Raw genomic sequence first — 57,671 nt, forward strand, 5'->3', positions numbered from 1 at the left:
CAGGTGTCAGTAATAATTTTTATGTATCTGCTGAAATAATTATTATAAACCTGGAATTATGTCTGATAAAAGTTAAATTGGAATAGATTGGATTTTTTTCAAGAATATAAGCTAATATCTTTAGAAAAAAGATTATTTATTTTGTATTAAATTTTTACTTAAAGCTTATGCTTATATTTTCTTTTGGATCTCCAAAAATTTGGACTGGATTTGAATTCCTGATACCCTTGAATTGTAAGAATAATAAAAATAAAGCAAATATATAAATTTATATTAAATTTCTTTTTGCGCAAACTGTTGTCTTTGCGATCGGCAACTTGAGGAGAAAATTTATTATAAATAATTGTAATTTTATCGCCAGGCTTCAAGCTATTTTCGGTTTTGATAGTATTTGTAATATAAGTTTTATTATATTTATCAGTAAATTCGGCTGTTACTAAATAATATTCACGATTTCTATAGACATAGGATTCGCTAGTTACTATCGTAGCTAATGTTTCTTCCCCATGTCTGGCAAGTCCGAAAATAATTTTCGCATCGGAGAAAGTTACAGCCATATATAGTGCGGTAAGGACTATAAAGCTGATATAGCAGGATATTATTATTATTTTGTTTATTTTTTTCATAATAAGGAGCTAATAACAGATATTTATATATAAAATTCATTGTACTAATATAATTTATTTATTTTTACAATTCAAGTAGTATATAAAATGTTCAGAGTATTTTAAACCATGTACCGATTGTGAACTCTGAACATTTTTATCAGTGATGACTTAATCGAAACGGCGGGTATAGCGGATTTCACCTCCAGCCGATCCGGTACCTATGAACACAATGCTTTGCAGTGCACGGCTAATCTGATAGATGATGCTGATGATCTGGGTCGCACTTTCAATTCCATACAGATAACAGATATAAAGATTATTAGACAGATGTTTGTCGATTGTGATGACCTGTTCTGCAGTATTCATTAGTAAAGCTGCTCTGTCTCTACTAGGTAACCAAAAACCTACACATTTTGTAATGTGTTCATTCTGTTTCTTTAAAGGAAATAATTATTCAGTAAAAAAGATATTGTTTCTCGTTAGTAAATTCAATACACTATTTTTTTATCTAAAACTGATACTAATATCTTTTTTTAAATTTCCAATAATTTGGATTGAATTTAAATTCCTGATAATAATAAATTGCAGCAATGATAATCATAAAGGAGGCGAATAGTTCTGCAGAAAAATTATTTTTACGGTTATGGTTGCCTTTGATATCGGCTACCTGAGGAGAAAATTTATTATAAATAATTGTAATTTTATCGCCAGGATTTAAGTTTTTATAGGTTTTAATATCATTTTTGATATAGGTTTTATTATAGTTGTCGGTGTATTCTATTGTCAGTATATGGAGGACTATCCCACGTCCTTCGTCTTGGGATTTGGTATCTATTACCGTAGCTAATGTTTCTTTTCCGTGTCTGGCAAGCCCGAAAATAAATTTCGCATCGGATAGAGTTAAACCTATAATCGAAACGCTAAAAACTATGGCAGCCACTGACAAGAGTATTTTTTCTATTTTTTCCATAATAAAATTATTATAACAAATATTTACATATAAAATTAATTAAATAATATAATTTATTTATTTTTATAATTAAAGCAATATATAAAATGTTCAGAGTATTTTAAACCATGTGCCGGTTGTATACTCTGAACATTTTTATCAGTGATGATTTAATCAAAACGGTGGGTATAGCGGATTTCACCTCCGGCCGATCCGGTACCTACGCGCACAATGCTTTGCAATGCACGGCTAATCTGATAGGTAATGCTGACGGTCTGGGTCGCACTTTCAATTCCATACAGATAGCTGATATAAAGATTGTTAGACAGATGTTTGCCGATTGTGATGGCCTGTTCTGCAGGATTCATTTCGCCAGTCTGACTATTTCGGGTTTGCTGGCTGGTAAGGCCGATTTCGTCAAGTAAACCAAGCTTGTCATTCAGGCCTCCGGCAAGCCAGGCACTGGCCGCAGCTGCAATGGCGGCTTCGTCACCGGCGCTGCCGCTGCTGGGACGATTGAGTATCAGCCACGATAGTTTGTCTTTTTCACTCATGGCTTCATTGGCTATCAGATTAATACGCGGGCTATCCAGCCGTCCGAGTGCTTCAACACCCGCACCAACCTGTGAATAACGGCGTTTGGCACGTATTTTCAAATTGGGATTATCCATCGGACCTACGAAAGAAATGGTACTCCCTTGCTGAATAACCAGATCCTGTCCGTAAGCTTTATATTGTCCGCGGACAACGTTTACTGTACCTACAATTTGAACTGTGCTGCCCGGATTGGCAGTAGCAGTAAGCTGACCGCCAAGCAGAACGTCAATCCCTTCAGCACTGAAACGGAAAGCATCATTCATGTCTAAATCAAGATTGAGCCGGATCGGTGTAGGACGTTGCTGTTCTGCTGTCTTTTCGCGACCCAGTACGACAACATCGTCATCTAACTGTGGCATTCCTGATTTTTGCATACCAAAGAGACCTTTATCGACTTTTAGTTTGCCGTTCAGAACAATTCCGTGTGCAATAGTATACAGTAGCTGAGTATTTCCGCTTATGGTAAGGCGACGGTTTATCTGATCAAATATATTGTAATGGTCAAAGTGGGCAGTAACGTTAATATCTGGAGTGAGTTTGGTCATATCTACTACGCCACTGAGTTTAATAGTTCCGTCACGGCGCGCAAAACTAAGATTGTCAATTAACCAGCGCCGTCCCTGAAAGTGGCTTTTAAGGTTGCCGTTTTCAAGAATAGTACCGTTGGCCTGATCTCGGTAGTAAAGGTTATTACCGGTAAGCGTACCATTAAGCAGAGGTTCATTCAGATGTCCGCTGATGCCGGCTTCGGCATGCATATTGCCCTTAAGCTGCATACCAATGGGTAGAAGATTGCGAATAGTGCTCAGATCAGGGCTATCAAGTTTTATACGTCCGCTGATGGGGGCAGTACTGACTTTGCCGTTATTGTCAGGAGTAATAACCAGTGTGGCATCTGTAGTTCCATAACGGGTAATACCACTCAGATGATTATTGATATGACCGTTCTGGAATTGTGCATCCAGACGTACATTTTGTAAGCCAAGTTTCTGCTGATGCTGTGGCAGGGTAATGTCACCGCCCTGCTGGTATAGTTTCAGATAGCCCTGCATGTGGCGACTGTAACTGAAGTTCCAGTCACCACCAATGATAAGGTTTTGCTCAACGGGTAATTCTATGACGTTGTGTAATTCGTGCAAAGCCAGATTGCTGGCTGAACCACGGGTAATCAGACCTTTATTTTTATCCCAGTTCAGATTATTCAGAGTTAAGTTACCGTTCAATGCAGCCCAGCGTGCATTTTGCATGCTGACATGCTCGGTTCCGGCCTCAAGCTGAATAGGATTGAGCAGTTTCAAATTAAGTGCGCCACTTATATCCAGAGCATTAACTCGCCCGCGCCACTGATAATGCTGGTCCAGACCACCATGCGCACTGAGATTAAAATGGTAAGCTTTGCTATCCAGAGTCAGATTACTGCTACCCTGAAGCTGATGCTGGCTGCCGCGGCCATTGATTTTGATGTCGGTACTGTTAATGATCGTGGGTTTTTCGCTGGTGCTGCCGGCGATGCTGATATGATCTGCATTCAGGTTAACCAGTAATGGCTGATTAATATCAGGTGAACCAACAAGTTTAAAATCCAGCTGATTAATGTTAAGTAGTTGAGCAATTTGCAGGTTGCGTGCCGCACCAGTAAGATTTGCTGTAATTTTTTTGGGTTCTCCGGCGATAAAACCTTTGGTGCTGAGCAAACCTTTCATACCTAATCCGAATAATCCCAGATTGGGTGCATTGATATCAAGATTGAGCTTGTCACCTTTTTTACCAAAACTGCCATTGGTAACTATCCGGTTCGGGCCGGCATTGAGGTTAATATTGGCCTGTTCCAGATGCTGATTGCGATAGCGGATGACGGCTTTGCCTGAAAGAGGTGCGCCGGAAAGAATGCTGTTATGCCAGAGCATGTCTGCCTGAATGGCAGGTTGTTGTCCCAATTGTCCGTTAACGTTGATATGTCCGTTGATACTGCCTGCCGGAAAATCTGAATTAACTTTGGCGGGATTAAAATTGTTGCTGTTGATGGCCAGCTGGATTGCTTTATTCTGATACAGTGCCAGACTGCCTTTGGCATTAAAGCTGCCGCCGCCATTTGGGGTGATGTTCAGTTTATCGAGTATCAGGGTTTGCTGATGTTTCTGTTCATCAGTAATAATCTGAATCGAACCTTCGCTGTTGCCTTTTTCACTGGACAGAAGCCATTGGGTAATCAGGCCGTTGAAACTACCGGATACACGAATATGACCATTAAGTGAACCGGGTAGTGGTGTAGCGAGAGCATCGCTGGCGTAAATACGTAATAATTGGCTGTTGATATCGAGTTGTCTGGATGCACTATCGATATTTCCGCGGGTGATGATTTGTCCCTGCTGAAGCAGGCGTGTGGTTAATGCCGGTAAGATGAGTTTGCCGTTATTATCGATGTTAATGTCACCTTCAATACTGCGTACAGGTAAACCGCCATGTTTGGCATCGTTGTAGGCCAGTGGCTGTTCATTCCCAAGCTTAATATGTCCGGCAAGCTGACCTTTGCCGTTGTTTACGGGTGCCAGATCTAAATTGAGATTCAGATCGGCAAATGGCAGGTTTGCATTAAAAGCAGCCGGATTAATATGGCGGCTTTGAAGATTCAGGCTGATGATTTTATGATTGAGTTGCAGTGCATACGGTCTGATGATGGCATGGGTACGGAAATGAATATTTCCGCCGTCCAGACGGGCAAATATATCTGGCTGTTGCAGACTGCCTTTGATGAGTGCAGCACTTTCAACCGCAGTTTTATCAAGGGTGCCGCTTCCGTTCAATTGTCCGCTCAGTATAAAGGGTGTCTGAGTGGTAATGGCTGCATTGCCGTGAATGTTCTGCCATGGTGTATTCAGTTCACTGAGAATAAGCTGATGTTTGTGATAGTCAAAAGTGTAGCTGGCCTGGCTGGCAAGCAAAACTGGCGTTTCTTTTTTACCCAGTGTGAATCCACCAAGCTGAATGTTATCAATAATAACTTGTAATGGCAGACTGATGCTGTTGGGTAGGGTAGGAACGGGCTTGGGTTTGGGTACACTATGGTCTGTATAATTAATTTTACCAACATCGAGCAGCCGTACGTGGAAGCGACGTCGCCATAATTCACGATTATTCCAGTCAAGACGTACTTTATCTATGGATAAATCAAAATCGCGATGGCTGACGTGAATATCTGTGCCGGAAAACCCGCGCCAGATAGTGCCGGTCAGATTTTTTGTCTGGATGTGCACACCAAACCATTTCGGGACAGTATGTACACCAAAACGCAGTCCGGATTCGGTACCAATCAGCCAGCATAATAGTGCCACAATAATAATAAATAAAGCCAGCAGAGAATACAGACTGGTTTTCAGCCATGATTTCCAGCGTGGTTTATGCGGGGGTACGGAAGGCGGCGTGGCGGGAACTGGTGTTTCGCCTGAGTTGATAGTGGTTTCAGCCATTAGAATTTAGTTCCCAAACTGATAGACCAGCGCCATTTTGCATCATGATGGCCATAGGCTATATCAAAGGCAAACGGGGCAACCGGATTAAACCAGCGTACTCCGAATCCGCTGCCATGACGCCATTGCATGTCGCTGAAGTTTTTCGATACCGAACCGGCATCATGAAAAAGCGCCAGAGAAAAATCTTTATACACTGGAATCTGGTATTCAACACTGGCTACAGCCAGCGTACGGTTAGGTAACACTGAATTATGTGAGCTTTTAATACCAATACTGTCTATTTCATAACCACGTACGCTATTGGCGCCACCGGCACGGAACATCAGCACAGAAGGTACGTTTACAGCATCACCGGTATGTACATAGCCAATCTGGCTGCGTAAAAACCATGTTCCGTGTTTTTTATTTTCAGGGGTGAAATAGTAGCCGCCACTAGCTGTAACTCTTTGCATGGATGCTGATGATATCAGTTTACCCAGAGTGGTACCTACCTTACCTTCCAGATAATAACCATTAGCCGGTCGCAGCTGGGTTTCTATGTTCTGCCGCTTCCATGAAGCTGTCACCATAGTGGCATAGCTGTGTCCGAGATCAGGTCCATTTTCAATTTTGCTGCTTTCAGTAACGTATTCAATCCCGATCCGCGAATCAATTCCGTCACGGTCTCGAACCTTCCACATCCCGCTGGATAAGGCGCGGCTTTCCAGATGCTGGACAGTAGAGTATGTATAGTTAAGATTGCTGGTCCAGTAGTGACCGCGATTGTCACGCGGCTGGCTCAGACCTAAACCGAAAGTAGTTTCATAGCGGTCTGTATCCAGCAAGGTTGAGCCGACAAACCCTTTATGAAAAACATTATAGTGGTCATACCCACCGCGAAAACCCGGACCGTTTTTGGTGTCATAACGTAAACCAAAGGTCAGCTTCTGGCGGCGCATTTCACTGACTTTCACCAGAACCGGCACCTGATTATTTTCCATATGGTCAAAATCTGCACTGACTACGGCATTACCATAATGGCTGTCCTGTTCCAGTGCCTGCTGATAGTCCAGAAGTTTGTCCAGATCATAGGGAGAGCCGGAAGCAAAACCGGCCATACCGGTGACGATTGAAACAGGATATCGTTCATTTCCGCTAACGTGAATATCACCAAAGTATACAGGCTGCTTACTGTCAATTGTGAGAGACAGTTCTGCCTTATTTTTTTGCGGATCAATAGCCGCACGGCTGGCGTTAATGGTTGCCAGCGGGTATTTTTTGCGCACAATAGCGCTGAGAACAGAAGATTTACTTGCAGACCAGTTACTCTGAGTAAACGGGTCACCTACAGGCAGCGCCCAGTTATCAATAGCAGTTTTGTAATAGTTGGTTAGATTATCATCACTGGTTACGTCACCAATCAGAGAAACGTCGACATTTTCAATACGGGTCAGCGGACCGGGCTTTATATGGATAATGTAACTATTACTTTGTTTCTCCAGATTAACTTCAGCATTGAAGTATCCCTGAGTTTCCAGCATGGTTTGCGTTTGCTGAGGTGCTTCTTCTGCCAGAAAACTGAGCTGCTCATCATCCAGATCTTCAATCAATTGCTGAGTAATCAGAGGCAGATGATCATTAATCAGTTTTTTTAAGGATGAATTGTTAATATCTATGGTTACAGGAACTCGAGGGCTTTTTGGTGTCTGAGGCTGTTTTTTTTCCTCAGATTCCTGCCCGTGCAGTAATCTGTGCAGCAGGCCGGTTTTGGGTGGCGGAATATCATCATCAGTATCATCACTGTCTACTGGCAGGCTCACAGCCCACACCATGGAGGTAATGGACGACAGTAACATACTTAAAAACAGCCATTGCAAGCGCTTCTGCGTGAAATATACCAAAATCAGTCCTGTTTCAGAAAGTTAAAACATATGTCAGTTTTTGCAGTCTGTTTATGTCTGCTATTGTAGCGTGAAACTGAAATTTCATCCTATGCCTTGAATGACACAGATATTCTATATTAATGTACAAACAAATTTAAAGTCATGATAACAGGTTTAGTGAAATGTTAAATCATCAAAGCTGTTTACTGACTTGGACGAATGTCTGACATTTTTGTAGAATAAATGATTTAGGTTAATATGGATTGTGTTATCCATTCACCCGAATTTACTGAGGATTAATTGTGGCCGGAATTATTCATGTAGGCAATATTGAAGTAGCCAACCATTTACCGTTTGTACTGTTTGGTGGTCTGAATGTACTGGAAAATCTGGATTTAACAATGCGCACATGTGCACATTATGCAGAGGTTACCCGTAAACTGGGCATTCCGCTGGTTTTTAAGGCCTCATTCGATAAAGCCAACCGCTCTTCCATTCATTCTTATCGCGGAGTAGGGCTGGAAGAGGGAATGAAAATTTTTGCTGCGGTTAAACAGGAATTCGGTGTGCCGGTAATTACCGATGTACATGAACCCTATCAGGCTGCACCGGTAGCAGAGGTTGCCGATGTATTGCAGTTGCCGGCGTTTTTAGCCCGTCAGACTGATTTAGTGGTGGCACTGGCACAAACCGGTAAAGTAATTAATATCAAAAAACCTCAGTTCCTAAGCCCGCACCAGATGAAGAATATTGTTGAAAAGTTTTATGAAGCCGGCAATCAGCAGCTTATTCTATGTGAGCGTGGCAGCAGCTTTGGTTATGATAATCTGGTAGTTGATATGCTGGGTTTTGGGGTGATGAAAAAAGTTTGTGCTGATTTGCCGGTTATTTTTGATGTAACCCATGCATTGCAGCAACGTCAGGCTGATGCCGCCGCTTCAGGCGGGCGTCGCAGTCAGGTACTGGATCTGGCATTAGCCGGTATGGCTACCCGGCTGGCCGGTTTATTTCTTGAATCACATCCTGATCCGGATAAGGCACGTTGCGATGGTCCCAGCGCTTTACCATTGGATTTGCTCGAACCATTTCTTGCTCAGGTTAAAGCTGTGGATGAGCTGATAAAAACCATGCCGGTACTGGATATTAATTAAATAAGTATATTTTTGTATAAAAAAGCAGAGCGTTTTGCTCTGCTTTTTTATTTATCAGGTAAAAGTTCAACCAGAAGGATTTTATTGCTCAACAGAACCGGAATTCTGGTACAGCGTAAATAATGGTACTCCTTCATCTCGAATTTTTTTGCCGCCAGGCAGGTCTGTAAATTCGATAATGGCAGCTGCTTCTACTACTTCAGCACCCAGTTTACGAATCAGTTTTACACCGGCATTCATCGTACCTCCGGTGGCAACCAGATCATCTACCAGCAGCACACGAGTGCCCGGTTTTACCGCATCAGTGTGCATTTCGATGGTTGCATGTCCGTATTCCAGTTCGTAACTTTCCGCAATAGTAGTAAAAGGAAGCTTGCCTTTTTTACGGATGGGTACAAAACCGACATTCAGTTGATAGGCAAGAGCAGCACCGATAATAAAACCGCGTGCATCCAGACCGGCCACAACATCAATTTTCTGATCCATATACCGGTAAACCATTAAATCTACCAGCAGACGGAAGTACTGCGGGCTTTGTAATACCGGAGTAATGTCGTGAAATAAAATTCCTTCCTGCGGCCAGTTCGGAATTTTGCGAATTTTTTCGGCCAGCGCGTCAACACCTATGACTTCGGGATGAGTCTGCATTATAAATCCTTTAAAAATAAAGACTATATGCGAAAGCTATAAACGCGGGACGAGCGAAGTTATTTGCATATAGTGTATGCGAAAGTTGCGCATAATAGCACTATTCCTGTTTTTCTACAGCCTAATATGAAGCATAAAATGGTCTGTTTTGGTAAAATGGTCGCCATAATTTACACAAATCAACAGGTTGATAACATGGTTAGCACGCCTGATCAAGCTCTTGTCACCAATCCATGCTTACCGTGTGTCTGGTTAGATGATTATATTGCCACCTTACCAGCAGCGATGGGAGTAATGCTCCGGCATGCCCAGAGTTTGGTAAATAACAGCTATCCGAAAGACGCGGTAACCTTTGCCGGTGAAGATCTGTATATCAATTTAATGGCTGCTGCTAAATCGGTAGCAGATATGGATTTGATGGCCGATGCTGTTGCCGCCACAATGCTGAGCTGTCTGCCCAATTATGTCACTGACTGGAAAAATATTGTCAAAGAAGAATGTGGTGACAGTGTAATGCAGCTGGTTGCAGGTTTGTATCAGGTACAGAAGCTTACTTATTTTGTCAGCATCAGCCCTCTGGCTACACAGGAGGAACGGCAGCAGCAGGCTGAAGCAATGCGACAGATGTTACTGGCGATGGTATCGGATATCCGGGTCGTACTGATTAAACTGGCTATGCGCGCCCAGACCATGAGCTACCTGAGTAAAGTCACCGACGAAAAATTAAAAAAAGACGTAGCTAAAGAAACCATGACAGTTTTTGCCCCTCTGGCAAATCGTCTGGGTGTATGGCAGCTGAAATGGCAGCTTGAGGATTTAAGTTTTCGTTATCAGAATCCGGATGAATATAAGAAAATTGCCCGTCTGCTGGATGAAAAGCGTACTGAGCGTCTGGACTATATTGAACATTTTGTTGATACCCTCAGACAGCAACTGAGCCGCCTGAATATGCATTTTGAAGTGGCCGGACGACCAAAGCATATCTATTCCATTTACCGTAAAATGGTAAAAAAGAAACTGAGCTTTGATGGTTTGTATGATATACGGGCAGTACGCATTCTGGTGGATACAGTAGCAGACTGTTATGCCACTCTGGGGATCGTGCACAGCTTATGGCAGCCTATACCGGGTGAATTTGATGATTATATTGCTCATCCTAAACCCAATGATTATCAAAGTCTGCATACTGTTGTCGTCGGACCTGAAGACAAAGGCGTGGAAATCCAGATTCGAACTTTTGATATGCATCGTTATGCAGAGTTTGGAGTGGCCGCGCACTGGCGCTATAAAGAGGGTGGCAAGGGTAATGAAGCCTATGAACATAAAATCGCATGGTTACGTCAGTTGCTCGACTGGCGCGAAAATATCGCCGAAAACGATAGTAGCCGTGAAGATCTGTCACGTGCTTTCCAGACAGAACTGTTTAACGACACTATTTATGTTCTGTCTCCGCATGGCAAGGTATTCTCTTTACCGGCAGGTGCCACACCGATTGATTTTGCCTACGCATTACATACAGATATTGGTAACCGTTGTCGCGGTGCCAAAGTAGACGGGCAAATTGTCCCGTTATCCACACCATTGGAGAATGGTCAGCGGGTTGAAATTATTACTGCACGCGAAGGTAAACCATCGGTTAACTGGCTGCATGATGGCTGGGTGAAAAGTAATAAAGCCATTAGTAAGATTCGTGCGTTTATCCGGCAGCAGAACGGTGAATCCATACGGGAATCAGGACGTGCTGCGCTGGAAAAACAGTTAGTAAAAATGCAGGTACAGCCAAATATTCATAAGCTGGCTGAAGCTCTGGGATTTTCCAGTGCAGATGATTTTTATCTGTCTATGGGGCATGGAGAAGTTTCCGGCCGCATGATTCAGAAAGCAGTCGATACTTTACTGGAAAAACCGGAAGCACCGGTAACAGAAAACCATTTAGTCAAACGCAGTAAAATTAAGAAAAATTTTGGTGGTGTTCTCGTTGATGGTGAGGCTGGTTTATTTACGACACTGGCTAAATGCTGTAAACCGGCATTCGGAGACAAAATTATTGGTTTTGTAACACGGGAACGTGGTATCTCAATCCACCGCAGCAATTGTTCTTCGTTTCAATATCTGGCTCAGATTTCTCCGGATAAAGTATTACCTGCATCCTGGGCAAGTGATTCAGCCGGGCAGGTTTTTGCTATTGATATCGAAATTCGTGCCAGAGACCGCAGTGGATTATTACGCGATATTTCTGAAACACTGGCACGCAACCGGCTTAATGTTACTGCGGTACAGACTTTATCACGTGATATGGAAGCTCAGTTGCGATTTACTGTTGAAGTACAACAGGTAAATGATTTACCCCGGGTGCTTAGCCACCTGAGCGATGTTAAAGGTGTACTCTCAGTAACCCGTTTATAAGCAATTGCTATCCGCTGCGGATAAATTATCAGCTTATTTATCATTTATCTGAACAAGCCACGGACTTTGTACCTATGTTCGTGGCTTGTTCAAACTGCTTAATATCTATTTCTTTTAAGTAAGAGAGTTTTATGCCTCCGGAAAATATTTTTCAATTAAAGCGTATAAGATAGCAACCGTTTCGCAATCCACTCTTCCGCTATAGTCTGTCGGACGGAAATGCAGTTGAAAAGCACGTATCAGTTTGTTGAATTGTTCAGCATCAGCGTCAGCACCGGTGATATCGTAACCATAACGATTTAATTGTTTTAAAATGGTTGCATTATCAGGTATCCCTTGCTTTGTGAATTGGATTAGATAATTTAATTTGGTTTTTGTATCAAACCAGGCGCCAATTCCTGCTTTGTACAGTTCTTTCCATGGAAAGGCCGCACCCGGATCACTTTTGCGTTGTGGTGCGATATCTGAATGGCCAATAACATGAGTTGGCGTAATGTCCGGATAACGTTGGAGAATATTCAGAGCTAGTTGTTTGAGCGCTTTAATCTGATTTACTCCATAGGATGGAAAAGTAAATATACCGTTATTATCGGTAGCCAGATTAACAACTTCTATACCTATGGAAGTATCATTCAGATTACTACGACCTTGCCAGCTACTGATACCTGCATGCCAAGCCCGGTCTGTTTCTGCCACCAGATTAAAAATACGCAGCTCTTTAAAGCCGGCTGCCTGATAGCTTGCTTCTGCTTCATCTGGAATCAGATAATGAATACTCGTATTTGGACCGGTGAGTGATTTGATCGAATCAGCAAAATTTTCAGCAGTATAATGCAATATTAAAAAACGTACGCGCTGATTAAAACCGTTTATAGAGCGATAGCTATTGTAGTCAATATTATACATATTATTTTCTCCTTTTATATGCTTTTAAGATTTTTTATAATTTAAATTAATAACCTAAGCTAAAGAAGTTAGGTAAATAAATTATATAGTTTATTTTTTATTAAGCAATACTTTATTCATGAAAATAATAGTTTAATTATAATATTTTAAATGAAAATTTTTAATTATTATAAAGATATAAATATTTTGTTATTTATTCTGTATTAATTTATTTAAAATCTCTTATCCCGGTTAAGAAAGAGAAAGATAATTGAATTATTTTAGCGAGAAGTAAAATAAAAAAACGAATAAAGATACACAAGCAGAAAATTTCACCTGAAATGAAAACAAGTTGTATAAGTTGTGAAGATTCTATAAAAAATAATATACCGTTAATAAAAAACAAAAAGAGGCAGTTTATCAGAGATAATCCGGAGCTGCTAAGTAAAGAAATAAATGAAAAGGATTCACTATTTTCAATATTAAAAAAAATATATTTTACAGGTTTAATAGTAGAAACAGATATAATCAATATAAAAGTTAAAAAATTAATTCCGAGCAGAATTAAGTTTAATTTTCCGATTCCAAGCAAAAGCTTGAATTGGTAAGTATAATCACCAATAGAATAGTAAAATCCAATCATGCAGATTATAACTAATGAGTAACTAGTTAAAAACATAAATAAATCTTCGGATACAAGTCTATAAGAAGAAATCTGAACATTTTTTTCTGCCCGTAAAAAATATTTTATGATTTTTATATTTATTAGTATAAAAAAACTGACTGCCCAGCAATATAAAATGAAATATATCATTAAACCATAAATAGTGTACGCTAAATCTCTGTCGATACCTAATAAATAAACAACAAAGTGAAATAGCAAAATTAAACCAATGTTAAGTGCTAATTTAAAAAATAAAGATTTAAAAGAAGATGATTGATTTTTGCTGTTGCGAATGAAAATAGTTTTAGTCGTTTTGAACAAAAAAAAGAAGTATAAAAAGAGAATGAAAGTTATTTCCATCAGACCCAAAACTGACTCTCGTGTAAAAAATTCATTAATATCTCTAAAACCGCTAGGGAGTTCGAGTATAATGAAAAAAACTATTGTAAATATTAAATAGCTAATTAAAAATCTGATCAATTTTCTGCGATTTAAGTAATGCTGAATCATATTTAAATTTTATTGTAAATAAAAATTATTTTATTATATATAAATCTTTTTAAATTAAATATATTTAAATGTTGTGGTTTGATTTAAATCATGTATACAATTATCATTATATTGATGGGTCAGTTATCATAATTACCTTAAATTACAGCAACTGGAAAATAATATTCTCTGCTGCTGAACTCATTAAAATATTCAGATTTATCACTAGCTGTTTGTATATTATGAATGACTGTTTAAAAATTAATTCTGGCTCGGGCTATTACATTTCTGATTAAAATGCTGCATTTGGTGCTGATGTTATAAATAATTGAACACGGAATAAGTATATTGATTCTTAATTAAATATATAACGATACAAGTCATCATATTTATTTTGCAGTAAGTATTGAGTGAAGTTCATCTGCTTTTTTCCGGAATTAATTAGTTAAAATTTTTATCATTAAGCTGAACGTAAGAAAAGCCATTTGATTATTTTGGCGAAAAATAAAATTAAAAAACAGATAAAGATACAAAAAGAACAGCAGAGAATATTAATTAAAACAATATCTGTTTGATTATAATAGATACTTAATAATCTATAACCCAAAATACTGATAAAAAAGGTAATAAGAAATAGTGTAAAATTGATTAGTAAAAAGTTAAATGAAAGTGATTGTTTATTTTCAGTCCGGGAAAAAATTGCTTTTAAAGCTTTAATAACTATAGAAAATAAAAAAACAAAAAAATTAATCAGTGCTATTAAACCTAAAAAGAAACTTGCGCCTGATCGTTCACATTCATCATAAAAATAAAATAAGAGTGCTCCAACTGAACACAGTATAAATATGAAATAACTGACAAATAATATTAAAAAATTTCTAGATAATTTTTTATGCAAAGAAATTTGAACTATTTCTGTCATTTTATTATATCCTTTAATAAATTCAAAGATAATTATATTTATGTATTCTTTTTAATGTAAAGAAAAACAAATATTTTAGCTGGATTCTGATTAAAGATTTTCTGTCTTCTGTACACTGCCTGTAAGCTGGTGCTATTATTGTAAATTATTAATGATATACGGTATTTCTGGTTTCCATTCATCAGTATGTAGTCTGATGAAGAGATAAATATTGTTTTGACAAATTTCTGAAAATACCCGGTATTATCTAAAGATGATATTTAACACAGGCAGCAATGTTTCAGGCATTCCAAAATTGTATATTCAGTATTGTAAATAAAATTTCTGAATCTTCCATTATTGTTTTTTGGTAATATTAATAAATCTGATAATAATCATATTGATATATTTGTGTTAATGTAATGCATCATATATCTTTTCGGCCAGAGCAAGGCTAATACCTTCCGTCTGACTCAAATCGTGCACACTGGCAGCAACTACGCCGCGTAACCCCCCAAAACGGGTTAATAGTGCCTGACGCCTCTTGCTGCCAATACCCGGTATGTCGTTGAGTGAAGAAGTGACTCTTGCTTTGGCACGTTTCTGCCGATGGCCGGTAATAGCAAAACGGTGAGATTCATCCCGGACAGTTTGTAACAAATGCAGGGCAGGATTGTGCGGTTCTATCCGGATATTGCGCTGCTGATGCGGAATAATCAGTTCTTCCAGACCGGCTTTTCGTTCCGGACCTTTGGCAATGCCGACTATCGGAATATGAATACCCAGCTCTTGCCATACATCCAGAGCCATATGCACCTGACCTTTGCCTCCGTCTATGAGCACCAGATCCGGCCACGCACCGATACTGTCATCATTATCTGCCAGTCGTCCGTAGCGACGGGTTAATACTTCGCGCATGGCGGCATAATCATCACCGGCCTTTGCGGTTGTAATATTATAACGACGATATTTAGCAGGCTGCATGGCTTCATCTTCATATACTACACATGAAGCAATAGTGGCCTCGCCCTGAGTATGGCTGATATCAAAACATTCAATCCGGTTGAGATTTTCTGCATCCATATCAAGCAGTTGAGCCAGCGCTTCAATCCTGTGTTGCTGGCTATGCTGCTGTAAACGATGCTGTTCAATCGCCATATGTGCATTGCGTTCCGCCATATTCAGCCATACGCGCCGCTCACCTACAGTTTTATGAATAAACTGAATCTGTTTACCGTTTTCGTTATTCAGTGCTTCACACAGACTTTTGGGCAGTTGAAAATTACTGATGATTATATCCGGCTTATTTTTACCCAGATAGTGTTGTGCAACAAATGCCTCTCCATAGTGATTGAGTTTTTCAGTAACACGGTAGCGGGTATCTGGAAAAAAGTTTTTATCCCCGACATGCCGGCCGCCGCGAATGCTAACCCAGTGAATACATACAATATCATTTTCTTCAGCCAACGCAAGGATATCAATGTCATTGTGACGAGCCTGTTTGCTGTCGATAAATTGCTGAGATTGCATTAGTCCCAGTGCCTGAATTTGATCTCGCACCTGTGCTGCCGTTTCAAAATCCAGCTGTTCAGCAGCATGTTGCATTTTGGTATGCAAAGAAGCAGTCAGTTCACTGGTTTTTCCGTCCAGAAAGCTGATCGCAGCTTTAACACTGCTCTGATAATCTTCAACTGTGATATGCCCTGTACATGGCCCAGAACAACGCTTAATCTGGTAAAGCAGGCAGGCACGGTCGCGATGTTCAAATACACTATCTTCACAAGTACGCAGTCTGAATACTTTCTGTAATGTCTGGATGCTATTACGTACCGCATAGCCATTAGGATAAGGACCGAAATACTGGTTATTTTTTTTCAGATTGCCACGGTAATACGCCATTTGCGGGAACTGATGCCCACTCAGCATCAGATAAGGATAGCTTTTATCATCCCGGAACAGAATATTGTATTTCGGCGATAATGCCTTGATAAAGTTATTTTCCAGAATCAATGCTTCTGTTTCTGAATGAGTGGCTGTAATTTCAATTCGCGCCACTTGTTTCACCATAAGCTGAATCCGGGGCGATAAATTGGTTTTCTGAAAGTAGCTGCTGACACGACGTTTCAGATTCACTGCTTTGCCCACATATAATACTTTATCATTTGCATCGAGCATGCGGTATACCCCCGGCACTAAAGGCAGATTTTTAAGAAACAGGGCTATATCAAATTTACTGTCAGTATTGCTGGATGATGTGGCTGTGGTATTGGTCATAGTAATGGTATATCTGGTTAACAACTATGTATGCAGCCATAAAAAAGTCCATAAGCTGCGTAAACAACTTATGGATAAGGAGTAAAATAGTCAAGAGTAAAAGTTTATTTACAATTCAGTTGTACGTCTTCATCATAACGTTTAATCAGCGCATCGCGATTATTGGTGCGCAGACTGTCAGCCATTTGGCGGTTCATCTTCGAAGTTTTGCAGGCGGCTTCACGGTTTTTCTTGTTTTGTTCTTCAATTTTTTTGTTCCGCTCATCTGTCAGCTTGTTATGTTCTTCAATTTTACGGTTAAGTTTTGCCTGCTGTTCTGTTATTGAATCAGAACTGGCTTCAGCATTAGGCTGAGGTGCTGCCACAGGCGTGGCAACCTGTGTGCGCACATTAAAACGCTGAGTTTTAGCAGGTGAAAGATTTACTGGGGTGTCTGAGTATTCATTTACGCCTTTGTTATCACGCCATGTATATACCTCCACAGCACCTGCTATTAATGTGCTGCCCATCAGTACCATTGCCAGTGACATTTTCAGTATTTTGTGACGCATGTTTACTTTTCCTTGGGTTTGAAAATATATGTTTTGACTATTATACGATAAAAAAAACCAATGTTTGCCAATTGACCGGTTTATGTAAAAGTATATTTTGCGAGTGTGTCGTATATTTGTTAAAATTACCCGCCAATTCCCTTATCTGAATTTCTTCTCATCCTCTAAAAAGAAGCCCTAAAATGCGTATAGTCGAAAAAGCTTACACTTTTGACGACGTGCTACTCGTACCTGCTCATTCTGAAGTACTACCGCGCGACGTTATTCTAAAAACTCCGCTTACCCGCCGGATTAATCTGAATTTACCCCTGGTTTCAGCGGCGATGGATACGGTTACTGAGGCTAAGCTGGCTATTTCCATGGCTCAGGAAGGCGGTATTGGCATTATTCACAAAAACATGAGTGTTGAACGGCAGGCACGGGCCGTAGCCAATGTTAAACGATATGAAAGTGGTGTGGTCAAGGATCCGGTAACCATTACGCCTGATACGCTGATTAGCGATTTAATTGGTCCTGGGCGTAAATACAAAGCTTCCAGCTTACCGGTGCTGGAAAATGGTAAAGTTGTTGGTCTGGTCACTAACCGGGATTTACGTTTTGAACGTAATCTGCAGCAAAAAGTATCCAGCATTATGACCCCGCGTGAGCGTCTGGTTACTGTAAGTGAAACTACCAGTATTGATGATGCGCGTGAATTAATGCATACACATAAAATTGAGCGTGTGCTGGTAGTGAATGAAGACTGGGCGCTGAAAGGTCTGATTACGGTAAAAGACATATTAAAAAACACAGCTTTTCCTAATGCCAATAAAGACAGTGAAGGGCGGCTGAGAGTAGGTGCAGCAGTAGGAGTCGGAAAAGACACAGACGAGCGAGTAGCTGCACTGGTACAGGCCGGAGTAGATGTGCTGGTGGTGGATACAGCACATGGACACAGTCAGGGTGTAATAGAACGTGTACGCTGGGTAAAACAGCATTATCCGGATGTAGATGTCATTGGCGGTAATATAGCAACAGCCGCTGCTGCGCGTGATCTGGTTGCAGCCGGAGCGGATGCAGTTAAAGTCGGCATCGGGCCAGGTTCAATCTGTACAACCCGTATAGTAGCCGGTGTAGGTGTGCCGCAGTTAACCGCTATTCATAATGTGGCTGCAGAACTTGCCGGTACCGGCGTGCCGCTGATTGCTGACGGTGGTATACGCTTTTCAGGTGATCTGGCTAAAGCACTGGCAGCCGGCGCCTCTGCGGTAATGCTCGGCGGTATGTTCGCCGGTACTGAAGAAGCACCGGGCGAAATCGAGCTTTATCAGGGACGCTCTTATAAATCCTATCGCGGTATGGGCTCAATGGGAGCCATGAGCCAGGGTTCATCTGACCGTTATTTTCAGGATAATGTCTCCAGCGCTGATAAATATGTGCCGGAGGGCATTGAGGGACGGGTACCTTATAAAGGACCAATCAGCCAGATTATCCATCAGCTCGTAGGCGGATTACGCTCCAGTATGGGCTATCTGGGCTGTAAAACCATTCATGATATGCATGATAAGGCAGAATTTGTTGAAATTACCGCAGCGGGTATGAGTGAGTCACATGTACACGATGTGCAAATCACCAAAGAAGCACCGAATTATCATGTACGCTAAAATATTGTTGTAAAATTTGCAGTCGGTCTAATGGGCAGCCGGCGGGCTGCTCAGCAAATTAATAAAAATTTTCTTTTTTATTTAGTAATATCTGCATTGCCAAAGCAGAGAAGATTAGCTAAAATGCATTGCTTTCATGGCAGTGTCAGATATTATGTCTCTGCCATAATCAAGCACGTAGCTCACGCTTTTTGCGTGAAGTGGCGTGTTTTTTTTTGCCTGCAACTGGTAACTGGAAGCACGATTATTAATCCATAAAAAAACAGATTGTCGTTATTGACGGTCTATTAAATACACAGGACTCATCCATGACTACAAGTGCAATTCTGGTGTTGGCTGACGGTTCCGTATTTCATGGTGTCAGCATTGGTGCAGCCGGGCAGGCAGTTGGTGAAGTAGTCTTCAATACCAGCATGACTGGCTATCAGGAAATCCTCACTGATCCGTCTTATACTCAGCAGATGGTGACTCTTACTTATCCGCATATCGGCAATACCGGTATCAACAGTGAAGACATTGAGAGTAAACAAATTTATGCTTCCGGGTTAATTATTCGCGACTTACCTTTATTGCACAGTAATTTTCGTGCGCAAGAAAGCCTGTCCGATTATCTGAAACGTCAGCATACTGTGGCAATCGCAGATATTGATACCCGACGCCTTACCCGTTTGCTGCGTGATAAAGGTTCACAGGCCGGCTGTATTTTGACTGGTGCCGATGCAAATAAAGAACAGGCTCTGGAAATGGCACGTGCTTTTGGCAGCATGGCCGGAAAAGATTTGGCACGAGAAGTAAGCTGTTCTGCAAAATATGAATTTACTCAGGGTGAATGGCAGCTGGGGCAGGGTTATGTTCAACCGCAACAAGCCAGATATCATGTGGTTGCCTACGATTTCGGGGTAAAAACCAATATTTTGCGTATGCTGAGTGAACGGGGCTGCCGTCTGACTGTGGTTCCTGCTACTACACCGGCAGCTGAAGTACTGGCATTGAATCCTGACGGCGTATTTTTGTCTAACGGGCCGGGTGATCCGGAACCTTGTGATTATGCCATTAAAGCTGTACAGGAAATTCTGGCACATAAACTGCCACTATTCGGTATTTGTCTGGGACATCAGCTGCTTGGTCTGGCTTTAGGGGCGAAAACCCGCAAAATGCCTTTTGGTCATCACGGAGCCAATCATCCGGTACAGGATATGGATACCGGCCGGGTTGTGATTACCAGTCAGAATCATGGTTTTGAAGTAGATGCAGATACTTTACCGGAAAATGTTCGTATTACTCATAAATCGCTGTTTGACGGTTCACTACAAGGTATTAGCATGAACAGTCAGCCGGCTTTTTCATTTCAGGGACATCCGGAAGCCAGTCCGGGCCCGCACGACGTTGCCTACCTTTTTGACCGCTTTATCGAACATATGCAGGCGGCAAATAAAAATTAATTGCGTGATATTACGAACTACATTTATTGAGAATATTAAAAAAGTACAGGAATCCCCATGTTTGGTATTACTGATCTGGGAACGTATATTGTCGGTGCCATAGCAATTGTTCTGCTGCCGGGACCAAATTCAATGTATTGTCTGGCCATGGCTGGAAAATATGGAGCACGGGCTGCTTATTGTGCGGTTGCCGGAATATTTCTGGGTGACAGTATTTTGATGTTGCTTTCAGCTTCAGGTGCTACATCAATTATTAAAACCATACCTGCATTGTTTTTAATACTGAAACTGGTCGGTGGCTTGTATTTGTTTTATCTGGGCTGGCAGTTGCTGCGTTCAGCTCTTAAGCAATGGAACAGACGTCAGCAAGCTGCTGCAGATGTTTTCAGACAATCATTGTGTGAGCCGGCAGTAGCCAGTAAACCGCTTCCGGCACGCCATTTCTTTCAGCATGCTTTGCTGCTCAGTTTGTTAAACCCGAAAGCAATTTTGTTTTTTCTGGCTTTTTTTGTTCAGTTTGTTGATCCGCATTACGCACATCCGGCATATAGTTTTCTACTGCTGGCTATTATTTTGCAAATTTTCAGCCTGACTTATCTAAGCGTACTGATATTCAGTGGTTTATCGCTGGTCAAGTGGTTTCGTCACTATCAGCGTCTGGCTGCCGGGGCAGTAGCCACAATCGGGCTGATGTTTATTGCGTTTGCACTGAAATTATGGACGGCAAGTATCGACTGACCGATTGACTGTCAGAAAATCAATCCTGCCGTACCGCTAAATTAACAGATAATTTTTGATAAAGGTATCAGTATGCCTAAGCGCACAGACTTAAAATCTATCCTAATTATTGGTGCCGGTCCTATTGTAATTGGTCAGGCATGCGAGTTTGACTACTCCGGAGCTCAGGCATGCAAGGCATTGCGTGAAGAGGGCTATAAAGTCATTCTGGTTAATTCCAATCCGGCTACGATTATGACAGATCCGGATATGGCTGATGTTACTTACATTGAGCCGATTATGTGGCAGACAGTGGCAAAAATTATTGAAAAAGAACGTCCCGATGCCATTTTGCCAACGATGGGCGGACAAACGGCACTCAACTGTGCTCTTGATCTGGCGCATAACGGTATTCTGAAAAAATATCAGGTAGAGCTGATTGGTGCATCCGAAGATGCAATTGATAAAGCAGAAGACCGCGGCCGTTTTAAAGAAGCAATGAATAAAATCGGTCTGCATACCCCGAAATCCTTTATTTGCCATAGCATGGAGCAGGCACTGGAGGCACAGGCGCAGGTTGGATTTCCTGCATTAATTCGCCCGTCTTTCACCATGGGCGGCAGTGGCGGCGGTATAGCCTACAATAAAGATGAATTTATTACTATTTGTGAACGTGGTTTTGATGCTTCACCTACTCATGAATTACTGGTCGAACAGTCTGTACTGGGTTGGAAAGAATATGAAATGGAAGTGGTGCGTGACAGTGCCGACAATTGCATTATTATCTGTTCGATAGAAAATTTTGATCCGTGCGGCGTACATACCGGTGATTCGATTACAGTAGCTCCGGCACAAACACTGACGGATAAAGAATATCAGCTGATGCGTGATGCCTCTCTGGCAGTGCTGCGTGAAATTGGTGTGGATACCGGTGGCTCTAATGTACAGTTTGCCGTTAATCCGCAAAACGGCGAAATGATTGTGATTGAAATGAATCCGCGTGTCAGCCGTTCTTCTGCTCTGGCTTCTAAAGCTACCGGTTTTCCGATTGCCAAAATCGCAGCTAAGCTGGCAATAGGCTATACACTGAATGAATTGCAAAATGATATAACCGGCGGACGTACACCGGCTTCCTTTGAGCCTTCCATTGATTATGTGGTAACCAAAGTTCCCCGTTTTGCCTTTGAAAAATTTCCGTCCGCAGATGATCGCCTGACGACACAGATGAAATCAGTTGGGGAAGTAATGGCTATCGGCCGTACATTTCAGGAGTCTGTTCATAAAGCTCTGCGCGGTCTGGAGGTCGGTCTGAGCGGCTTTGATTGCCGCAGCAGTGACCGGGCAGCCATTCAGCGTGAACTGGCTAATCCCGGTCCGGAACGCATACTGTATGTCGCTGATGCATTTCGTGCCGGCTTTTCATTAGAGGAAATCTATACAATTTGTGCTATTGATCCGTGGTTCCTGGCACAGATTGCTGATCTGGTTAGCGAAGAACAGAAACTGACCGCGATCAGACTGGAAGATATCGATTACAGTTATCTGCGTAAACTCAAACGCAAAGGTTTTGCTGATAAACGGCTGGCGCAATTGCTTAATCAGGATGAAGCCAGTGTCAGGCAGCATCGTTATGCCATGAATCTACATCCGGTTTTTAAACGCGTAGATACCTGTGCAGCTGAATTTGCTACCGATACTGCCTATCTGTACTCAACTTATGAAGAAGAGTGCGAAGCGGAACCGACACAGCGAAAAAAAATTATGATTCTTGGTGGCGGACCAAATCGTATCGGTCAGGGTATTGAGTTTGATTATTGCTGTGTACATGCTGCATTAGCATTGTGCGAATCCGGTTTTGAAACCATTATGGTGAACTGTAATCCTGAAACCGTTTCGACAGATTATGATACTTCTGACAGATTATATTTCGAGCCGCTTACCCTCGAAGACGTACTGGAAATCTGTCATACAGAACAACCTGATGGTCTCATTGTGCATTATGGCGGTCAGACGCCTTTAAAACTGGCTAATGAACTGGTAGCTAATGGTGTCAATATTATCGGTACCTCAGCCGATGCCATTGATGCAGCAGAAGACCGTGAGCGTTTTCAGCAGATTCTGCACAAACTGGGATTGCGTCAGCCGGAAAACCGTACAGCACGTACAGAGGCAGAGGCACTGCAACTGGCTGAAGAAGTTGGTTATCCGCTGGTAGTACGGCCATCTTATGTACTTGGCGGACGAGCTATGCAGGTAGTGCATTCAGCTAATGAATTACAAACCTATATGCGCGAAGCTGTACAAGTATCCAATGATAGCCCGGTATTGCTTGATTATTTTCTCAGCCACGCTATTGAAGTAGATGTAGATTGTGTATGTGATGGCAAACAGGTGGTTATTGGCGGCATCATGCAGCATGTGGAACAGGCAGGTGTCCATAGTGGCGACTCAGCATGTTCCATTCCGCCTTATTCGCTAAGTGAAGCTATTCAGAATGAAATTCGTCGTCAGACAGCAGCCATGGCAATGGCTTTAAATGTAGTTGGTCTGATGAATGTGCAGTTTGCGGTACAGGATGATATCGTTTACGTACTTGAAATTAATCCGCGTGCTTCGCGTACTGTTCCATTTGTATCTAAAGCCACAAGTGTGTCTCTTGCTAAAATCGGAGCAAGGGTTATGGCCGGTATCTCATTGACCGAACAGGGCTATACACAAGAAGTTATTCCTGAATTTTTTGCAGTTAAGGAAGCCGTATTTCCTTTTATTAAATTTCCCGGCGTAGATACCATTCTCGGGCCGGAAATGCGTTCTACCGGTGAAGTAATGGGTGTCGGTGAAACATTTGCCGAAGCATATTTAAAAGCCCAGCTCGGAGCAGGAGAACGTATGCCGACTATTGGCAAAGTGTTTCTGGCTGTACGTAATGAAGACAAACCTGCTGTTGTTCAGGTGGCAACCAATTTTCAGTCGCTCGGTTACGGATTATGTGCTACCCGCGGGACAGCAGCTTTTCTGGCTGAGCACGGAATCAATGTGCAAGTGGTGAATAAGGTAACTGAAGGGCGCCCGCATATTGTTGATGCCATTAAAAACGGAGAGATTGCTCTGGTCGTTAATACTGTCAGCAGTGATGTACAGTCTATTAAAGACAGCCATTCAATCCGCCGTAGTGCACTGAATATGCGTATTCCTTTATACACTACTGTTGCAGGTGCTTTAGCGATGAGTGAAGGTGTAAGCCGTTTATCCCGTACTGATGTTTACAGTATTCAGAATTTACATCAACGCATAAAGACAGCTCTGCAAAACTAATTATTTCAAGATAAAAAGCTGCCGGTTGCATAATTAGCAACCGGCAGCTTTTTATCTTAATAATATATTGAAAAATTAATTTTAAATGGTGAGAAATTAATAGTTTTAGTTTTTTCTGTAATCAAATATCAGCAAGATTAAATATGGCTATTCTTAATGATTTTGGTCTGTAACTACCTTACTGTGCTGATGGATATAATCCAGAATACGGTTATTATTTTGAATGAAGCCCAGTTGAATTTCCGGATGATCAAGTAAACTTTCATTGTGCTTATATACTTGAATTAATCCATCAACAAAATAGTTCTGGCTTACTGGTGGTTTATATTTCCCATGTAGAAATCTCGAGGAATATACAGTGTAAGCAACACTAAACTCTTTATCTAAAACAGAATAAATATCAATTTGATGCGGAAAAGCATCGTATTCATCCTTAACATCAAATGGCCAGAAATCAATTCTTAAATCTTGTTGATTGGTTTCGGATTTATTAATAAACATAGTTTGTTTTCCTGAAATACCAATATAATACAATTCCTGATTATTTTTCTTTTCTTTTAATCGGAATCGGTAATTTTCCCGTTTGAACCAATGATTTCCATATTCCAGTTTTTCTGCTTTTATGTGGCGAGATAACGGCGCAAAACTAAGACCTACAACAGGCTTAGAAAAATCAGGACATCGATGAATTGCTTCTTCATCATTGGGAAAACCTGATAAAGTAGGTAAGGCAAATATAATTGCTGCTCCAATTTGTTCGACTGTACCATCAATAATTTTATTTTTTATACTAAAGCCAAACATGCAGCGCGGCAGGGTAATTTCCAGTTTTTTACCCGATACTTTTGACGGAATGCGCACAGTAATCTCTGTGGTGTCTGTCATTATCCGTTGTTCCTCCATTTTTTTAATTTTGTCCTGTTCACTGCTGCCATTAAAGCAGCCGGTTAAGCATAAAAGCAGTATACAAAGCCAATATTTCATATTTTTATCCGTAATAATATAATTTTATTAATTTATTTTGCTTTAAGACGTTTGAAATAAAATCTGAAAATTTTAAAAATTTTTAGCTAATGCACTAGCTAATCAACGACTTTACTGTGCTGATGGATATAATCCAGAATACGGTTATTATTCTGAATGAAACCAAGTTGAATTTCCGGGTGATCAAGTAAGCTTTCATTGTGCATATATATTTGAATTAATCCATCAGCAAAATAGTTCTGGCTTACTAGTGGTTTATTCTTCCCATGTAAATATCTTGAAGAATATATCGTATAACTTAAACCAAACTCTTCGTATAATACAGAATGTATATCAGTCTGATGTGGATAGGAATCATCTTTATTATTCGAGTCAAAAGGCCAAAATTCAATGCTAATATCTTGTTGACTACGATCAGATTGATTAGCAAATATGGCTAATTTCCTATCAATGCCAGCACGATATAGTGCCAAATTATTTTTTTGTTCTTTAATAGAAAATCTAAAGTATTGCTGTTTTAACCAGTAATTTCCATATTCCAATTCAGTTTTGCCTACTATGGGAAACAATGGGAAAATACCTAATGTTGTAATTGGTTTAGAAAAATCAGGACATTGATAAATTGCTTCTTCATTATTAGGGAAATCGGAAAATGTAGGTAACTGGTACATAATGCTAACAGCAATTTCTTCAACCTTTCCATCAATAATTTGATGTTTCAGATTTGTACCAAAGAAACAGCGAGGAAGTGTAATTTCTAACTTTTTATCCGATACTTTTGACGGAATACGGACAGTAATCTCTGTGGTGTCTGTCATTATCCGTTGTTCCTCCAATTTTTTAATTTTGTCCTGTGCACGATCATTGTTGCTGTTAAGATATCCGCATAAACTTAAAATTAATAACAAAAACAATGTTTTCATTTTGATATTCCAAAAAATCTGCGAGCTTTTAAATTTAGTACTACATTATTTTAATGAATATTAACATAAAATAACATTTATTTAGTTAATCACAAAGCATATAAATATTTTTATTTAAAGATAATGATTTTTTATAATTTCATATTCACTCAGCTGTATTCAGACATTTTCAGCTTTCTCCCTGTGCTTGTTAGTATAATGACTTTATTGTAATAAGAATAAAGCTATGTATTAACAATGCAGACTGCTATATCTTGCACGATTAAAGGAAATTTATGGCTTTCAGAAAAGAAATTTTAGACTGGTGCGCTCAGGAGCTGGCGGTTGCTCAGTTTCGCGATTTCAGCCCGAATGGATTACAGGTAGAGGGCAGGGATGAAGTTAGTACTATTGTTTGTGCCGTCACTGCCAGTCAGGCTGCTATTGATTTTGCCGTAAAGCAGCAGGCAGATATGCTGTTGGTTCATCATGGTATGTTCTGGAAAAATGAAGCGGCTGTAATTACAGGCTGGAAAAAACGCCGTATTCAGACATTATTAGCCAATAATATTAATTTGGCTGGCTATCATTTACCGCTGGATGCGCATCCGCGTTGGGGGAATAATGTGCAACTGGCTCAGCGTTTAGGCTGGCAGATTACCGGCTGTGGCGGTGAACAGAATTTAATTCAGTACGGTGCTTTAACCTATGAGCAAACTGCAGAACAGCTGGCTCAGGAGATTGAGCTAGGCCTGAATCACAAACCCATATTGCTATGTGCCGATAAACAACAACCAGTACGCAGACTGGCCTGGTGTACCGGCGGCGGCCAGAGTTTTTTTCAGCAGGCTATTGATGCGGGGGTGGATGCATTTATCACAGGTGAAATTTCCGAACCGCAATACCATCTGGCGCAGGAATGCGGAGTGGTATTCATCGCGGCAGGGCATCATGCTACCGAAAGATATGGTATTCAGGCACTTGCTCGTACATTAGCCAGTGAATTCGGGATTACTCAGCAGTTTTTTGATGAGCCTAATCCGGCTTAAATCAATTTTGTGTGATTGGTGGAAATTTATATAATAAAAATTTTAATAAACATAAACTTAAGCTATTTTTCTGGTAAAAATAGAGTCATTTGTCTATAATTAGATAATTTTTAAACACCACACTGTATTGATTATACAGTAATTCTGGGAAACTAATTATGATGACATTATATGCGGGTATCACTTGCCCGTTTAGTCAGCGTTGCAGCTTTGTGCTGTATGAAAAAGGCATGGATTTTGAAATTAAAGATGTAGACGTTTTCAATAAGCCGGAAGATCTGGCTGTGATGAATCCGTATAATCAGGTTCCTGTTCTGGTTGAACGTGACCTGATTTTGTATGAATCCAATATTATTAATGAATATATTGATGAGCGGTTTCCGCATCCGCAGCTAATGCCGGCAGACCCGATTATGCGTGGTCGCGGCCGTCTTGTTTTATATCGTCTGGAAAAAGAACTGTTCAGTCATGTACTGGTACTGGAAAATCCTGAATCAAGTAATAAGGAAATGAACAAAGCCCGCGAAGCCATTACTCAGGGCTTAACAATGCTGGCTCCTGCATTTACTAAAAACAAATATATTATCGGCGATGATTTCTCCATGATTGATGTGGCGCTGGCTCCGCTTTTGTGGCGTCTGGATCACTATGATATTAAGCTGCCAAAATCAGCTGCGCCATTGCTTAAATATGCGGAACGTATTTTTCAGCGTGAAGCGTTTATTGATGCCTTAACACCTGCCGAGAAAGCGATGCGTCGTTAAATTATCCTGACAAAGGGGAGGACAATGAGCAAGCTGAACACCAAACCGTATATTCTGCGAGCACTATATGAATGGGCGCTGGATAGTGGTTATACACCGCATATTGCAGTATGGGTAAATGATAAAACTCAGGTACCGCTTCAGTATGTAAAAGACAATGAAATTGTGCTTAATATCGGGCCTGTAGCCGCACATAATCTGAATATAGATAATGAATGGGTTAGTTTTTCTGCCCGTTTTGGCGGCGTTTCCCATGATATATGGATTCCGGTTGGCCATGTAATCAGTCTTTTTGCCAGAGAAACTGGTGACGGCATGGGGTTTGATGTAGAACCTCTTACTGAAAACAGTGAACACCCGCCAACAGGTGAGGATAACACCCTATCTGAAAGCCAGCCTTCTGTGCCAGAGAGTTTACCTGCAGACGACAGTAATAATAAATCTGGTGCGAAAAAAGGTTTGAAGATAGTTAAATAACGATTGTTATTAATAGAATATCTTCTTAGCAAATAAGAAGTAATTTGTTTATTGATAAACAGGGCTGAAACTGACTGATGGTTTCAGCCCTTTTGATTTTTTAAGATTCAGACTGATAACATTTTATTCAAATTATACTTAATAAAGTGTAACAAATAAATCATTTCTTATAGCTAATAAGTATATATAAATTAGATGAAAAATTAGCCATAATCTGAACAGACAGTAAATAAAATTTTTGAGGCTATGCAGTTTTAAAACTATATATATATTTGAATATTAGTTATAAATTAAAAATATTTACAATATGTCATATAAATAAATTAATAATTTTGCGGATGTATATCTGATTAAATATGCGTTAACAAAATTTTTTCAGAGTTATTCTCTTATATCAATTTGTTAAAATAGTACTTCATTACGAGTGTAATACCGGTTAAAATAGCCTTGTCTTGAAATTTGAAATTACAATAATATTCATTAGCTTTACATTTACTGGAGTTTGAACACATGAACCAAACTGCTGAATTTGCAACAAACAGTAATGAACTAAGTGTACAGCTTGCACACAAAGAGCAAAAATTTAAAAGAGTAAAGTTCTATTTTAACGTCATATTTGCTTTGTGTTTTCTGGTATTTGCTTTAGGGTTGGTATGGATGAATACCATGGCAATTGCCAGTTCATTCATTACGGCTATGATGTTTGGTATGGCCTATCTGGGCGTAATTATGATATTTGAAGAAGATATCAAAGAATTAAAAATCAAACTGGAAAAAACACAATCTGTTTCAGCCTGATTATTTGAGCGTTAAGAGATGGCAGCTTTAGTCAAAGCTGCCATGCAAGACTAATCAGATACTTTGCTGTTGTCAGTTGGATCCGATCTGATTTTTACTTGTAATGGTAACTGCGGTTTTAACGTGATGGTCTCCGTAAGTGCCGTTTACTAAAATAAAGATAGATAAGCATGGTGCTGCAACCTATCAGACACCAAAGCATATCTTTCTGTGTATCCCATACATCGCCCTGTGTGCCAAGAAAAGTGACAGCTTCCTGATTACTCAGTATTGCTACCAGCCACTCAAACAACTCGTATATGGCGCTAATCGTCATGCAGACACAACCACTCAAAAATATCACCCAGCCGCGGTAGCGTACAATTCGTAATCTCCATAGTAATTCACTGGCTATAATAGCTGGTGAAAAACCTTGAAAAAAATGTCCAAGCTTATCGTAATTATTACGTGACCAGCCAAATACACCGCGTAGATAATTAAATACCGGTTCTTCGGCATAAGTGTAATGTCCGCCAATCAGTAAAATAACTGCATGAATTAAAACTACCCAGTACATAAGCTGACTGAAACGAAAACGGGAATAGGTGAATACAAGAAGTATCAATCCTAGCAATGCCGGAAAAACTTCAAGCCACCAGGTAGGATAGTCATGCGGCTGATAAGCAGACCATATGAGTACCAGTATAAATATTATCAATTGCAGAATATGCGTTTTCATACCATACATCACCTGCAAATATTCAGTAGCAGAATTAAACTGAAACTAAAAAGTGAAAAAATTTTTTGCCGGTATCAATCTTAATTTGACTTCTTTTTTTATGATAATCTGTATATTAATCTTGATAAATGCACAGGGCAAATATCAGTAATGTGCAGCATACAAGCTGTGACCGGTTTAGTTACAGCAATTTTAGATTTTGGCAGAGTAACTCCCATACAGCTAATGGCTGTTTATAATAGTTTTTATATATGAATTTAGTGTATTTATCTGGTTTGTAAGTTATTTTTATAATCCTGAAAATATAATACATTGTTTTTTATGAAAAATAAAAACTATCGATTACATAAAATCATTTGATTATATTTATTGAGTAAATTTGTGTACTATACATCCATCGATTAATTCAACCTGTACATTCAAGGAGATATTTCATGGTTGCTAATGTTAACACTGAAATCAAACCGTTCAATACCACTGCCTTTCATAATGGTAAATTTGTAGACATCAGTGATGCTGACGTAAAAGGTAAATGGTCTATATTCTTTTTCTATCCGGCAGATTTTACTTTTGTTTGTCCTACTGAATTAGGTGATCTGGCTGACCACTATGAAGAATTGCAGAAACTGGGCGTAGAAGTTTACTCTGTTTCTACCGATACTCATTTTACTCATAAAGCATGGCACGATGCTTCTGACACAATTGCCAAAATTAAATACTTTATGCTGGGTGACCGCAATGCTACCCTGACAACTAATTTTGGTGTACTGCGTGAAGGACAGGGTTCTGCCGATCGTGCTACATTCCTGGTTGACCCGCAGGGTATTATCCAGTGTGTGGAAGTAACTGCAGAAGGTATCGGTCGTGAAGCTTCAGATCTGGTACGTAAAGTTAAAGCTGCACAATATGTTGCTTCTCATCCGGGTGAAGTTTGTCCTGCTAAATGGAAAGAAGGCGAAAAAACTCTGGCTCCTTCTCTGGAACTGGTTGGTAAAATCTAACACACTTAAATACACACATCAAAAACTTACTGTTAAATAAACAGTCATTCAGCCCGAATACCGGCTGCGGTATCCGGGCTTTTTACTAAAACAAAAATACAGGCTATCAAAAACAGAATATCTATAGTTTATTTTTATTAATGTAATGGAGCAGTAAAATGTTAGACGACACTTTGAAAAACCAACTAAAAGCTTATCTTGAATATGTAACCAGACCGGTTGAAATTATTGCTACGCTGGACGAAAGTAAAGGTGCTCGCGACATGCTGGCACTGTTACAGGAAGTAGAGGCGTTAAGTGATAAAGTCAGTCTGCGTACCGATGGTCAGTCTGAACGTAAGCCATCTTTTGAGATCACTAATCCCGGTGTGCATACAGGACTGGTTTTTGCCGGTAATCCGATGGGGCATGAATTCAGTTCACTGGTACTGGCTTTATTGCAGGTGGGCGGTCATCCATCTAAAGAAGCAGAATCATTACAGCAACAAATTAAAAATTTGCAGGGCAGTTATCACTTCGAAACTTATTATTCTATTACCTGTCACAATTGTCCGGATGTTATACAGGCATTGAATCTGATGTCTATTCTCAATCCGAATATCAGCCATACAGCTATTGACGGAGCATTGTTTCAGGAAGAAATTGAAGCGAAACAGATTATGGGTGTGCCGGCCGTTTTTCTGAATGGTGAACCATTTGGTCAGGGCAGAATGGAACTGGCGGAAATTGTTGCTAAACTGGACAGCAATGCCGCCAGTGCGGCAGTTGATGAATTAAATGCAAAAGCACCGTTTGACGTGCTGATTGTGGGCGGGGGACCTGCCGGTGCTGCTGCCGCTGTATATGCAGCACGTAAAGGTATTCGTACCGGTATTGTGGCCGAACGTTTTGGTGGTCAGGTTCTCGACACGCTGGATATTGAAAATTACATATCAGTTTTACGTACCGACGGTCCGCGTTTTGCCCATGATCTGGAAAGCCACGTACGCAGTTATGATGTCGATATTATGAATTTGCAAAGAGTTAGTGCGCTGGTACCGGCTAAAACTACAGGCGGACTGATTGAAGTACATACAGAAAGTGGTGCTGTTTTAAAATCGCGTACAGTTATCCTGTCTACAGGTGCACACTGGCGCTCAATGAATGTGCCCGGTGAGCAGGAATACCGTACGAAAGGTGTGACTTATTGTCCGCATTGTGATGGTCCGTTATTTAAAGGCAAAGATGTAGCCGTAATTGGTGGTGGTAATTCCGGTGCAGAAGCTGCCATTGATCTGGCTGGCGTTGTAAAGCATGTTACTCTGCTGGAATTTTCCGACAAAATGCGTGCTGATGAAGTATTACAGCAAAAATTGCATAGTCTGCCTAATGTTCAGATTATTATGAATGCTCAGACTACCGAGGTAACCGGCGAAAATGGCAAAGTTAATGGCCTGAACTATTTGGACCGGGTAAGCAATACAGAACATCATCTGGCATTGGAAGGTATTTTTGTTCAGATTGGTTTATTACCAAATACCGGATTTTTGCAAGGTACAGTAGACTTAACTGAGCCAATGCACGAGATTGTAATTGATGCTTTTGGTAAAACCAGTGTGCCGGGTGTTTTTGCCGCCGGTGACTGTACAAACGTACCCTATAAGCAGATTATTATCGCTGCCGGTGAAGGTGCTAAAGCAGCATTAAGTGCTTTTGATTATCTGATTCGTACCAGTGCAGCTAATTAATAACTGACATAAGAAACCACTCAAAACCAATCGTTTTGAGTGGTTTATATTTTTATCGGGATATTTACAGACCTGATACGATGACACTTATGGAATATTTTTGAAAAAATTATATATTTTCATGCCAGAATTTCATTGTTTATGCTAATCCGGCTTATGGACAAATATTAGTGACGCAGTTAATTTAACGTTTTATTAATCCATAAGTATTATTAACTTCAGTTTTTAAATACCTGAAAAAATTCAGCTTGTAACGAACGCATATTCAGACAGTAAACCCCAGCATCATCCCGGTATCTTCATGTTCCAGTATGTGGCAATGAGCCATGTAAGGAAAACTGGCTGGCGCACTGTGGTTGAATTTCACCAATACCTTACTTACACCACCTTCTACCCGTACCGTATCTTTCCAGCCTGAGCGATGAGCAGCAGGCGGTTGTCCGTTTTCATTAAGAATGCGAAACTGAGTACCATGAATATGAAACGGGTGCAGCATCATATCGCCTAAACCGGATATTTCCCAGCACTCATATTTCCCTTTACTGGCGGCAAATGCCGGCTTATTCATATCAAAAGTCTGTCCGTTAATCCTGTTGGCATGCATTAAATCTAATGCTTTTTTATCGGTATGCATATTATGCATCATTTCCATATGAGACTGATGCATAGACATATGCTCCATTGGCATAGCTGATTTTCCCGCCAGTTGTTGTAAAGCCTGCATGCCCATACTGTCCAGCTCAGGATCCATAGACAGCTGAAAATGTCGGTGTACAAGCTGAGACAGAGCCGGTAATACAGGCAGAGAGCTGGTAAACTGATCGGGTAAAGATGTATCATTACGCGAAGAAAGTACAGACACACGAACTATCGGGCAGGGCTGATCAAAAGGCGGCAGATTCATGCCCATCTGTTTTACCGGTAAAGTAAGCAAATCAAATGTTTTACCGTTACTGGTGTCAACCATTACTTCAAAACGTTCACCGGGCAATACCGACAGGCTGGACACCGTTACTGGCTGAGGCAGAAAGCCACCGTCACTGGCAATAACATATAAAGGGCGGCCATCACTACAGGCAAAATTCAGAGTTCGGGCATTACAGCCATTAAGCAGACGTAATCGCAACCAGCCACGCGGCGCGTTATGCTGCGGATATATCTGACCATTACACAACAGAGTATCTCCAAACCAGCCCATGGCAGCACTCATAACATCAAGCTGATAATCAATTTGTCCGGCTGTATTAAATTTTTTATCCTGTACGATCAGAGGAATATCATCTAATCCCCAGTTTTTGGGGATAGGCAGACCAGTACTGACAGTATCTTCCAGCAACAGCAAACCAGCCAGCCCCATTGCCACCTGACGGCCGGTCTGCCCATGCTGGTGCGGGTGGAACCAGCATGTTGCAGCAGGCTGGCTTGAGGTAAATTCAATTGCTCGTGCTTGTCCGGCTGGTATACAGGCCTGAGGTCCGCCATCTGCTTCACCCGGTACTTCCAGACCATGCCAGTGTACGGTTGTGGCTTCAGTTAATCGGTTTTGCAGTTTTATCTGTACCGGTTTGCCCCGGTAAATACGTATAGCAGGACCAAGCAAAGCACTATTATAGCCCCATGTCTGCGTCTGATATTTGCCAAAACGGCTGGTGCCCTGCTGAATAGTGAGCTGAATCCTGTTATCTTTACCGGTATCTAATAATGGCGGAATAGCCAATACCGGTAAATCCAGAGTATTCAGAGCATAAGCAGAAAGCGGTAGCGTAGCTGCGGCGCTTACCATGGCCGAATATCTGAGGAAGTCTCTTCTGTGCATAATGATTCTTATGAAGAAAAAGAACAGCTTAAACCTTCACCTAAGTTGAATGTCAAGCCTGTTTTGCTGAAAAGAAAACCAAAGAATATTTAAACAGAAACAGGGCACAGCATTAAATGCTGTGCCCTGCAGAAAGCAGCAGTAACCATATGGCTACTGCCGGATAATGCATTATAACCAGGTATATTTATAACCCATAGTACCTTTAAAGCCTTTGCGTTTATCACTGCCAAAATTTTTCTCGTAACGGATATCGCTGTAGAAATTACTTTGACGGGTGATTGGCAACTGAATACCCAGACCGACTTCGCCCCAGGTTTTGGCATAATCTTCTTTTAGTTTGTCACGACCAATATCAACTGATTTGGGATTAACGAAATCATGCCAGATATTCGCAATGCCATAGAAAGAGGATGACGGCAGGTTATCACGGGTATCACCATTATAGCCGAAACGCATACCTACACGACCGCGCAGTGCAGACGGATCATGCTGGTCAACATGGCGGATTCTGTCATTAAAATCATCCAGAGACAGATACTGGTATACCAGCTGAGCCTGCGGCTCTACGAACCAGTTATTTCCATATACAATAAATGATTTACCTGTTTCAGCTGATAAAGCTGCGCCCCAGCCGTTCTGATGTACAGATTCGTTCGAACGGGCATTGTATTTATTGCGCAGATAAGTTACCTGACCAACAAGATCTACATAACCGCCATTATTGCCGTAGAAGGTACCATAACCACCAACACTTACTGCATCAGTACGGCCTTTGCCCGTGTAATGGTCATCAACGATGTAACCATTCTTAGCTCGGTACTGATCGCGGAAATCATTTTCATTATGGCCATAAGCTACATAGCCGCCAATATGCCGCCGTATTCCGGTTTTCTCATTTTCATCCAGAATAAAATCATGACCAATCTGTAATACAGATTGATTACCGGCGGTATTCAAACGTTTTTTACCATCTTTATCCAGATGTTTAACCAGAACTCTGCCCCATGTCTGCTGCTGATCACTACCAAGAGCAGTATTATTCGAACCAGTGATATTGTAAGTCTGGTTTTCCCCGCGCCGCTCATGTAATGTGCCAATCGTGGTAAAGCCAAGTTCCATATCTGCTGTAGGCATCTGCACATAACCGGAAACCGGTTCTGCATAAATTGGTACTTCTGTTATAGGTGGTGCTGGCAAAATAGGCTTATCAGGAGCAGTAGGTTCGGAAATATTAGGATCAGTAGGTCCAGACACATTAGGATCAGTAGGTTCGGAAATATTAGGATCAGTAGGTCCAGACACACTAGGATTAGTTGGTTCAGGTGTTTTATTTTGTGCAGTTAATGTCCATGCATAATCAGTTCCTGAAGTAGTATCTATTTTTTTAAGCTGAGCTTCACCGGCATTGGTAGTCGGAGCGGAACCGGTAAAATCATTGCCGCTACTCTTACCGGCTACATGCACCACAACTGCAGAATGAATAGGTATCTCTTTCAGGGTCACATCGCCATAGATACCGTTTAATGTCTGCACTGTTGTAGCGGCACCGTCTACATCGCCATGAATATCAACGCGGTCGCTATAAGAAGTGCCATCCTTATTCCATACAGTATTAACACGCATCAGACCGCCACCGGTATAGTTACCATTAACAGTGATAGTATGGTACTGGTCTTTGTCACCGGCATTAACTTCAGATACTTTCGGAAATATAATTGTCCCGGTAGTGTTTTGCAGCTTTGTTAATACAGAGTTTCCGGTATTGTTCCAGATACCCTGATTATCCAGATTTATTTTTCCTGAATCGGAATTGTCTGTTATACCGGTAAAGTTTTTGGTATTTAAGGCAGAAATAAATCCTGTGTTAGCATTAATCAGATTACCTTCGAATTCCTGTGTATTGATAAATTCAATTCTACCTGTACTGCTTTTAGTATTGGTTATATCCGTTTTCATAATACCGTTATTGGTTATACCAATAGTACCATCACTGGCATTGCTGATTGGTCTGTTCAAAGTTTTATTATTGATAATGGTAATCGTGCCATTACCAGTATTCTGAATTTGCCTCAGACTAGTATCGTTAATTCTTACACTGGTATTATTAACTACACTAGCATCTACATCACCATTGTTAGTAAATGTAATTGATCCGGAACCATCATTCTTAATATTGCCGTTTAATACAGCTTTATCTTGATTCTTAATGCTGATATTACCAGCACCACTATTAGTAATATTACCATTAATAAAGCTGTCTTTATTGTTTTCAATATTAATAGCACCAGCCCCTCCATTAAGAATAGCGCTAGCTATCTCACCATCATTGTTCAAGGTGATAGTACCGGCATTGTTATTAGTAATCTCACCGGTAATACGGCCAATACGGCTTATTATAGAACTGGTATCTTTGGTATTTTTAATATGGATATCGCCTGTTCCCTCATTTTTGATAGAGCCGTTTAACTCCTTATTGTTGGTGATCTCAATATTATAGCCATCAGTACGCTTATCACCGGTATTGGTGATAGTGCTGTTTAAGGTTGTGTCATTAGTAATACTAATATTACCAGTATTCTGATTGGTAATAGAGCCGTCAAAGTTCTTTCCTCTATTGGTAATATCAATGGTACCAGTATTCTGATTGGTAATGGAGCCTTTAAAGGTATTTCCATTATTGTAAATATCAATGAAGCCGGTACCAGTTGCATCATTATCATTATCAATGTTACCTAGAAAATCGCCGTCATTATCATTCTTAATGTTAATACTACCACCGGAATTAGTAATTTTTAGAAAGGTATCAGCTTCACCATCTTGACCAGTTTTACCAACCTTACCGCTGTTTTCGATAGTAACCCGGCCGTGATTTTTGTTAGTAATATCGCCCTCAATAGTAGAACTGTATGCCCTGTTGTTAATAGTAATATCACCATTATCATTGGTAATATGGCTATTAATTTTAGTATTTTCTTCATTGTTGTTAACAGTAATCTTACCTGTATTAAAACCATTGTTATTATAAATATTGCCGGTAAAAGAAGAGCCTTCTTTATTGTTGTTAACAACAATACTACCATTGAGATTTTCAATATTGCTCTTTAACTCTTTATTGTTATCAATCCAGATATTATCAATCCAGTTGTTATCAACCACTCTTTGAGTACCGGTATTAGTGATAGAGCCATTAATGGTACCGTCATTGGTTATAGAGATCCTGCCTGTACCATTATTTTCGATATAACCGCCAAAGGTACCAAAGGTATTGTTATCGATGATATTGTTGGTTAAAGAGATACTGCCTGTACCCTTATTTTTGATATAGCCGCCAATGGTACCGGTATTGGTAATCTTAATAGCACCAGTATTCTGATTAGTAATAGTACTATTAACAGTACCCGCCTCCTTATTATCCAGAGCAATAGTACCATTGCCATCATTATTAATAGTGCTGTTTAAATCATTATTGTTTTCAATCAATATATTAGCAGTAGTATCATTTATTTGATCACCGGTATTTGTGATAGAACCGCCAAGGGTACCTTTATCGTTATTGATAATATGAATAGTACCGGCATTACCAGTATTTGTGATAGAGCCGCCAAGGTTACCGTTATCGTTATTGGTAATATTAATAGCACCAGTATTCCGATTAGTAATAGTACTATTAACAGTACCCTTATTATCCAGAGTAATTATGCCGGTACTGGTTGCATCGTTATCAATGGCACTTTGAAAATCGCCGACCGCTGTATTGGTAATGTTAATCTTACCATCTTTGGAATTAGTAATTTTTTTAGAGGAATCAGTCTTACCGCTGTTATTGATAGTGATATTACCATTGTCTTTATTATTAATATCGCTGTTTAAAACACCATTGTTGGTGATATCAATATTGTTGGCGGCGACAGTACTTGCATTACCGGTATTGGTGATAGAGCCACTAATGGTACCATCATTGGTAATCTTAATAGCACCAGTATTCTCATTGGTAATTTCACTATTAACATTACCGTCCTTGTTATTGGTAATGTCAATCTTACCAGCATTGGAATTAGTAATTTTAGAGGAATTAGCCTTACCGCTGTTATTAATAGCGATATTACCATCCTTAGCATTAGTAATATTACCGTTTATAACAGAGCTGGCTGTATTATTGTTAACAACAATACTACCATTGCCTTCATTATTAATATTGCCGTTTAAATTTTTCTTGTTATCAATAAATATATTAGCAGGAATCTCTGCATTGGGATCATTTACTTTTATTTCATCACCGGTATTTGTGATAGAGCCATTAAGGGTACCGTTATCGTTATTGGTAATGCTAATGGTACCAGTATTTGTATTAAGAATATCGTTGTCTATAGTACCGGTATTAGTAATATTTATCAAACCTGTACCGGAATTTTCAATCTTTTTCGGCGGGGTATTATCGGAAATTTCAGTCTTGCTCTGGGTATTATCGGAATTTTCAATCTTTTTCTTCTTGATATCACCGCTGTTCTTGATAATAACTTTACCGTTATCTTTATTAAGAATATCGCTGTCTATAGTACCGGTATCCGTATTAGTAATATCTATCAAACCTGTACCGGAATTTTCAATCTTGTTCGGTTCAGTATTGCTCTGGGTATTATCAGAAGTTTCAGTCTTGCTCTGGGTATTATCGGAATTTTCAATCTTTTTCTTCTTGTTCTTCTTGATATCACCGCTGTTATTGATAATAACTGTACCGTTATCTATGTTAGTAATATTACCGGCAATAGTACCATCGTTATCAACATTGATAATACCATTTTTATTATTTTTTAAAACTGAATTTTTATCAGATTCAGCTGAATTTTTATCAGATTCAGAAATTAATTTCCCAGAATTAGTTACTTTTAATATTCCAGATGAATTATGAACAATTGTATCAGCGTGACTCGTTGTAGTCCCGCCTGCGTTGTTTGTAAAAGTTGCTTCTTCACCTGATTCTAAATCAGTAGCAATTACAGTATTGTCACCACCATTTACCGTTAGAGTACCATTATTTATAAAATTTCCTTCTTTTCCAATGATTACTCCTGCAGCACCTTTAAAGTTTTCTTCATCATTATCTTTAATGTTAATATCAGCTCCACCGTTAGCTTTATAAGTTCCGTCTGTAATAGAAATAGCAGAGACTTTTTCAGGGTCATCGATAAAGTCTGGATCGACATGAGTGTTAATGGTGGTTTTACCTGTGACTTCTATTTTTCCGCCTTCAATCTTAATCGTAGAATTTCCCTCAGGAATATTTCCGGATGTAATGTTTAAATCATTTTTAACAGTTATAGATGATGCTTCTGATGTTTGATGAATTGCATAATTTTTATCTCCCTGAGTTATAGTTATGTTATTGGCTTCAATTTCACCACCGTCTGTATTTTCTATTGATGCGTTTCCTTTATTACCCTTCGAAGTAATATTAATGTCTCCTGTAAGCTTTATCTTACTATTATCTTTATTTTGTATACCATCATTACTGAAATTTGCATCCGAAGCAATCGTAATATTATTAGCAGTTATCTCACTGTTATCTTTATTTATTATACCGTTATTGAAACCTGCTTTCGAAGTAATATTAATGTCTCCTGTAACCCCTATCACACTATTTTCTATATTTTGTATACCGTTATTGAAACCTGATTGACTACTATCATCAAGTTTCAGATTGTTTCCTACACTTAATTTAGACTTTCCCGAATTCACGATAGTATCCGCTGTGCTCCCCTTATTATATGCTGTCAGATCTTGTGTAATTGTTACTGTTGAACCGCCTGCAATAGCTAAAGCATTAGTACCTGCTGAATTAAATTTATTTGTAGTCGTTATATTTGTAGCATTCAGTTTAGATCCATCTACATTAATTACTTTTTTGACTTTAGTTGACCCAATGACATTAATATCTCCACCCGTTAAATCAGCGTTAGCTGATCCAGAAATTTCAGCATAAGGTTTGCCGTCTGGTAACGGAGGTAACGAACATGTAGTTCCTGAAACTACAACACTTCCTGAGTTATTGTCACAGGGAACAATATCATCAGCATATGAGCCTAAACTGGTTAAAGCAAGGGCAACAGCTGCAGCAATTTTGACACAGTTATTTTTAGTTTTACCACGTACCAGTTCCGAGCAGGCTACCCATGTCTGTGTTGCTTCACTCCATTTGGATTTATAAATGTTATTCATCAGTTTTCCTTGATTATGCAGGTATTTAAAAATATACAATAGCTATAAATTTACAAATTTGTTTTATTTGCACGTTAATTGCTAATTAACAAATAAAAATAATCCTATACAAAATAATTATAGAAGATATGTTATATCCTATTTAAATAAGGTTAACTTTATGATAACAACATTAGCAGATAGCAGTTCCGGAAAGTTGATCAAAATATTTTAGAAAAATAAGTGTTTTCATAAAAATACAAAGCAAATATGCTATATGATATTCTGATGTGTAAAGAAGCAGGTTTTATATTTCATAAACTAATATTTTCCAGAATGATAACGCTGGATGTTACGGGTAGGATTATAAATGTTAATAAAAGTTTTTGTTATTTATTAGTTTTTGTGTTTTATGATTAACTAATATTACCGGTTTTAAAGCCAGTACTGACGTGAGATTTATGGATAATTAAAAAAAATATAAAAATCAGAAATAAGTGTATTAATTGTGCAACTATATGCATGTAAAAAGGATTTTATTCTAATATTTATTATTTTTATGCATATTTTTAAAATATGATTAGTTCATTTGCCAAAGCTAAATACTGAGAAATGAGACTGTTATACAGAATAATTAACCAACGGCTTTTTTATGATAATTAAATGTTAAATGAAAGTTACTGTTTTAGTGTAAATGTATCATCCGGCCTGAAATACATTCAGCTATACAGATGATAAAAAGCATAATTAAATAATTATTTAGTAGCTATAGTTTAAAATATTGTTTGCAGAATATTATAAATATAATTTTTAGCTCAGGGTTTTTACAAAGTGTGTTTTCAGTGAGTATTGAATGAAAATTTGTGCCTGTATAATAAAAATTATAGTATTTATTATTTATGCAGATTATTTTAATAAGCAATAAAAAAGCCGCTAAAAGCGGCTTTTTTGATAAAAACTCTGTTTTCTGATACAGGATTTTATGGGTTATCTGGTGGGTCCAGTGGGGTTCGAACCCACGACCAAGGGATTATGAGTCCCCTGCTCTAACCCCTGAGCTACAGACCCGTAAGCTGCGTATTGTAACCAATACGGATGGGTGTTGCAAGGTTTTACATAAAAAATCATCCGCTCCTGGCGGATGATTCTGGTTTTAAACTAAAAAATGTTTATTGTTTGTTTTCGTCACTATCAAGAAAGCTTTTCAGCCGGTCAGAGCGGGTAGGGTGGCGCAGTTTGCGCAGGGCTTTTGCTTCAATCTGACGAATGCGCTCACGGGTAACATCAAACTGTTTACCCACTTCCTCAAGTGTATGATCGGTATTCATGTCGATACCGAAGCGCATGCGCAGTACTTTGGCTTCGCGCGGAGTCAGGCTTTCAAGTACATCTTTGGTTACTTCGCGCAGACTGGAGTACATGGCCGCATCAGCCGGTGCGACGTTATTGGCGTCTTCGATAAAGTCGCCCAGATGAGAATCATCATCATCACCAATCGGAGTTTCCATTGAAATAGGCTCTTTGGCAATTTTCATGATTTTGCGGATTTTGTCTTCCGGCATTTCCATCAGCTCAGCCAGTTTGGCAGAATCAGCTTCTTCGCCGTTTTCCTGCAGATACTGGCGGGAGATACGGTTCATTTTGTTGATGGTTTCAATCATGTGTACCGGAATGCGAATGGTACGCGCCTGATCGGCGATAGAGCGGGTAATTGCCTGACGGATCCACCATGTGGCATAGGTGGAAAATTTATAGCCGCGGCGATATTCAAATTTATCTACGGCTTTCATCAGGCCTATGTTACCTTCCTGAATCAGGTCGAGAAATTGCAGACCGCGGTTGGTATATTTTTTGGCAATGGAAATCACCAGACGCAGGTTGGCCTGAATCATTTCCTGTTTGGCTGCGGCAGTTTCCTGCTCGCTTTTCACCATGTTTTTGTTAATCTGTTTAAGCTCATCCAGTGAGATCTGGGCAGACTGCTCCAGATTGGCCAGTTCGGTCTGTTTTTCGATGATGGCATACTGAAAACGGCGCAATGCTTCATTCCATACGCGGTTCAGGGAGAGTTCTTCATCTACCCAGCCCAGGTCGGTAGTGCGATTGGTAAAGCTTTTAATAAAATAGTCGCGTTCCATGTGGACGCGGTTCAGGGCAATATCGCGAATCTCGCGTTCAAGCTGTCTTACCTGATTAACGCGCATACGCAGATTGTCGCACAGGCTTTCAATCTGACGGGTAGCGAAACGCACCTGTAGCAGTTGTTCGGCAATTTCCTGCTGTAATTTCAGGTAATCGGCATGGTGACTGCCTTTTTCCTGTAAGGTGGCAACCATGGTATCGTACAGACTTTGAATACCATCGAAATGTTCGAGTGTTTTCTGGCGCAGTTCTTCAAGGTTGGCTGAAGCGGCCAGTGCTGCACTCTCTTCATCATTTTCTTCATCATCAACGTCTACACTGTCATCACTGTCATCAGTAATTTCGGTGTCTTCGTTTTTGGTATCCAGACCAATGCCCAGTTCATCCAGCAGCTCTTCATGCGGGTCGACAATGGCTTCGACTATTTCGTCTACTTTGATTTCATCTTTGCGCACTGCATCAATCAGAGCAAGTATTTCTGCTACTGATCCCGGACATGCGGAAATGGCCTGAATCATGTTACGCAAGGCATTTTCGATTTTTTTGGCGATGATGATTTCATCTTCACGGGTCAGCAGGTCTACCTGTCCCATTTCACGCATATACATGCGTACCGGATCGGTGGTTCGTCCGAATTCATTGTCGGCATTGGATAGTGCTGCTTCTGCTTCTGCTACTGCATCGTCGTCGGTCATGTTGGCGGTGTTGTCGCCCATGAGCAGACTTTCGGCATCAGGAGCTTCTTCTGTAACCTGAATACCCAGACCGGAGATCATCGATACAATGTTGTCAATCTGATCGGCGTCAGACATTTCGTCGGGCAGGGCATCATTGATTTCGGCGTAGGTAATATAACCACGCTCTTTACCCTGAATAATCAGCTGACGCAGGCGGGCACGCTGTTCTTCTGCGGTTAACGGGCGAGTATCATCCTGTTCCTGACTGGTATCAATAGTGGATTTCTTAGGTGTGGAGTTTGCCATATTTTACTCGATGTATTCACAACGACTTTGTCGCTGCAAGCGTTTACAATAACCGCCGGTTTATACTGACGGCATTTTGGACGGACTTAAAAGTAGCAGTAGTAACTGTTTTTCGTCGGCACTTAGTCGCTCATGCTGGAGTTTGCGCTTCAACGCATCAATCTGCTGTGTTTTAAGGTTGTCCAGTAATTTTTGCATGCCCTGTCTGAATGTGGTGCAGTCATCTTCATTGCCTGGCTGCATGACATCCGGTGAGTCCATATAATCATGAATAATCTGCCGGATAACGGGTTCAAATTCAGTATTACGCATCAGTTCCAGCACGGCACCACTGTTTAACGGGGTAACGGAGGCTTGAATACGTTCAGCCAGCGCGGCGAGGCATGCATAATCGCCGTGCAGGTCCAGATATTCTGGTAGTTCTATATATACGGCCCATTGCGGATTTATCAATAGCGCGCGTATCTGCTTTTGCACTAATGACATGACTGGCGGCTGCCGGAAAGTATTGCGGGGTAATTGATAACTTTTCTGTCTGATAGTCTGAGGTCTGGGCAGTTCCTGCCCGAGCAGTTGTGCCAGATTGTGTTCATCAATACCTACTTTCTGACTAAGTTCCTGACGCAGCAGAAAAGAAAGTGCCGGTGCTTTGATTTGCGCCAGTAAAGGACTGGCGGTTTTAATCAGCTCCGCTTTGCCTTCCTGTGTATCCATATCAATATTTTCTGTCAGTACCTGCCAGAAATAGGCTGATAATGGCAGACTCTGATTGAGTAATGCATCTTCAAATGGTTTTAATCCATAGCTGCGTACATAACTGTCAGGATCGTGTTCGGCCGGTAAGAACAGAAAGTGTAAAATTTTGTCGTCTTTTAACTGCGGTAAGGCATTTTCTAAAGCCCGCCAGGCTGCTTTTTTACCTGCGCTGTCGCCGTCAAAGCAAAAATAGATATGATCGCTTTGCCGCATCAGTAAGCGCACATGTTCGGCGGTGGTGGCTGTACCGAGTGCGGCTACTGCATAGCCCAGACCAAACTGTGCCAGGGCAACTACGTCCATATAACCTTCTACTACCAGTACACGCTGTGCTTCTTTAATGGCGGCACGTGCTTCATACAAGCCATACAGATTACGCCCTTTATCAAACAAGGGAGTTTCAGGTGAATTAAGATATTTAGGTTCGCCTGAATCCAGAATGCGCGCACCAAACCCGATAATCTGACCGCGGGTACTGCGGATTGGAAACATAATACGGTTACGGAACCGGTCGTAATGGCGGTCGTCTTTGGTAATGACCATACCGCTGTTTACCAGTGCATTGCTTGGATAGGGCTGGAATACTTTTGCCAGTGCCTGCCAGTCATCAGGTGCATAGCCCAAACCATAATGAAGAATGATTTCATCGCTCAGGCCGCGCTGCTGTAAGTAATTCTGAGCACTTGGCGAGGTTTTAAGTTGTTGCTGGTAAAAGGTGGCGGCATCAGCTGTGGTTTGTTCCAGTGTCTGCTGTTGCTGTTTAAGGGCTTTATGTGCCTGTGAGTTGTTGTTGCCAATCTGTCTGGGTACGGTCATTCCGATCCGGTCGGCCAGAAATTGCACAGCTTCCTGAAAGCTTAATCCTTGATATTCCATGATAAAGCCAATGGCTGAACCATGTACGCCGCAGCCAAAGCAATGATAAAACTGTTTGCTGGGGCTGACAGAAAAGGAAGGAGATTTTTCTTTGTGAAAAGGGCAGCAGGCCATGTAGTTGGCACCGCTTTTTTTTAACGGTACAAACTCTTCGATTACATCGACGACATCAATTTTATTTAATAATTCGTCAATAAATTCACTGGGAATCATTCCAACTATGCCTGCTATCTTCAATATGAAAAATTGGAAAACGGTCTTTCTGATCTGCTGTTATGGTTAATGCAGATAACTTTTAGTTTAAAAGCTGTTTGATTTTTTTGCTGACTTCACTCATGTCAGCTTTACCGGCCAGTGTTTTTTTCAGTACACCCATAACTTTACCCATATCACTTGGCTGCGCAGCGCCTGTGCTGGTTATGGCTTCTTTAATTGCTGCGTCAATTTCAGCTTCGTCGAGCATTTTGGGCAGATAATTCTGCAGCAAATCGATTTCTGACTGTTCTTTTTCTGCCAGATCAGTTCTGTCAGCCTCGGTATACATGCGTACAGACTCTTTGCGCTGTTTAACCATTTTGCTGATAATAGCTGTGAAGCGTGTATCGTCTACTTCGATTCGTTCATCTACTTCGATCTGTTTTATTGCAGCCAGTGCCATTCGAATGGTGGACAGGGTAGCTGAATCATGATTGCGCAAGGCAGTTTTCATATCTTCTTGCAGTTGTTGTTTCAGGCTCATAATAATGCTCGCAATAAATAAAAATTAAATTAGTTTAGTATGATACTGCTAAAATTGCGGTGCTTCAGATAGTTATTTCTGTAAAATGCAAATACCGCAAGCAATAGCCTGCGGTATTGTTTTCAATTGTATTTATTTCCGGTTACCAGAAAATGATAAACCGGAGCTACCAATTAATAGAATTTTGGTGGCAATTGCTGGCTGCGCAAGCGTTTCTGTAAACGTTTTACGGCTGCTGCTTTTTTACGCTTACGTTCAGTAGTTGGTTTTTCGTAAGCTTCACGAGCACGCAGTTCGGTCATTAGACCGGTTTTTTCAACAGAGCGTTTAAAGCGACGCATCGCAACTTCAAAGGGTTCATTTTCTTTTACACGTACAGAAGGCATGTTTTTTCCTGAATAAATGAGTTCTGATGCTGATTACTATTAATCAGCTAAATATTTAAATGTTGCCACTTAGGGCCAGGGCGGTGTTTACGGTACCGCATAACCGTTTACAACATCACCTCCTAAGGTGTAAATAATGGCTATATCTGTAATAAACAAAGTAATAACAGACATAGGTTTATTTTAAAAATAAGGCAGAATTATGTCTGATTAAATATGGTTCGTCAAGATGATATTTAACGGATATATATATGAATATTTATCAGGAAAGATTGTTCAGACGCGGTTTACGCGGCGAATCTGAGGTACAGAGTGCAAATCCCGGGTAATCTGGTTCAGCTGGTCAAGATCTTTTACCTGTAAAACAAAGCGAAATTCGATAAATCCCTCAATGCCTTCAAGCTTTTTCGATGTTGTTTCAACCGACTTGATATCACCGCCATTAGAGGAAATCGCCTGAGCAATAGTGGCCAGTAAGCCATGACTATCGATTGCATTCAGACACAGTGTTGTTTGATAGTTGCTTGCCTGCATAATATCCCAGTTAGCATCAAGCTGAAGCTCAGGATCTGTTTTCAGAATGGTATTGCAGGTATCACGATGGATGATGATTCCCTGATCTTTGATTAATAAGGCTTTAATAGTATCACCGGGAATAGGGTGGCAGCATTTAGCCAGATGAATATGGGTAGATTCATTGCCGGTAAGATTAATGGGTGCCAGTTTAATGGTGTTGTTAAAGTGTTCTCCGGCCAGCTCTGCGATGTGCATGGCTATAGAAACCGGTTGCAACAATCCCATACCAACTTCGCACAGGATATTTTCAAAGGAAGTATTTTTCTGTTGTAAATCGGCCAGATATTTATCTTTCAGGCTGTCTGAAAGTAAAACGTTTTCTGGTAACAGGCTGGAGAGTGCTTTTTGTAATAATTTCTCACCCAGACGGATAGCATCTGAGCGATTCATTTTTTTAATCTGACTGCGAATGGCGCTGCGTGCATGGCTGGAAACGGCAAAGTCAAGCCATGCCGGGGTAGGATGACCGTTGCTGGAGGTAATGATTTCTACTGTGTCACCAGTGTGCAGCCGGGTACGTAATGGCATGAGATTGTGATTAATACGTGCTGAAACAGTACGATTACCAATGCCGGTGTGGACTGCATAGGCAAAATCCACTGGTGTGGCACCTTCCGGTAAGGTAATGATTTTGCCTTTGGGGGTGAAAACGTAGACCTCGTTTGGAAATAGATCAGTTTTTACGTGTTCAAAGAATTCAATGGCGTTAGCACTATGTGCCTGAATATCAAGTATGCTTTGCAGCCATTGATTAGTACGCATCTGAGCCTGATCAAAGCTATTCTGCTCACCATCTTTGTGCATCCAGTAACTGGCTATACCCCGTTCGGCAATGGTATCCATTTCATGTGTACGAATCTGTACTTCAATTGGCAGACCATACGGACCTACCAGTATGGTATGCAGACTCTGGTAACCATTATTTTTAGGGATGGCAATATAGTCTTTAATTCTTCCCGGCTTAGGCTTGTAAAGATTATGCAACACGCCTAAAGCGGTATAGCAGGCGGGTATATTATTAACGATAACTCTGAATGCATATATATCCATTACGTCGGCAAAATGGAGATTTTTCCGGCGCATTTTTTCATATATGCTATAAAGGTTTTTTTCTCGGCCTCTTACCTGTGCCTCGATATTGGCACTAACCAGACGCTGACTGAATGCGCGCAGTACTTTTCCTACCACGTCACGCCGGTTACGCCGGGATGACTGAATAGCTTTGGCGAGTACTTCATAGCGATGCGGATACAAATGCTTGAATGCCAAGTCCTGTAATTCGCGGTAAACATGGTTTAATCCGATGCGATTGGCCAGCTGCGCATAGATTTCCATGGTTTCCTGTGCAATACGTCTTCGGCTGGCTGGTTTTTTTGCAGACAGTGTGCGCATATTGTGCAGCCGGTCTGACAGCTTGACAATGATTACCCGTACGTCCTGAGTCATTGCCATAATAAGCTTGCGGAAACTTTCAGCCTGTGCTTCCTGCTGGCTGTTATATTCCAGTTTTTCCAGTTTAGATAGACCGTCAACCATATTGGCTATGGTTTCTCCGAATACGGCTATAATTTCTTCTTTGGTGGTACCGGTATCTTCCAGTACGTCGTGTAATACACCTGCACATAAAGCCTGAATGTCTACATGCCATTCAGCCAGTTGTGTCGCCACCGCTATAGGGTGGGTAATATAGGGCAGGCCACTATTGCGAAACTGTCCCTGATGTGCAGTTGCACCGAATTCGCAGGCTTTGCCAAGTAATCGCAGATCATCTTTTCCGAGGTAGGATGCGGTGTGCAATAATTTATTCTGTGCCTCGGTAATAATGGCATGATAGCTGTTTTCTATTTGCTGCTCACAGCATTTAAGTTGTGAGGCAATATCGGTATATGCTGAGGTATTAATTTCGTTTAAAATTTTCATCCCCACCTGTCCTAATGCATGGCTTGGCAGGTGAGAATCTGAAGTACCTAAATCTTCAAAAGCAATTTTGATTAAAACGGCAGCAAGAGCCTGTACTCTGTGCAGATTTTGTGCAAGAGATGTAGTAATGGCAAAACTGCGTTCCAGTAATGCAGTTTTGCCAGTTTTGTCTGCAAGAGAATATATATAGGCGCATGCCTGTTCCAGCAATTCCCAGCGTTCCTGTTTATTCAGATATTCTGTATGCGCGAAAAGATTATCCCGCCATTGATTTACTGGTGGTTTATAAGGCATGCTGGGGGGGTACATGGCTGTTTGCCTGTATTATTTCTGCTGGTTAAGTAATTCTGTTCCGATTTGTCCGCCGGCAATTTCGCGCAAGGCAATGACAGTCGGTTTATCATGATCTTCTTCGACCAGTGCAGTAGCGCCGTTGGCAAGCTGACGGGCGCGTAAAGCAGCTATCATGGTCAGGTCAAAATGATTCGGAATACGTCCGATACAATCTTCTACAGTAATACGAGCCATAATCTGAGTTCCATTCCTGATATCAGGATAAGTAATAAAAGGTAAATAAATTATTTTTCGGATAAAATTTTTATAATAGTCTGGCTTTGTGCTTTGGCACGCAAGCCAACCGAGCGAATAATCGCCAGCAGGTCATTTTCTGCCTGTGTAATCTCTTCATTAACAATCACATAATCGAATAACAGGCTTTGCTCTATTTCTTCACGTGATTTTTCCAGCCGGTAGGCTATTACATCTTCACTATCCGTGCCTCTGTTTCGCAAACGTTCGTTCAGTTCGGCCATTGACGGAGGCAGAATAAAAATGCTGGTGGCTTCCGGTAATAAACGGCGGATCTGTTCAGCACCCTGCACATCTATTTCCAGAATAACGTTATAGCCCTGTTTTGATAATGACTCAACAGCTTTTAAACTGGTGCCATAATAATTACCATAGACATTTGCATGTTCTATGAAGGCATTGGCAGCAATCATTTGCTCAAATTCATCACGGCTGACAAAATGGTAATGAATGCCATTTTGTTCTCCATCTCGCGGCATTCTGGTAGTGTGAGAGATAGAAATACGGATATCAGGCTGACAGGCACTCAGGCGTGAAACCAGAGTGGTTTTGCCTGTTCCGGAAGCGGCAGAAACAATGAAAATATGTCCAGATTGCAACATAATAAAAATTTAGCGGTTACGGTGATTAATTATGCCACAACCGTGATTATTGCGCCAATCTGGAGTTAATATTCTTACTCTTTATGCGACCGGGCAGTATCTTTCATTTCATGCTGTTTTCGGCTAAAATGCTTAATTCAATTTCCTGCTGATTGTCATGACCAAGTTTATTTTTGTAACTGGCGGTGTGGTCTCTTCACTGGGTAAAGGCATTGCCGCTGCGTCTACTGCTGCTATTTTAGAATCCCGTGGTTTAAAAGTAACCATGCTTAAACTGGATCCATATATTAATGTTGATCCGGGTACAATGAGTCCTTTTCAGCATGGGGAAGTATTTGTTACTGATGATGGTGCTGAAACAGATCTGGATCTCGGGCATTACGAGCGCTTTATTGATGCTACGATGCAAAAGCGCAATAATTTTACATCCGGCCAGGTGTATGAAAGTGTAATTCATAAAGAACGCCGTGGTGATTATCTGGGGGGCACTGTTCAGGTTATTCCCCACATTACTGATGAAATCAAACGCAAAATTCATGAAGGTGCTGCCGGTTTCGATGTGGCGATTGTCGAAATCGGGGGTACGGTAGGTGATATTGAGTCTTTGCCTTTTCTGGAAGCCATCAGACAAATGCGCAGCCAGCAGGGACGAACCAATACCCTTTTTGTTCATCTTTCCTATGTACCGTATATTGCGGCCGCAGGTGAGATAAAAACCAAACCGACTCAGCATTCCGTTAAAGAATTACGTGAAATCGGCATTCAGCCGGATGTGCTTATCTGCCGTATGGACCGGCCGATGCCGGAAGAAGAAAAACGTAAGATCGCTTTGTTCTGTAATGTTGAAGAGCGTGCGGTTATAAGCTGTTATGATGTTAATAGCATTTATGAAGTGCCGGCAATGCTTCATGATCAGGGTATTGACAATATTATCTGTGAGCAGCTGCAACTTAATGTTCAGCAGGCCGATCTGACTGCATGGAATAAGATTGTTTATTTAGTACAACATCCGAAACATAAAGTAAAAATTGCCATGGTCGGCAAATATGTCGATTTAACTGAATCATATAAATCTTTGTCGGAAGCTTTAAAGCATGCCGGTATTCAGACCGAAACTGAAGTAGATATTCATTATATAGATAGTGAAGCTCTGGAAACAGAAGGAACGGCCTGCTTAGAAGATATGGATGCCATACTGGTTCCCGGTGGTTTCGGTACGCGTGGTGTTGAAGGAAAAATCGCTGCTGTTCGTTATGCGCGTGAAAAGCAAATTCCTTATCTGGGTATCTGTCTGGGCATGCAAATCGCGCTGATTGAATATGCACGTGATGTGGCTAATCTGGATGGAGCCAATTCAACTGAATTTGATCTGAAAACCCAGCATCCTGTTGTTGCTTTGATTAGTGAGTGGCAGGATAGAGACGGGCAGATTGAAAAGCGCGATATTAATACTAATCTTGGCGGTACGATGCGTTTAGGCGCACAAGAAGTAAAACTGGCTGACGGCTCATTGGCGAGAAACATTTATGGTAATGAGTTGATTCGCGAGCGTCATCGTCATCGTTATGAAGTTAATAACTATTATGTGCCACAGTTAGAACAGGCTGGTTTGGTTATTGGTGGTGTATCTACCGGGCATGAGCATTTGGTTGAAACAATTGAATTACCGAATCACCCTTGGTTTTTCGCTTGTCAGTTTCATCCTGAGTTTACTTCAACACCAAAAAATGGCCATCCTTTGTTTACAGCCTTTATTAAAGCAGCATTAGCTTATAAAAAATAAATTATTATAGTTTTTATTAGAATCAGGCTATCCGGATTTCCAGATAGCCTGATTTTTTATTTATATTAACATTAATTTTGCTATCACTGATTACATTTTGTATGATGAATTAAATTGTTACTAACTGCACATCAAAATTTTTACTTATGAAGAAAGTTATTTTGCTGGTTATTGTGGCACTGGGATTATGGTTGTGGTTGCAAAGCACAACAGACGAGCGGCCAAAAAGTCAGGCACAGGAACAGGTAATTAATTCTTTTAAATCTATGCGACATAGTTTTACTGCTGCACCTGTTGCAAGTAATCCAAAGGAAAGTGTGTCGATTGAGCAAGCTCAAAAAGAAAATCTTGATAAAGTACAAGTATATGGAGAAGGTAAAGTTATTAAAACATTACCTGATGATAATAAAGGCAGTCGTCATCAGCGTTTTATACTGCGTACAGGCACAGATAGTACGGTTTTAATAGTGCATAATATTGATATAGCGCCGAGGCTGAATGATTTGCAGCGTGAAGACACAGTTGGCTTTTCAGGTGAGTATATCAGTAACAACCGTGGCGGATTAGTCCATTGGACACACCATGATCCAAAGCATCGTCATCATGATGGCTGGCTGTTATATAAAAATAAGCGTTATCAATAGCAATCGTTTATTGATATCTTATCCATTAATATTTTATCATTTAGAAATGGACATTTAATTAAAGGAAATATTGTGAATAATTTTACATTTCGCAGTCCGTTAGCTAATTTACTTTCAAAAAATTGGTGGATAGTACTTTTACGTGGGATTGCTGCATTGATTTTTGGATTGCTAACGTGGTTCTATCCATTCATCACTATAATGGTCATGGTTATATTCTTCGGTGTTTATGCTTTAATAGATGGTGTAATGGGCGTAATCATTTCTATTAATGGTCGAAAAAGTCATCAGGATTGGTGGTTAATGCTGATTTGGGGTATTGTAAGTATTCTGGCCGGTATCCTGACATTTTTTGTTCCGGGAATTACCTGGCTGGTTTTGATTACATTTATTGCTGCTTGGGCTTTGATATCCGGTATATTCCAAATTATAACTGCAATACGTTTACGCAAAGCTATTCAGGGTGAATGGTGGATGATTATTGCCGGTATCTTATCGGTTTTGGTGGGTATTATTCTGCTTATTGATCCAGTACAGGGCGGTATAGCATTAACTTGGGTAATTGGTGTTTATGCAGCATTATTCGGCGTCATGAATATTGCATTGGCTTTCCGGTTACGCCGGTTTGCTACTCATCAAACCAATTAAGAAATTTATTTTGTAATTGAATTTATTGTGTTGGTAATACAAATAATGAAACTGGCTGGATTAATTGATAATCAGCCAGTTTCATTGTTCAGATACTAATTACTTCAATACAGCAACCATTGCATTGGCTACGTATTCTATATTACTGCTATTTAATCCAGCCATGCACATACGACCATTTTCAACCATATATACACCAAATTCGCTTTTCAGACGTTCAACCTGCTGCGGATTCAGACCAGTGAAGCTGAACATACCACGTTGTTTTACAAAATAGCTGAAATCGCGCTCTGGGAATTTTGCTTGTAAGACTTCATGTAAACGGCTGCGCATAGCGCGAATACGATCGCGCATCATATAGACTTCCTGTTCCCATTGCTTGAATAACTGATTATTGTTCATTACACGGTCAACGACATGACCGCCGTGTGCAGGAGGGCTTGAATATAAACGGCGTACAGTAAATTTAAGCTGACTTTGTACAAGACGGGCTTCTTCAGTTGTCGGGCAGACAATACTCAGACCACCCACTCGCTCGCCGTACATTGAAAGATTTTTAGAAAAAGAGTTGCTGATATAAACGCATAAGCCTAAATCAACAGCTTTACGAATAGCATAGGTATCGGTTTCTATATCGTCACCAAAGCCTTGATATGCTATATCCATAAAAGGGATAAGTTGTTTTTGTTTGATAATCTCAAGCAGCTCATCCCATTGTTCTTGGCTTGGGTCTACACCGGTGGGATTATGGCAGCATGGATGTAACAAAATAATATTGCCTGCATCCAGTTGCTGAAGGAATTGTTTTAATTCTGTGAATTTAATGCCAATTGTTTCAGGATCATAGTAGGGGTATTTTAGTACTTCTATGCCTGCACCCTCAAAAATACTGATGTGGTTACCCCAGGTAGGATTGCTGACATAAACTTTTGCCTGAGGAAACCAGCGGTGAATAAATTCAGCACCGACGCGCAGTGCACCAGAACCACCAAGGCTGGCAATGGTAGCAACTCGTGCACTTTTAATAGCTTCATGTTCACTGCCAAGTAATAATTTCTGGCAGGCCTGGCGATAACCGGGCAGTCCGTCCATAGGCAGGTAATCATGTGGTAAATTTTCTTTAACCAGTTGCGATTCTACGGTGCTAACGCATTCCAGTACCGGGACATGGCCGGTATCATCATAATAAACGCCAACACCCAAATTTACTTTCTGATTACGTGAATCTTGTTTGTATTGATCCATCAGACCCAGAATGGGATCGCCCGGATAGTATTCGACATTCTGAAACATCTCAGTTCCTTAGAAGACAGCAATATTATTTAACAGAAAAAAGAATTGCCGCAATGCAATCAGGTTGATTGTACCTTAAATGTCTTTACTTTTTATTAATTCTTGATGTTATTTTTTTACAAAAATCAAATCCCACACACCGTGTCCCAGACGTTTTCCGCGTGCTTCAAATTTAGTTTCCGGACGGTAGGCCGGAGTAGCAGCAAAATCTTCAGCAGTATTTTGTAATTCAGGGAAGCCGGATAGCACTTCAAGCATCTGATCGGCATATTCCTGCCAGTCGGTAGCCAAATGGATATAGCCGTTTTGCTTCAGTTTGGGAAGTAATTGGGCAATAAAAGGTATCTGAATCAGACGTCGTTTATTATGGCGTTTTTTATGCCATGGATCAGGAAAGAAAATATGAATCCCATGCAAACTATTATCATGGAGCATGTAATTGACGACTTCCACCGCATCGTGGCGCATCACCCGTATATTCTGAATATTTTGTTCCTGAATCAGCTTTAGCAGATTACCTACGCCCGGGCCGTGTACATCAATAGCCAGAAAATCACACTCAGGCAGGTTTTGGGCAATTGCAGCTGTTGCTACTCCCATCCCAAAGCCAATTTCCAGAATTTTTGGTGAAGGACGATTGAAGATGGTATCTAAATCAATTTGATTTTGGTTAAAATCAATACCAAACAGTGGCCATTGAGTATCAATGGCACGCTGCTGGGCAGCTGTCATATGGCCTTGACGAAGAACAAAACTGCGGATGCTGCGCTTATGATCGTGATTATTTTCCGCCTGGAGATCGGATTGATTAGTCATACTTTATCTTGTGTTTAATGTAAAAGTCGATGATAGAATTAGGCGCAGATTCTAACATGCTTCACAAGATATAGGGTTTCAGAGTTGTGGCTAGTGTTTCGGTTACAATATCATCAGCTATCATTGCCTGCCCAAGTTGTTTGAGTGCAACAAAACGTAATTTTCCATCAATTACTTTTTTATCATGGCTCATATGTCCAAGCCATGCCTTAAGTGACATCGCCGGAGGGAGAACGGGTAGCTTGGCCTGATTTAATAATGCAATAACACGCTCCGTATCTTTTTTGTTCAAATAACCCAGTTGCTCAGATAAACGGCAGGCAAGTACTGTACCGGCAGCCACAGCTTCTCCATGCAGCCAATTACCATAACCCATTTCTGCTTCGATGGCATGGCCGAATGTATGTCCCAGATTTAAATAAGCACGGATACCGGCTTCTTTTTCATCGGCACCCACAATTTCAGCTTTCATCTGACAGCAACGATAAACGGCTTCAGCTAGTATTGATGGATTCTGTGCCATTAATGCGGTGATGTTATTTTCCAGCCATTGAAGAAATTCGATATCACCTAATACGGCATACTTGATTACTTCTGCTAAACCGGCAGAAAACTCACGTGCTGGTAATGTTTGCAAACTGTTTAAGTCAATAAATACGGCTTGGGGCTGATAAAACGCTCCAATCATATTTTTTCCTAAAGGATGATTGATTGCTGTTTTACCGCCAACAGATGAATCTACCTGACTGAGCAGTGTTGTAGGAATCTGGATAAAAGGTGCGCCGCGCTGATAGGTCGCAGCGGCAAAACCAACCATATCCCCAATTACACCTCCTCCTAAAGCCAATAAAGTGGTTTGGCGTTCTGCACGGTTTTGCATCAAACCATCATAAATTAAATTGAGAGTTTCCCAATTTTTATACCGTTCTCCGTCTGGCAGAATAATACTGAAATAATCATAACCTGCCTGATTCATGATTTGCTGCCACTGAGGTAGATACAATTCAGCAACGGTTACATTGGTAACAATGGCAATCTTATGATTTAAATAAGGAGCAAGAATATTTTGTGCGGATTTCAGCAGATCACTGCCAATAAATATCGGGTACTGGTGTGAAGCAGTTGCAACAGAAAGGGTATACATGATGGGTTATAAAAGAGAGAGTTGTTGAGAGGGGTATCGTAATAATCGAATTAATCGATTAATCGTCTTGGAGCTATAAGGACTGTCTACATCTATTATGGTATGGGCTGTTGCACGATAGATAGGATCACGTACGGTATATAGTTCTTGCAATTTTGCCAGAGGATCAGAAACTTGAAGTAGTGGTCGGTTTTTGTCGTGCTGAATTCTACTTAACAGTATTTCTGGTTGTGCATGTAGATAAACAACGTGGCCATTTTGTTGCAGTTTAAGTCGGTTTTCGATTTGTAAAATAGTACCGCCACCAGTGGCAATAACAATATTTTTTTGCTGCACTAGCTCGCTGATAATGGCCGCTTCCCGAAACCGAAAACCGGCTTCTCCTTCAACTTCAAAAATAGTGGGAATAGATACGCCAGTACGTTCACATATTACTTGATCGCTATCATAAAAATCGCGATGTAATTTTGTTGCCAGTTGTTTACCAAGAGTAGTTTTACCTGCTCCCATCAAACCGATCAGAATCAGATTGCCAGCTATATTATCCATGTCTGTTATTGTAACTGAGAGCTGTAGTTTATGCATTAGTAAACTGATGCAGATACTTGATGAGTAGTATAATCTGTAAATGAGTATATTTCTGTTTTTCTAACTTTAAAAAATAATAGCGAGAAAAGTAGTTATATTTGATAAATAGAAAAAATATAACTTTAATAAATGTTTTTTCCTTATTGATATTTAATAATTAAAAAGCCAGCCTGTTTTACAG

40 protein-coding genes and 1 tRNA gene are annotated in these 57,671 nt (G+C 40.5%); 15 read left to right on the forward strand and 26 right to left on the reverse strand.

Features of this window, described 5'->3' with window-relative positions; genetic code table 11:
- Positions 1-158: 158 nt before the first annotated feature.
- From H3U73_RS02045 to H3U73_RS02065, 5 genes are all read right to left on the reverse strand, one after another.
- On the reverse strand, positions 159-626 hold the full coding sequence (locus H3U73_RS02045) for a DUF3592 domain-containing protein (RefSeq protein ID WP_037394511.1): 468 nt from the start codon (positions 624-626) through the stop codon (positions 159-161).
- 150 nt (positions 627-776) lie between these two features.
- Positions 777-974, reverse strand: coding sequence for a hypothetical protein (locus H3U73_RS02050; RefSeq protein ID WP_198189952.1), 198 nt, complete (start codon positions 972-974; stop codon positions 777-779).
- A 154-nt stretch (positions 975-1,128) separates the two neighbouring features.
- Positions 1,129-1,578: a DUF3592 domain-containing protein gene (locus tag H3U73_RS02055; protein ID WP_198189953.1), complete on the reverse strand. Its 450-nt coding sequence runs from the start codon at positions 1,576-1,578 to the stop codon at positions 1,129-1,131.
- A gap of 149 nt (positions 1,579-1,727) precedes the next feature.
- Complete coding sequence (locus H3U73_RS02060) at positions 1,728-5,621, reverse strand: translocation/assembly module TamB domain-containing protein (protein WP_198189954.1); 3,894 nt, start codon at positions 5,619-5,621, stop codon at positions 1,728-1,730.
- Positions 5,621-7,504, reverse strand: coding sequence for an autotransporter assembly complex family protein (locus tag H3U73_RS02065; protein ID WP_198189955.1), 1,884 nt, complete (start codon positions 7,502-7,504; stop codon positions 5,621-5,623). The genes H3U73_RS02060 and H3U73_RS02065 overlap by 1 nt, the downstream gene beginning before the upstream one ends.
- 293 nt (positions 7,505-7,797) lie before the next feature.
- Between H3U73_RS02065 and kdsA the strand changes: the two genes are divergently transcribed.
- Positions 7,798-8,637 (forward strand): 3-deoxy-8-phosphooctulonate synthase, encoded by an 840-nt coding sequence (gene kdsA / locus H3U73_RS02070; RefSeq protein WP_198190325.1) that lies wholly within the window; start codon positions 7,798-7,800, stop codon positions 8,635-8,637.
- 81 nt (positions 8,638-8,718) lie between these two features.
- On the opposite strand, the gene H3U73_RS02075 is transcribed toward kdsA, so the two are convergent.
- Entirely contained in the window at positions 8,719-9,285 is a 567-nt protein-coding gene (locus H3U73_RS02075) for an adenine phosphoribosyltransferase (protein ID WP_025331077.1), read from the reverse strand.
- A gap of 195 nt (positions 9,286-9,480) precedes the next feature.
- Here H3U73_RS02075 and H3U73_RS02080 point away from each other — a divergent pair, with 195 nt between their 5' ends.
- A complete protein-coding gene (locus tag H3U73_RS02080) occupies positions 9,481-11,691 on the forward strand; it encodes a bifunctional (p)ppGpp synthetase/guanosine-3',5'-bis(diphosphate) 3'-pyrophosphohydrolase (protein WP_084586664.1) in 2,211 nt (736 codons plus the stop codon).
- A gap of 129 nt (positions 11,692-11,820) precedes the next feature.
- On the opposite strand, the gene H3U73_RS02085 is transcribed toward H3U73_RS02080, so the two are convergent.
- From H3U73_RS02085 to H3U73_RS02095, 3 genes are all read right to left on the reverse strand, one after another.
- Positions 11,821-12,597, reverse strand: coding sequence for an N-acetylmuramoyl-L-alanine amidase (locus H3U73_RS02085; protein WP_198189956.1), 777 nt, complete (start codon positions 12,595-12,597; stop codon positions 11,821-11,823).
- 2,447 nt (positions 12,598-15,044) lie between these two features.
- Entirely contained in the window at positions 15,045-16,904 is a 1,860-nt protein-coding gene (gene uvrC, locus H3U73_RS02090; RefSeq protein ID WP_198189957.1) for an excinuclease ABC subunit UvrC, read from the reverse strand.
- A gap of 104 nt (positions 16,905-17,008) precedes the next feature.
- Positions 17,009-17,455, reverse strand: a complete 447-nt coding sequence (locus H3U73_RS02095; RefSeq protein WP_078474736.1) for a DUF4124 domain-containing protein — start codon at positions 17,453-17,455, stop codon at positions 17,009-17,011.
- A gap of 182 nt (positions 17,456-17,637) precedes the next feature.
- Between H3U73_RS02095 and guaB the strand changes: the two genes are divergently transcribed.
- The 4 genes from guaB to carB all read left to right on the forward strand — a co-directional run bounded on the left by guaB (position 17,638) and on the right by carB (position 24,572).
- The gene (gene guaB, locus H3U73_RS02100) at positions 17,638-19,098 is read left to right on the forward strand and encodes an IMP dehydrogenase (protein ID WP_198189958.1); all 1,461 of its coding nucleotides are present in this window, start codon (positions 17,638-17,640) and stop codon (positions 19,096-19,098) included.
- A 308-nt stretch (positions 19,099-19,406) separates the two neighbouring features.
- Positions 19,407-20,540, forward strand: coding sequence for a glutamine-hydrolyzing carbamoyl-phosphate synthase small subunit (gene carA / locus H3U73_RS02105; RefSeq protein WP_198189959.1), 1,134 nt, complete (start codon positions 19,407-19,409; stop codon positions 20,538-20,540).
- A 57-nt stretch (positions 20,541-20,597) separates the two neighbouring features.
- Entirely contained in the window at positions 20,598-21,278 is a 681-nt protein-coding gene (gene leuE / locus H3U73_RS02110; protein ID WP_198189960.1) for a leucine efflux protein LeuE, read from the forward strand.
- Between the two features lie 72 nt (positions 21,279-21,350).
- Positions 21,351-24,572 carry a carbamoyl-phosphate synthase large subunit gene (gene carB, locus H3U73_RS02115; protein WP_198189961.1) on the forward strand — a complete coding sequence of 1,074 codons (3,222 nt, stop codon included), beginning with the start codon at positions 21,351-21,353 and terminating at the stop codon, positions 24,570-24,572.
- Positions 24,573-24,725: 153 nt separating this feature from the next.
- Here carB and H3U73_RS02120 read toward each other — a convergent pair whose 3' ends face one another.
- Positions 24,726-25,457: a hypothetical protein gene (locus tag H3U73_RS02120; protein WP_144363185.1), complete on the reverse strand. Its 732-nt coding sequence runs from the start codon at positions 25,455-25,457 to the stop codon at positions 24,726-24,728.
- A 197-nt stretch (positions 25,458-25,654) separates the two neighbouring features.
- Complete coding sequence (locus H3U73_RS02125) at positions 25,655-26,479, reverse strand: hypothetical protein (RefSeq protein WP_025331064.1); 825 nt, start codon at positions 26,477-26,479, stop codon at positions 25,655-25,657.
- A gap of 275 nt (positions 26,480-26,754) precedes the next feature.
- Here H3U73_RS02125 and H3U73_RS02130 point away from each other — a divergent pair, with 275 nt between their 5' ends.
- The 4 genes from H3U73_RS02130 (at position 26,755) to H3U73_RS02145 (ending at position 29,546) form a co-directional block, all read left to right on the forward strand.
- Positions 26,755-27,507 carry a Nif3-like dinuclear metal center hexameric protein gene (locus tag H3U73_RS02130; protein ID WP_084550866.1) on the forward strand — a complete coding sequence of 251 codons (753 nt, stop codon included), beginning with the start codon at positions 26,755-26,757 and terminating at the stop codon, positions 27,505-27,507.
- 158 nt (positions 27,508-27,665) lie between these two features.
- Positions 27,666-28,271, forward strand: a complete 606-nt coding sequence (locus H3U73_RS02135) for a glutathione S-transferase N-terminal domain-containing protein (RefSeq protein ID WP_025331062.1) — start codon at positions 27,666-27,668, stop codon at positions 28,269-28,271.
- Between the two features lie 24 nt (positions 28,272-28,295).
- Positions 28,296-28,748 carry a ClpXP protease specificity-enhancing factor gene (locus H3U73_RS02140; protein WP_084550868.1) on the forward strand — a complete coding sequence of 151 codons (453 nt, stop codon included), beginning with the start codon at positions 28,296-28,298 and terminating at the stop codon, positions 28,746-28,748.
- A gap of 510 nt (positions 28,749-29,258) precedes the next feature.
- Positions 29,259-29,546 carry a hypothetical protein gene (locus H3U73_RS02145; RefSeq protein WP_078474746.1) on the forward strand — a complete coding sequence of 96 codons (288 nt, stop codon included), beginning with the start codon at positions 29,259-29,261 and terminating at the stop codon, positions 29,544-29,546.
- Positions 29,547-29,664: 118 nt separating this feature from the next.
- On the opposite strand, the gene H3U73_RS02150 is transcribed toward H3U73_RS02145, so the two are convergent.
- On the reverse strand, positions 29,665-30,264 hold the full coding sequence (locus H3U73_RS02150; protein ID WP_084550870.1) for a DUF2238 domain-containing protein: 600 nt from the start codon (positions 30,262-30,264) through the stop codon (positions 29,665-29,667).
- 434 nt (positions 30,265-30,698) lie between these two features.
- On the opposite strand from H3U73_RS02150, the gene ahpC reads away from it, so the two are divergent.
- Positions 30,699-31,265: an alkyl hydroperoxide reductase subunit C gene (gene ahpC, locus H3U73_RS02155; RefSeq protein WP_025331058.1), complete on the forward strand. Its 567-nt coding sequence runs from the start codon at positions 30,699-30,701 to the stop codon at positions 31,263-31,265.
- A gap of 158 nt (positions 31,266-31,423) precedes the next feature.
- Positions 31,424-32,992 (forward strand): alkyl hydroperoxide reductase subunit F, encoded by a 1,569-nt coding sequence (gene ahpF, locus H3U73_RS02160; RefSeq protein ID WP_084550876.1) that lies wholly within the window; start codon positions 31,424-31,426, stop codon positions 32,990-32,992.
- 265 nt (positions 32,993-33,257) lie between these two features.
- Here the strand turns inward: ahpF and cueO are convergent, their stop codons facing one another.
- The 10 genes from cueO to gmk form a co-directional block, all read right to left on the reverse strand.
- The gene (gene cueO, locus H3U73_RS02165; RefSeq protein WP_084550878.1) at positions 33,258-34,808 is read right to left on the reverse strand and encodes a multicopper oxidase CueO; all 1,551 of its coding nucleotides are present in this window, start codon (positions 34,806-34,808) and stop codon (positions 33,258-33,260) included.
- A 171-nt stretch (positions 34,809-34,979) separates the two neighbouring features.
- The gene (locus H3U73_RS02170) at positions 34,980-41,027 is read right to left on the reverse strand and encodes an autotransporter outer membrane beta-barrel domain-containing protein (RefSeq protein ID WP_198190326.1); all 6,048 of its coding nucleotides are present in this window, start codon (positions 41,025-41,027) and stop codon (positions 34,980-34,982) included.
- Positions 41,028-41,998: 971 nt separating this feature from the next.
- Positions 41,999-42,074, reverse strand: a tRNA-Ile gene (locus tag H3U73_RS02175).
- Positions 42,075-42,175: 101 nt separating this feature from the next.
- Positions 42,176-44,131 carry an RNA polymerase sigma factor RpoD gene (rpoD, locus tag H3U73_RS02180; RefSeq protein ID WP_084547389.1) on the reverse strand — a complete coding sequence of 652 codons (1,956 nt, stop codon included), beginning with the start codon at positions 44,129-44,131 and terminating at the stop codon, positions 42,176-42,178.
- A 60-nt stretch (positions 44,132-44,191) separates the two neighbouring features.
- Positions 44,192-45,976 carry a DNA primase gene (gene dnaG / locus H3U73_RS02185; RefSeq protein WP_084550883.1) on the reverse strand — a complete coding sequence of 595 codons (1,785 nt, stop codon included), beginning with the start codon at positions 45,974-45,976 and terminating at the stop codon, positions 44,192-44,194.
- Between the two features lie 82 nt (positions 45,977-46,058).
- On the reverse strand, positions 46,059-46,502 hold the full coding sequence (locus H3U73_RS02190; RefSeq protein WP_084550885.1) for a GatB/YqeY domain-containing protein: 444 nt from the start codon (positions 46,500-46,502) through the stop codon (positions 46,059-46,061).
- A gap of 173 nt (positions 46,503-46,675) precedes the next feature.
- On the reverse strand, positions 46,676-46,888 hold the full coding sequence (gene rpsU / locus H3U73_RS02195; RefSeq protein WP_025331051.1) for a 30S ribosomal protein S21: 213 nt from the start codon (positions 46,886-46,888) through the stop codon (positions 46,676-46,678).
- A 276-nt stretch (positions 46,889-47,164) separates the two neighbouring features.
- Complete coding sequence (locus H3U73_RS02200) at positions 47,165-49,693, reverse strand: bifunctional (p)ppGpp synthetase/guanosine-3',5'-bis(diphosphate) 3'-pyrophosphohydrolase (RefSeq protein ID WP_232336190.1); 2,529 nt, start codon at positions 49,691-49,693, stop codon at positions 47,165-47,167.
- 15 nt (positions 49,694-49,708) lie between these two features.
- Positions 49,709-49,912, reverse strand: a complete 204-nt coding sequence (gene rpoZ / locus H3U73_RS02205) for a DNA-directed RNA polymerase subunit omega (RefSeq protein WP_025331049.1) — start codon at positions 49,910-49,912, stop codon at positions 49,709-49,711.
- A 50-nt stretch (positions 49,913-49,962) separates the two neighbouring features.
- On the reverse strand, positions 49,963-50,574 hold the full coding sequence (gene gmk / locus H3U73_RS02210) for a guanylate kinase (protein ID WP_078474755.1): 612 nt from the start codon (positions 50,572-50,574) through the stop codon (positions 49,963-49,965).
- Positions 50,575-50,731: 157 nt separating this feature from the next.
- Between gmk and H3U73_RS02215 the strand changes: the two genes are divergently transcribed.
- The 3 genes from H3U73_RS02215 (at position 50,732) to H3U73_RS02225 (ending at position 53,649) form a co-directional block, all read left to right on the forward strand.
- On the forward strand, positions 50,732-52,357 hold the full coding sequence (locus H3U73_RS02215; RefSeq protein ID WP_041880419.1) for a CTP synthase: 1,626 nt from the start codon (positions 50,732-50,734) through the stop codon (positions 52,355-52,357).
- Between the two features lie 146 nt (positions 52,358-52,503).
- A complete protein-coding gene (locus H3U73_RS02220; protein ID WP_198189962.1) occupies positions 52,504-53,001 on the forward strand; it encodes a DUF3465 domain-containing protein in 498 nt (165 codons plus the stop codon).
- A 72-nt stretch (positions 53,002-53,073) separates the two neighbouring features.
- Positions 53,074-53,649: an HdeD family acid-resistance protein gene (locus H3U73_RS02225; protein ID WP_198189963.1), complete on the forward strand. Its 576-nt coding sequence runs from the start codon at positions 53,074-53,076 to the stop codon at positions 53,647-53,649.
- Between the two features lie 99 nt (positions 53,650-53,748).
- On the opposite strand, the gene H3U73_RS02230 is transcribed toward H3U73_RS02225, so the two are convergent.
- From H3U73_RS02230 to H3U73_RS02245, 4 genes are all read right to left on the reverse strand, one after another.
- The gene (locus tag H3U73_RS02230; RefSeq protein ID WP_198189964.1) at positions 53,749-54,942 is read right to left on the reverse strand and encodes an amino acid aminotransferase; all 1,194 of its coding nucleotides are present in this window, start codon (positions 54,940-54,942) and stop codon (positions 53,749-53,751) included.
- A 108-nt stretch (positions 54,943-55,050) separates the two neighbouring features.
- Positions 55,051-55,758 carry a tRNA (guanosine(46)-N7)-methyltransferase TrmB gene (gene trmB, locus H3U73_RS02235; protein ID WP_198189965.1) on the reverse strand — a complete coding sequence of 236 codons (708 nt, stop codon included), beginning with the start codon at positions 55,756-55,758 and terminating at the stop codon, positions 55,051-55,053.
- A gap of 61 nt (positions 55,759-55,819) precedes the next feature.
- A complete protein-coding gene (gene aroB / locus H3U73_RS02240) occupies positions 55,820-56,902 on the reverse strand; it encodes a 3-dehydroquinate synthase (protein WP_084550895.1) in 1,083 nt (360 codons plus the stop codon).
- Positions 56,903-56,908: 6 nt separating this feature from the next.
- On the reverse strand, positions 56,909-57,487 hold the full coding sequence (locus tag H3U73_RS02245; RefSeq protein WP_232336191.1) for a shikimate kinase: 579 nt from the start codon (positions 57,485-57,487) through the stop codon (positions 56,909-56,911).
- Between the last annotated feature and the right edge of the window lie 184 nt (positions 57,488-57,671).

Source organism: Snodgrassella sp. W8124 (genome assembly GCF_016100875.1).
GTDB classification, from domain to species: Bacteria; Pseudomonadota; Gammaproteobacteria; order Burkholderiales; family Neisseriaceae; genus Snodgrassella; species Snodgrassella alvi.

Coding starts and splice junctions, on each gene's coding strand:
- H3U73_RS02075 (WP_025331077.1), bottom strand. CDS start 9,285: ATGCAGACTCATCCCGAAGTCATAGGTGTTGACGCGCTGGCCGAAAAA.
- H3U73_RS02080 (WP_084586664.1), top strand. CDS start 9,481: ATGGTTAGCACGCCTGATCAAGCTCTTGTCACCAATCCATGCTTACCG.
- dnaG (WP_084550883.1), bottom strand. CDS start 45,976: ATGATTCCCAGTGAATTTATTGACGAATTATTAAATAAAATTGATGTC.
- H3U73_RS02230 (WP_198189964.1), bottom strand. CDS start 54,942: ATGTTTCAGAATGTCGAATACTATCCGGGCGATCCCATTCTGGGTCTG.
- H3U73_RS02095 (WP_078474736.1), bottom strand. CDS start 17,455: ATGCGTCACAAAATACTGAAAATGTCACTGGCAATGGTACTGATGGGC.
- H3U73_RS02200 (WP_232336190.1), bottom strand. CDS start 49,693: ATGTACCCCCCCAGCATGCCTTATAAACCACCAGTAAATCAATGGCGG.
- carB (WP_198189961.1), top strand. CDS start 21,351: ATGCCTAAGCGCACAGACTTAAAATCTATCCTAATTATTGGTGCCGGT.
- rpoZ (WP_025331049.1), bottom strand. CDS start 49,912: ATGGCTCGTATTACTGTAGAAGATTGTATCGGACGTATTCCGAATCAT.
- aroB (WP_084550895.1), bottom strand. CDS start 56,902: ATGTATACCCTTTCTGTTGCAACTGCTTCACACCAGTACCCGATATTT.
- cueO (WP_084550878.1), bottom strand. CDS start 34,808: ATGCACAGAAGAGACTTCCTCAGATATTCGGCCATGGTAAGCGCCGCA.
- ahpF (WP_084550876.1), top strand. CDS start 31,424: ATGTTAGACGACACTTTGAAAAACCAACTAAAAGCTTATCTTGAATAT.
- leuE (WP_198189960.1), top strand. CDS start 20,598: ATGTTTGGTATTACTGATCTGGGAACGTATATTGTCGGTGCCATAGCA.
- H3U73_RS02170 (WP_198190326.1), bottom strand. CDS start 41,027: ATGAATAACATTTATAAATCCAAATGGAGTGAAGCAACACAGACATGG.
- carA (WP_198189959.1), top strand. CDS start 19,407: ATGACTACAAGTGCAATTCTGGTGTTGGCTGACGGTTCCGTATTTCAT.
- H3U73_RS02050 (WP_198189952.1), bottom strand. CDS start 974: ATGAATACTGCAGAACAGGTCATCACAATCGACAAACATCTGTCTAAT.
- uvrC (WP_198189957.1), bottom strand. CDS start 16,904: ATGACCAATACCACAGCCACATCATCCAGCAATACTGACAGTAAATTT.
- H3U73_RS02125 (WP_025331064.1), bottom strand. CDS start 26,479: ATGAAAACATTGTTTTTGTTATTAATTTTAAGTTTATGCGGATATCTT.
- H3U73_RS02190 (WP_084550885.1), bottom strand. CDS start 46,502: ATGAGCCTGAAACAACAACTGCAAGAAGATATGAAAACTGCCTTGCGC.
- ahpC (WP_025331058.1), top strand. CDS start 30,699: ATGGTTGCTAATGTTAACACTGAAATCAAACCGTTCAATACCACTGCC.
- H3U73_RS02055 (WP_198189953.1), bottom strand. CDS start 1,578: ATGGAAAAAATAGAAAAAATACTCTTGTCAGTGGCTGCCATAGTTTTT.
- H3U73_RS02245 (WP_232336191.1), bottom strand. CDS start 57,487: ATGCATAAACTACAGCTCTCAGTTACAATAACAGACATGGATAATATA.
- guaB (WP_198189958.1), top strand. CDS start 17,638: ATGCGTATAGTCGAAAAAGCTTACACTTTTGACGACGTGCTACTCGTA.
- H3U73_RS02150 (WP_084550870.1), bottom strand. CDS start 30,264: ATGAAAACGCATATTCTGCAATTGATAATATTTATACTGGTACTCATA.
- trmB (WP_198189965.1), bottom strand. CDS start 55,758: ATGACTAATCAATCCGATCTCCAGGCGGAAAATAATCACGATCATAAG.
- rpoD (WP_084547389.1), bottom strand. CDS start 44,131: ATGGCAAACTCCACACCTAAGAAATCCACTATTGATACCAGTCAGGAA.
- H3U73_RS02145 (WP_078474746.1), top strand. CDS start 29,259: ATGAACCAAACTGCTGAATTTGCAACAAACAGTAATGAACTAAGTGTA.
- H3U73_RS02045 (WP_037394511.1), bottom strand. CDS start 626: ATGAAAAAAATAAACAAAATAATAATAATATCCTGCTATATCAGCTTT.
- H3U73_RS02060 (WP_198189954.1), bottom strand. CDS start 5,621: ATGGCTGAAACCACTATCAACTCAGGCGAAACACCAGTTCCCGCCACG.
- H3U73_RS02220 (WP_198189962.1), top strand. CDS start 52,504: ATGAAGAAAGTTATTTTGCTGGTTATTGTGGCACTGGGATTATGGTTG.
- rpsU (WP_025331051.1), bottom strand. CDS start 46,888: ATGCCTTCTGTACGTGTAAAAGAAAATGAACCCTTTGAAGTTGCGATG.
- H3U73_RS02120 (WP_144363185.1), bottom strand. CDS start 25,457: ATGACAGACACCACAGAGATTACTGTGCGCATTCCGTCAAAAGTATCG.
- gmk (WP_078474755.1), bottom strand. CDS start 50,574: ATGTTGCAATCTGGACATATTTTCATTGTTTCTGCCGCTTCCGGAACA.
- H3U73_RS02130 (WP_084550866.1), top strand. CDS start 26,755: ATGGCTTTCAGAAAAGAAATTTTAGACTGGTGCGCTCAGGAGCTGGCG.
- H3U73_RS02215 (WP_041880419.1), top strand. CDS start 50,732: ATGACCAAGTTTATTTTTGTAACTGGCGGTGTGGTCTCTTCACTGGGT.
- H3U73_RS02135 (WP_025331062.1), top strand. CDS start 27,666: ATGATGACATTATATGCGGGTATCACTTGCCCGTTTAGTCAGCGTTGC.
- H3U73_RS02140 (WP_084550868.1), top strand. CDS start 28,296: ATGAGCAAGCTGAACACCAAACCGTATATTCTGCGAGCACTATATGAA.
- H3U73_RS02085 (WP_198189956.1), bottom strand. CDS start 12,597: ATGTATAATATTGACTACAATAGCTATCGCTCTATAAACGGTTTTAAT.